The sequence below is a fragment of the Pseudomonas sp. TNT2022 ID642 genome, from assembly GCF_028656995.1.
In the GTDB taxonomy this organism is placed as follows: Bacteria; Pseudomonadota; Gammaproteobacteria; order Pseudomonadales; family Pseudomonadaceae; genus Aquipseudomonas.
Window position 1 is genome coordinate 1 of sequence record NZ_JAMDGW010000030.1, and the last position, 55,491, is coordinate 55,491.

The window sequence follows — 55,491 nt, forward strand, 5'->3', positions numbered from 1 at the left end:
CGTAGCGGTATTCGGTGACCAGTGTCTGCGCGCGGCCACGGCGTTCGCGGATCAGGTTGCCGAAGGCGTCGTAGTCGTAATGACGATCGCCCTGCATCAGCAGGCGGTTGCCTTTTACCTGGGTGGGGCCGGGGCGGTCCTGCATCAGCAGGTTGCCGGCCGGGTCGTGGGCGAAGGATTCCGGCAGTTCGTCGCGTGAGTGACGAACGCGGATCAGGCGATCGAGGGCGTCGTAGCCGTAGGTGCGTTGGCCGTGGCGGCTATCGGCGATGTGCGCGAGATTGCCGTTGGCGTTGTAGGCATAATCGCGGCGGTACAACGCAGCGCGCTGATGGCCTACGGCGTGGGCGAGTAATCGTCCTTGATCGTCGTAGGAATATTCGCTGAGCAGCAGGCCCTGCTGGCGTTGCAGTTCGCACCCGGACTGGTAGACGTGACGGGTCAGCGGCGTGCCGTTGAGGTCGATGTCGGTCAGCGCGCCGCCCTTGGCGTAGCGGTAGTCGAGCACGCTGTTGTCCGGCAGGCGCATGCGTTTGAGCTGGCCGCAGGCGTCGTAGCGGTAACGCAGGGTGCCCCAGCCCTGATGCTCGGTGATCAGCCGATCCTGGCGGTCGTACTCGAAGGCCAGCGGGTGTTGCTGGCCGTCGTCGATCCCAATCAAACGGCCGAGGCGGTCGTATTGGTAGGTGACCTTGAGGCCGTCGGGCAGGGTTTTGAGCAGAAGACGCCCGGCAGCATCGCGCTCATAAGCGGTGACCAGTTGCGAGCCGTCGTCACCGAACTCGGTCTTCTCCAGCAGATGCCCGTTGAGGTCATAGACGTACGCGGTGCGGCGGCCGTCAAAACCGACCTCCTGACGAATCAGCCCGGTCGGCGTGTAGTCCAGCCGATACTTTTCCCCGGATTCGTTTTCGATCTCGGTGAGCAATAACTGCGCATGGTCGTAGCGGTACTGCACCCGCGTGCCGTCGGGGTTGATCCGCCGCGAGACCAGGTGCAGGTCATCATCGTATTCGTAGCGGGTGATGCGCCCCAGCTCATCGCGCTCGGCGGTGACCTGACCGTAGGCGCCGTAGCTGTAGGCGCGGGTGCTGCCGGTAGGAAACGTCGTCTGAATCAGTCGGCCAACGGCGTCCCAGTGCTGACGGGTGACTGCACCGTGTTCGTCGGCAGCCGTGGTCCGGCGCCCCAGCGCGTCGTAGGAAAAACGCCGCACGCCGCCGTCGGGCAGGGTTTCCTCGGTCAACTGGCCGAGGCTGTTCCAGACCAGTCGATGCCGGCTGCTGTCCGGATAACGGATCGACAGCAACTGGCCACGGGTGTCGTAGTAGTAATGCGTAACCTGGCCGTCCGGGTCGACCGCCTCGGTGACGTCACCCTCGGCATTGCGCCGGTAGATCCATACCGCGTCACCGCGAGAGCGTTTATGCAGGAAACCGTTGCGATACTCGTAGGACGTGGGCGCATCAACAGCAGGAATCAGCGCGATCAGCCGTCCGACCTCGTCATAGCGGTATTCGGTGACGGCACCCAAGGCATCCTGCTCGGCGATCAAGCGACCCGATGAGTCATAGGCCTTGAGCTGTTCACCATCATCCGCCGAGACTTTACGCACCAGCCGCGCACGCTCGTCGTGGACGTACGTCTCTTCGGTGCCATCGACGTAATGCACCGCGACACTGCCGTCGTCATTCCAGACGTAGCGCGTGTCCATCTGCGAGAACGATGCCCAGTGACGCACGCAGCGCGCGGCTTTCCCCGACCGCTCCCACTCCCAGAAGAAACTCGCCCCGCCAGCCAGTTGCCGCTGCAGGATTACGTGAGCGTCGTCGTAGTCGTAACGCTCGCTGTCACCGACGGCGTTCCTGGCTTCGATCAGGTGCCGATAAGCGTCGTAGCGGTAACTGATCAGCGCCTGTTCGGTACTCCAGGCACCGTCGCGAAACACCTGATAATCAACACCCAGCAACTGCGCCCGGTCATAGCGCAACAGCAGCGAACGCCCGGCGCCGTTGTCCAGTCGCTGCACCCGGTCAGACCGATCGCGCTGCACCGTCAGACGATTGCCATAGGCATCGCTGATCGCTGTCAGCCGTCCTGCGCGAAAGTGATAAAACCGCGCCGTTTCCCCGGCCAGCGCGAGAATCAGTTCTTCCGGTTCATCACCCAGAAAGATCGCCGCCCGCGACAGGCTGTTGTGAATCGCCGGTCGTTCAACGCTCGGCAACGGAAACCGCGTACGCCGGTTTTCGTGATCGACCCAAACCACCTCATCAGCGAAAAACTCCAGCCGATGCGCCAGCGAATGACTCCAGCCAAACCCCAACCCAACATCGATCTCGGCGGCGCTGGAGCGATACAACCGCGCAAACTCAAACGGCAACACGCCATCGAGCACCGCATCGCTCAGGGTCAGCAGTTCTTCACCGGTGACCATCGACACCGGGCAGCCATTGGTGCAAGTGAAGGGCACGCAATCGGCGCTGTCGCCGTTGGGGTTTTTCGCCTGATCCGGCGAGTCGTCGTGCGGCTCATGCCGTTCCAGCCGGCTCGAACCGCCAGGCTTGTCCCGCACAACAGGCGCCGGATTCGGCACCGTCAACACCAGCGAGTCGGCCTGACGAATGTTCAGCGGTATCGACGGTGTCGGTTTCAATTCGACTTCACGCGCGTGAAACATCAGCGGCTTCAACGCGCCCGCGTGTTTGTTCAGTTCCGGCGCTGACGTTAATTCCGCCAGCCGCAACGCCGACGCCGCCAGCCATTCCCGCGCGCGCGGCGACTTGATCTTCGCCAGCACTTTGCTGCTAAAGCGCACCGGCACGCCGACGCCACCCGACAACGCCGTCAGCAGAAAACCGATCAGCAGTTCGGCCCGAACCTCGGCCACCACTTCGGCCAGATACTGCGGCGGCAGCATCCTCAGCCAACTGGTAAACGCGGCCAGATGAATGAACAGCAACGGTTCGTCACTGAGGACCAGCAGACCGTTGGCAATGGCGTCGCTGGAGGCATTCAACAACGCCTCAAGCTCGGCCTCGCTGAGGTACTCAAGCAGTTTTTCGCTGTTGGCCTGCAGGTCGGCGAGGAGGGCGAATACCTGTTTAATGTCGTCCCAGACTCCATTCAACGCTTTCTCGAATCCACGCCAGTCGGCCTGTTGCAACTGACCGTAACGCTCAAGAAATCCAGCGCTGGAAAACTCCGTCCACTGTGGTTGAAACCCTGCCCACTCAGCGCGCAGCCAGCCTTCCAGGCCTGCAATGACACTTTCATAAGAGGCATACAGCGCACGCACATGGTCGGTGGACACATCGGGAAAGAAGGTGATGCGATAACGCTGGCCCCGATCGCAATCGGTCACTTGCAGAATGCCGCTGGGGCCGATGATGTGGTGAAGCGGTTCACCGAAAGTCAGCACACCGCCGACATCGGCAATCACCGGTTCAAGGGTCACCGGGGTGTTGCCAATCGGCACAAATCTCGCGGCCTCGAACATATGCACCAGCGTCAGCGACCCGCTGGCCGAGCACATGACCACCGATGAACTGAGCGGCTGGCGTGACTTGATCGGCGCACTGAGGCGCACGTCGTTGCCGACGGTGAAGACCTGCTCGACATCCAGCGCGGTGCCTGTCCAGAACTGCTCGGCCCAGGCGTCGTAGTGGTTCAGGCACAGGCGGAATTCGCGGATCAGGTGTTCGAAGTCCGGCTCGTCGGGATTCAAAGCAGCAACAACGAGCAGGCCGATGCTGTTGTTCAGGGCCAGCAGCCGATCGGTTGGAAGCATTCGCAGTCTCTCGCGCACATCAAAAAGGTGCGGGGACTTTGCGGGGGATCAATCAGGAAAGAAGTCGGGCGAGTAGGCGATATCTGTAGGATGTTTCGACATGGTTTGTAGGGCGGTATAGGGTTTCGTATTTTCGTTCACAAAAAAGCACCTACCCGGGTGCCTTCAATGACAAAAGGATCAAGCGTCATGTCCAACACAGCCGAGCGGGTCAACATCGTCGACACTCAGGTGTTGTCCCATGACTGGTATCTGCTGAAGAAAATCACCTTCGACTATCACCGCAACAACGGCGAGTGGCAGCGTCAGACCCGTGAAGTCTATGACCGAGGCAACGGTGCAGCGATTTTGCTGTTCAACCGCGAGCAGCGCACGGTGGTGCTGACCCGGCAGTTTCGTTTGCCGGTGTTCGTCAATGGTCATGATGGTTTGCTGATCGAGGTGGCTGCCGGGTTGCTTGAAGGCGCTGCACCGGAGCAACGGATTCGCGATGAAGCCGAGGAGGAAACCGGTTATCGCGTGCACGATGTGAAGAAGGTATTCGAGGCCTACATGAGTCCCGGCTCGGTGACCGAGAAGCTGCACTTTTTCATTGCCGAATACGACGCCGCATCGAAGGTTAGCGACGGTGGTGGTCTGGAAGAGGAGACCGAAGAACTGGAAGTGCTGGAGTGGCGATTCGACGAAGCGCTGGCAGCGTTTCAGCACGGTGAGATCTGCGACGCCAAGACCATCATGCTGTTGCAGTATGCAGCGATGAATAACCTTTTTGCCCAATAAATCAAAAGATCGCAGCCTTCGGCAGCTCCTACAGGAAAACGCATTCCAGGTAGGAGCTGCCGAAGGCTGCGATCTCTTGATCTGTATTGACTGACTAAAACAAATCCCCGGTTTTGCCAATCTGCGACCAGTCGCCACCTTCAAGTGTCAGCAAGCGCTCTTTCGCCTCAAGTCCTCCGGCAAACCCGGTCAGCTTCCCTGACGCGCCGATCACCCGATGACACGGCGCGACAATGGAGATCGGGTTGCGTCCGTTTGCTGCGCCCACTGCCCGTACGGCGCCGGGATTGCCTATCTGTTCGGCAATCTGGCTGTAGGTCCGCGTCTCGCCGAATGGAATGGTCAGCAGCGCCGCCCAGACCTTTTTCTGAAAGTCGGTGCCAGCGAAATCCAGTTCCAGATCAAAACAGTCACGCGTCCCGGAAAAATATTCTTCAAGTTGTCGAACCGTTCGAATCAGGATCGGATTGTCGTGTGCCTCGCTCATCGGCCCGAGTCGCACGCGGTTCGGTTTGTCGTTTTCCCAGAGGATGGCCGCCAGTCGTGAACCGTTCGCGACCAGCTTCAGCTCGCCGACGGGCGAGGGCAGGGTGATGAACGTGTAAGACATGACGGCAGACTCCGGATCAGGGCGGCAACAGTGCCCAGCATACTGTTTGATCGGGGAGGCGCAATACGCAAAGCCGACCATACTGCTTGGTGCTCTTGAAGCGTTCCCCCTCTGTTTTGCACAGACCCTGAAAACAAAAAAAGAGATCGACTCATGAAGTACGAACCTTTGGCCAAATCGCTGATAGCGACCTCACTGGCACTCAGCTGTCTCATGGCTCACGCGGCGTCAGTCGCACCGGTTGCTGCCGAAAACGGCATGGTGGTCACCGCGCAACATCTGGCGACCCATGTGGGCGTCGACGTATTGAAAAGTGGCGGTAACGCCGTCGATGCGGCGGTCGCCGTGGGGTATGCGCTGGCGGTGGTTTATCCCGCAGCCGGCAACCTTGGTGGTGGCGGTTTCATGACCATTCAACTGGCGGACGGACGCAAGACCTTCCTCGATTTCCGCGAAAAAGCACCGCTGGCGGCGACCGCCAATATGTACCTCGACAAGGAAGGCAACGTCATTCCTGACCTGAGTACGCGTGGCCACCTGGCGGTGGGCGTGCCCGGCACGGTGTCGGGCATGGAGCTGGCGCTGAGCAAATACGGGACCAAGCCGCGCAAGGAGATGATTGCGCCGGCGATCAAACTGGCGGAAGAGGGCTTCGCACTGGAGCAGGGGGACGTCGAGCTGCTGGAGTACGCCACCGACGTGTTCAAGAAGGACATGCGCGATTCCGGGTCGATCTTCCTGCACAACGGCGAGCCGATGCAGGTCGGGCAGAAACTGGTGCAAAAGGACCTCGGCAAGACCCTGCGGACCATTTCCGAAAAAGGCGCCGACGGCTTCTATAAAGGCTGGGTCGCCGATGCCATCGTGACCTCCAGTCAGGCCAACAAAGGCATCATCACCCAGGCCGACCTCGACAAATACAAGACCCGCGAACTGGCTCCGGTGGAGTGCGATTACCGTGGTTACCACGTGGTCTCGGCGCCGCCGCCAAGCTCCGGCGGGGTGGTGATCTGCCAGATCATGAACATCCTCGAAGGCTATCCGATGAAGGATCTGGGCTTCCATTCGGCCCAGGGCATGCACTATCAGATCGAAGCGATGCGCCACGCGTATGTCGATCGCAACAGCTACCTCGGCGATCCGGATTTCGTCAAAAACCCGATCGAGCATCTGCTGGACAAGAACTACGCGACCAAACTGCGCGACGCCATCCAGCCGAACAAGGCCGGCGTGTCGGCTGAACTCAAGCCCGGCGTAGCGCCCCATGAAGGCAGCAACACCACCCACTATTCGATCGTCGACAAGTGGGGCAATGCGGTGTCGGTCACCTACACCCTCAACGACTGGTTCGGCGCGGGCGTGATGGCGAGCAAGACCGGGGTGATCCTTAACGACGAAATGGACGACTTCACCTCCAAGGTCGGCGTGCCGAACATGTACGGTCTGGTGCAGGGCGAAGCCAACGCCATCGCCCCGGGCAAGGCACCGTTGTCATCGATGAGCCCGACCATTGTCACCAAGGATGGCAAAGTGGTGATGGTGGTCGGCACGCCGGGCGGCAGCCGCATCATCACGGCGACGTTGCTGACCATGCTCAACGTCATCGACTACGGCATGGGCCTTCAGGAGGCGGTCGATGCGCCACGCTTCCACCAGCAATGGATGCCGGAGGAAACCAACCTCGAAGACTTCGCCGCCAGCCCGGACACGAAGAAGATTCTCGAAAGCTGGGGGCACAAGTTTGCCGGGCCGCAGGACGCCAACCACATCGCCGCGATTCTGGTCGGGGCACCGTCGCTGGGCGGTAAGCCGGTTGGCAAAAACCGCTTTTACGGCGCTAACGATCCACGTCGCAACACGGGCTTGTCACTGGGTTACTGAGGGGCGTAAAAAGGGGGCGGGCATACGTCCGCCCCTGTCTCAAGGACTGATCAAGGAAGGCTCATCATGACCACCGCATTACTGATCATCGACGTCCAGCGCGCCCTCTGCTCGGGCGAATATCAGTGTCATGACATTCATCGCGTGATCGAAACCATCAACGGTTTAAGCGCCCGGGCGCGCAAGGCTGGCGTGCCGGTGGTGCTGATTCAGCATGAAGAAAAGGACAGCCCGTTGGCCCATGGCGCCGAAGGCTGGCAATTGGCCGAAGGGCTTGTGATATCGCCTCACGACTTGCGCGTACGCAAGACCACGCCGGATTCGTTCTACCAGACAGACCTGCGCAAACTGCTGCCGAGCGAGGATTTCGAAAAACTGGTCATCTGCGGCCTGCAAACCGATTACTGCGTCAACGCCACCGTGCGTCAGGCCCATCAACTGGGTTATGACGTGGTGCTTGTGGCCGACGCGCATTCCACTGTCGACAACGGCAATATGAGCGCCGAAGACATCATCGTCGAACACAACAAGGATCTGGCGCACCTGACTGGCTCCGTGGCGCGTATTGACGTCAAACCCGCAGCCGACATCGCGTTCTGAAGCGTACACAAAACCTTGTGGGAGCGAGCCTGCTCGCGAAGGCAGTGTGTCAGTCGACATTGATAGTGGCTGATCCACCGCTTTCGCGAGCAGGCTCGCTCCCACAGTGATTGCGAAACCCTGATTGCTATGTACATCAGGGATTTCCGCTGGCAGCACTGGCATACTGCGCGCCATCCGAAGAATGGAATCTCTCGATGTTCGCGATCTCCCTGCGTCACGCCTTGCTGCTGACCGCCCTTGCGTTTGCCTCTGTTACCCACGCCAGCAGTTTCGATTGCGCCAGCGCTGCCAGCAAAACTGAAAAAGCCATTTGCGCCGATCCGGATCTTTCGCAGCTTGATGAGCATCTTGCAGAGCGTTGGCGCTCGACCCTCGCCAATGTCCCCGATCCCAAGGCACTCAAGACCGATCAACGGCAATGGTTGAAAAGTCGTAACGCCTGTGGCGCCCTGACGGCTTGCTTGCGCCGCCAGTATCTGATGCGTCTGGCCGAACTGGAGCACGCTACTCAGCCCTTCAGTTGGGACGCGACGTGGCAGCTCATTCCTCCGAGTACTTCAACGGCGGCAACGGTGACAACGCACCGTCGCGATTCAGCGCACATCACTTTTGATATTGCAGCGGGCGAGGGTGCCAACTCGGGAAATCTTGATGGCGTCGCCGTATTTGAAGGCAAAGAAGCGCATTACGCCGAAGGTGAGTGCGCGTTGACTTTCACCCCCATCAATGGCGTTCTGAATATCTCGCAAGTCGGCGCAGATGCCGATTGCGGTGGCGGAATGGGCGTGTATTACGCCGGCACTTATGTCGCCTCGGAACAACCGTTGACGCTTGATTACGACATGCTCAGCCTTGGCTTGGCGCGAACGCCAGAGGAAAACCAGGCCCTGCATGGATTGCTCAAGGACGATTATGAAAGGCTCGTTGAGCTTTCGGGCACCTTGCAAGTCGGCGATCCCTCAGCCGACGTGCCGGGCAGTCAGGTCGTGGAAATGTGGATGCGTGGCCTGGGGGGCACCGGCATCATCATGAGCACAACCGACCAGCGTTTCTGGATCATCCTGCTGACCTACGATGGGCAAGGTCATCAGCGGGCGCGCTATTACACCAACGCAGCGAAATGGAAAGGACGTCTGCCCGATGTTCTGCAAGCCTGGTACCAACGCACAAATGGAAATCGCTCGATCCCTCTGGATTCCATGCCCTGATTCCAGACCGCTCAAGTCGCAAACAAAACCCCACGAATCCCACCCACCCGCGGCGCCACCACCACGCCCTCCAGCACCATGCGCGTAATCGTCTGCGCCGCCGTTTGATAATCCTCATCCTGCGGCACTTCGCGCCCCATGATCTGGCCCATCTGCCAGCCAATGTTGGTGTACGTGCGCGTCGCCGACCAGATGAACAGCATCAAATGCTCAGGATCCACCGGCGCCAGCAAACCGCGTTCTATCCAGCTGCGTAAACATTCAACGTTGCGCCGTGCTTCGGCCTGCAACAGATCGCGGCACTCATCCGGCAACTGTCGACCGCCCAGCAGCAATTCGCCGCTGAACACCTTGGCAATCGCCGGCTGCTCGCGAGCAATACGAATCCGCGCGGCAACGTAAGCACGCAGCCCGGTCAGCGGATCATCACTTTCACGCAGCATTGCCGAGGCCTCCAGCAGCGGTTCGACAAATCCCAGCAGCACTTTGCCGTAGAGGTTTTCCTTGCTCTGGAAGTAGTAATACAGATTGGCTTTGGGCAGCCCGGCACGCGCCGCGATATCGCGGGTCTGGGTGGCGTCGAAGCCGTTGGCGGCAAATTCTTCGCTGGCGGCGGCGAGGATCAATTGCTCGTTGCGGACGCGGATGGCGCTCATGGACACACAGGTTGGGTGGATGGCATGGAAAAGTTCTGGCGATTTCGGTTTCGCAATATACAAAACTATATAGCGATGAGGCCAGCACACTCGAAGGGCAGCGCTATGCTGTTTCGATCATTGATTGGACACGGAGCAGAAACATGACCCTTCAGGCAGTGCGAGCGGACGCGACACATCTGGATGCGGTGGCGCCGTTGTTCGACGCTTATCGAGGCTTTTACCAGCAACCATCGAACCTTGTGCAATCGCGGGCCTTCATCGCTGAACGCATGGCTGCCAGCGAATCGGCGATTTTTCTCGCGCAGGATGAACACGGCGAAGCGCTGGGTTTCGTGCAGTTGTATCCGACGTTCTCGTCCATCGATGCCCACCGCACCTGGCTGCTCAGCGATCTGTTCACCACGCCCGCCGCACGTGGGCGTGGCGTTGGCCGACTGTTGATGAACACGGCGCGTGATTTTGCCGTGGCGAGCGGTGCGAAGGGGCTGGTGCTCGAGACCGCTACCGACAACCTTACGGCGCAAGGCTTGTACGAATCCCTCGGTTACGTGCGTGACAGCGGTTATTACACCTACATCCTCGACTTGCGGCAGGGCTGAGCAAGTTTTTTTGCCGATTTCCCCAATTCAGGCTTTCGCCCGAGGTCTGCTCTCTCTAGAATCCGCCCGGCCTTCGCAATGAAGGCTCAATGCCATCATTTGGTCTTGTACACATAGGGACGGACATCATGCAATTCGGGAAAATTCTGGCGCTGGGGTTGGTACTCGCGCTGGGCGGTTGTGCCAGTTTCACTAAAGACGAAGTAGCGCCGGTCACCATGCCGTCGATGGCCAACTATGCCAACAAGCCAAACGTCTACGTGGATTTCGATTTTTATCAGGGCGAACCGAAAAGCGGCTCCGCCGTGGAAGTGCCGCAAGCGCGCGATCAACTGAAACCACAGCTGCAAAAAATTCTTACCGATTCGGGCCTGTTCGGCCGTGTCACCCTGGATGAGTTCCAGAAACAGCCGGGCGACTACAGCCTGCGTCTGAAAATGTACAACCATCCGCCGAATGCAGGTTCCATGGTGCTCGCCTTCATCAGCGGCTTCAGCATGATGGTGATCCCGGCGTATGGCACCGATCAGTACACCTTGAGCCTGGAAGGCATGGATGGCCAAGGTCAGGCCCTGACCACCGCGAGCAATCACGATGCGATCGGTACCTGGATCGGTATCTGGTTCATCCCGCTGATGGCCAACACACCTAAAGACGCGGTGAATGACACGTTCACCCGTCAGGTCAACGCGCTGCTCAAGCAGATGGTTGATAGCAAAAACCTGAAGTACTCGGCACTCGAAACCGGTATTCCACGGGCCTGAAGCGAAAAAAAAGAGCCGCAATTGCGGCTCTTTTTTTGCCCTTATTTCAGGGCTTGAATGAACTGCGGATCGCTGTACAGTTCTTTCAGCAAGTCACGCACCATCGGGTTGTAAGCGTTGACCGCGTTCGGAATCGCAATGAAGCCGAAGAAGCTGCTGCTCCACTGGCTGCTGACATTCTTGGTCGCGTCGTACACCACATCGTTGCCGTTGAGCAGGGTGAAACGAGCAGCCAGTTTGCCGTCGCCCGTGCCCATGCCGGCGGACAGTTCGTTTTTCACCACCAGCACTTTCAACTGACGCTGCGCCTGTGGATCGAGCAGACCAGCCTTGCGCAGTTCTTCAGTGATCGCGTCCTGAATATGCGCCGGGATGCTGCCGGACGGCGAGCGAACCGGGTTGGCGCGAACCACCAACGAACCTTCACCGGATTCGGCGGTGACCTGAGGATTGCTGATCGCGTGCAGTGGCGGGGTTTGCTTGAGCTTCTGCACGTTCTCGAAGCTTGGCTCGTAACGGGTCATGGTCATGCCACAGCCTTGCAGGAGCAGGGCCAGCATCGGGATCAACAACAGCGACTTCTTCACGGCAGTTCCTTGCGTGGGAATAGAGGAGGGCGCGAATTATGGGCAGAGTGCCATCATTGAGCAACCTCGTTCGTTTGCGCGTTGAGCAATCGCTCGATCTGCGCCAATTCCCAAGTACTGAGCAAACTCACCGGATCGGTACCATAACGCTGCCAACTGCCCAGCGTGCCTTGCTGCCCATCGCCATTGCGGGCGAATTCACAGTGATGTAACCGGCTGCCTTCAAAATCCAGCAGCAGGTGCCAGCCCTCGATATCGACCGCGACCCGTCCCGCCTCGTCAGGCATCTCGCAGACTTTGAAAGTGAGGACACCCAGCGCGGCTTCACGCAAACGCTGGCACACCTCGCGGGCGCTCAGAAAGGCAGACATATTCAACTCAATGGATACAGGAACGCGCCAGCATAAAGCCCGGGTCGACAAGTGTCAGCGTTCACTGGCCCGATCCCGGACAATTCCGTAACATCCGCAACCCTCTTTTCTCCGAACACCTGCAGTCGCGCTCGACGGCTGCTCAATCAGGTAAGCCATGAAACCGATTCGTCTGCGCGCCGATGTCCTGGCCGGACTCACCACCTCGTTTGCCCTGTTGCCCGAATGCATTGCGTTCGCGCTGGTGGCGCACCTCAATCCGCTGATGGGCCTGTATGGCGCCTTCATCATTTGTACACTGACGGCGTTGTTCGGCGGCCGGCCGGGCATGGTCTCCGGCGCGGCGGGTTCGATGGCCGTGGTCATCGTCGCGCTGGTGGTGCAGCACGGCGTGCAGTATTTGCTGGCGACGGTGTTGCTCGGCGGTCTGATCATGATGGCGTTCGGGCTGTTGCGCCTGGGCAAACTGGTGCGCATGGTGCCGCATCCGGTGATGCTCGGCTTCGTCAACGGTCTGGCGATCATCATTGCTTTGGCGCAACTGGAGCATTTCAAGAGCGGTGAGGACTGGCTCAGCGGTACGCCGTTGTACCTGATGACCGGGCTGGTGCTGCTGACCATGGCCATCGTTTACCTCTTGCCGCGCCTGACAAAAGCGGTGCCACCGGCGCTGGTGGCGATCCTTGGCGTCGGCCTGCTGGTCTACCTGTTCGGCCTGCCGACCCGCACCCTTGGCGACATGGCGCACATCGCCGGTGGCTTGCCGACCTTCGCCTTGCCGGACATTCCGTGGAATCTTGAAACCCTGCGCATCATTGCGCCTTACGCGATTCTGATGGCGCTGGTCGGTCTGCTGGAAACCCTGCTGACGTTGAACCTCACCGACGAAATCACCGAAACCCGTGGCTATCCGGATCGCGAGTGCGTGGCGCTCGGTGCGGCCAATATGGTCTCGGGGGCGTTCGGCGGCATGGGCGGGTGCGCGATGATCGGCCAGACCGTGATCAACCTCAGTTCCGGCGGGCGCGGGCGCTTGTCCGGTGTGGTCGCTGGCGTGCTGATTCTGTTGTTCATTCTGTTTCTGTCGCCGCTGATCGAGCGTATTCCGTTGGCGGCGCTGGTGGGTGTGATGTTTGTGGTGTCGCAGCAGACTTTTGCCTGGGCGTCGTTGCGGGTGGTGAACAAAGTGCCGCTCAATGATGTGCTGGTGATCATTGCGGTGACCACTATCACGGTGTTCACTGATCTGGCCACTGCGGTGCTGTGCGGCATCATTATCGCTGCGCTTAACTTTGCCTGGCAGCAGGCGCGTGAGCTGTATGCCGATGAGCATCTGGAGGCTGACGGCAGTAAGCTTTATCGTTTGCATGGCACGTTGTTTTTTGCCTCGACTGCGCCGTTTCTCAATCAGTTCGATCCGGCTAATGATCCGGCTCGGGTGACTTTGGATTGTCGGCATTTGAGTTTTGTTGATTATTCGGCGATTGCGGCGTTGAAGACTTTGCGCGAGCGATATGCCAAGGCGGGTAAGCATTTGCAGGTGTTTCATTTGTCTGAGCGGTGCAAGAAATTGTTGAAGCGGGCGGGTGAGGAGGATCACTGATTATCTGGCTGACCGGGTATATATCCGTTGCTGCGGGTGTTGCGGATTAGGGTTCCTCCCCTCCGGGATCGATCCGGGCGCAGCGCCTACGGTTTGCTTCGCTGCACCTCCTCTCGCTGTGTTTGGCTTCGCCAAACGGTCGCTGCGCTCCCACCCCCCGGATGAATCCCTCCACTCAGCCTTCCGACGTCGCCCGTGGATCAAGATCAAGAGCGGCAGCCGAGCTAACGCTCATCCTGTTGAGTGGGGCGGCTTTGCCGCTTGGGTTGTACGCACGTTAAAACTGTGGGAGCGAGCCTGCTCGCGAAGGCGGCCTGTCAGCCGACCAATCTCTTGCTGATGTACCCGATCCAACTGTGGGAGCGAGCCTGCTCGCGAAGGCGGCCTGCCAGCCGACCAATCTCTTGCTGATGTACCCGATCCAACTGTAGGAGTGAGCCTGCTCGCGATAGCGGTGTGTCACTCAAAAATGCTTTGAATGACACACCGCTATCGCGAGCAGGTCAGCTCCAACAGGTTTTGTGTGGCCGGATTCAGATGGCGGGGAAGTCAATATCGGTCAGCGCCGCGTTATTCAGGTAGTTGGTCAGGCTCTGCACGGCCACCAGTGCAATCACTTCAATAATCTTCACATCGTCGATACCGGCAGTGCGGGCGGCGGTGATCTGTTCGTCACTCAAATGGCCGCGGCTTTCGGTCAACTGACGGGCGAGGCTGGCGTAGGCGTTGAGTTCGCCTTGGCGGGCGGCGACGATGTCTTGCGCCGAGAGCCCGGCCTTGCCGGCAAACAAGGTGTGCGCTGCGAGGCAATAGTCGCAACCGTTGACCTGTGAGGTGGCGAGGTATACCGCTTCTTTTTCCTGGGCGCTCAGCGAGGTTTTGCCGAGGATTGCCGAGGCTTGTACGTAGGTTTCGAGGGCTACCGGCGCTTTGGCCAGGGTGGTGAAGACGTTGGGCAGGAAACCTATTTTCTTTTTCACGCCTTCCAGCACTGGGCGGCTGGCGTCGGCGGCGTTTTCGAGGCTGATAGCGTGGATGCGGCTCATGGTGATTCTCCGAAAATCCGGTGCGAAGTGCGCCGGGGATGGAGGTCATGTTATTGAGTGAGGCTGGTGGATTGGCGGCAAATCGTCGAGGATATGCGGCAGATCGTCCAGATATGCTCTTGGAGTCGTCCATGGATCGCCTTTCAACATTGCTCAGCCATTTCGGCGTGTCTGCCGGGACTTTTCACAGCGGCGCGTTTTGCGGCGTCGCGGTTCATGAAAATGAGCCGGTCGGCCATGTGCATTTGTTGCAGGCCGGTGAGTTGCTGCTCAAACCGGGCAGCGAACGCGAGATTCGCCTCAGTGAGCCGTCGCTGATCTTCTTCCCCAGACCCTACGCCCACCGCATGTTTGCCGACGAAGCCATGGACACTCAGGTGGTTTGCGCAACGCTGACGTTTGACGGCGGTTCCGGTAATGCACTGGCGGCGGCGCTGCCGGATTATCTGGTGCTGAAACTGACGGACATCCCCGAGCTGGGCAACACCGTGGAATGGCTGTTCAAGGAAGCGTTCGAAGGTCATTGCGGGCGCGTGGCGGTGATGGATCGCCTGTTCGAACTGCTGGTGATTCTGTTGCTGCGGCACCTGATCAGCAGTCGAGAGCAACAACCGGGGATGATCGCCGGGCTGGCCGATCCACGTCTGTCGCGCGCCTTGAACCTGATGCACGAGCAACCGCAAAAGCCATGGAGCGTGGCGGATCTGGCCGCTGTCGCCAACCTGTCCCGCGCCGGGTTCGCCGAGCAGTTTCGCCGCGTTGTCGGGCAGACACCGGCCGATTATCTGCTGAGCTGGCGGGTCAGTCTGGCGCAGAAACGTTTGCGTGAAGGCAAACCGATTGCGCTGATCGCCGAGGAGGTCGGTTATGAAAGTCCTTCGGCGCTGGCCCGGGCGTTTCGGCGCAAGACCGGGCTCAGTCCGCGGGAGTGGAAGGCGGGGGCCTGAAAGTCATTTGGCGAATTTCTTCGCCCCGGCCACACACAGGATTACGCCCAACGTCACGGCAAGCATGCCAAGGCTGACCTGTTCATGCAGCAGCGTCGCCGCCAGCGCCAAGCCGAAAAACGGTTGCAGTAATTGCAACTGACCGACCGCGGCAATCCCGCCCTGGGCCAGGCCGCGATACCAGAACACAAAACCGATCAGCATGCTGAACAGCGACACATAGCCCAGACATAACCACGCCGACAGACTGATCGTGCTGAACGAGGCGGGCGCCAGCCACAGACTCAGAATCGTCATCACCGGCAGCGACAGCAGCAGAGCCCAGCAAATCACCTGCCAGCCGCCGAGGGTGCGCGACAGTTTCGCGCCTTCGGCATAACCGAGGCCGCAGGCCAGAATCGCCGCCAGCATCAGTAGGTCACCGGTGGGCGAGGCCGTCAGCCCTTGCGCGAGGGCGAAGCCGACCACCAGCGCGCTGCCTAGAATCGAGAACAGCCAGAACACCGGTCGTGGCCGCTCACCGCCGCGCAGCACAGCAAAAATCGCTGTGGCCAGTGGCAGCAATCCGACAAACACAATCGAATGCGCCGACGTCACGTGTTGCAGCGCAAGGGCGGTCAGCAGCGGGAAGCCGAGCACCACGCCCATCGCGACGATAAACAGCGACAACCACTGATTACGCGCCGGGCGCCGTTCGCGAAACAGCCACAGCAGCGCCACCGCCAATACCCCGGCGATGGCGGCGCGGACCACGGTGAGAAACACCGGATCGAACTCCAGCACTGCCAGACGCGTGGCCGGCAGCGAACCGCTGAAGATCACCACGCCGATAAAACCGTTGATCCAGCCACTGGTTTTTTCCAGTGCCGGGGTCGTCAGATTCGAAGTCCGTTCCATAGCAGATCACGCTCAGAAGTGGGTTGCGTTGCGGTCATGCTAGAGCCGAGAATCAGCACAATCAAAGAATTGTCATGGATACATCCGGCATGCCACGTTCGCGCTACAAGACAATCGTCGATGCCTATGCGGCGGACATTCGCTCGGGGACGTTGCCGCCAGGTACGCGGCTGCCAACTCACCGGCAACTGGCTGCTGAGGAAGGGCTGGCGCTGGTCACGGCTTCGCGGGTGTACGCGGAGCTGGAGGCCATGGGCCTGGTCAGCGGCGAGACCGGCCGTGGCACGTTTGTCCGTGAAACCTCGCTGTCGCCGGGGCAGGGCATCGATCAGAAAGACGTGGCGGTCGGCATGATCGACCTCAATTTCAATTACCCGTCGCTGCCCGGTCAGGCCGATTTGTTGCGCAGCGCGTTGCGGCAATTGGCATTGTCGGGCGATCTGGAAGCGTTGCTGCGTTATCAGCCGCACGCCGGTCGTGCCCACGAGCGCGCGTCAGTCGCTCGGCATCTGCTGACGCGCGGCGTGCAGGTCGAGGCCGAGCAGGTGCTGATCGTCAACGGCGCCCAGCAAGGCCTGGCGGTGACGCTGATGGCGCTGCTCAAACCCGGCGATGTGATTGCCGCCGACGCGCTGACCTATTCCGGCTTCAAGGTGTTAGCCGAAGCGCTGCATCTGGAAGTCGTGGCGATTCCGTCCAGTGATCAGGGGCCGGATCTCGCAGCGCTGGACAAACTCTGCCGCAGCCGCTCGGTGCGTGCCGTGTACAGTATGCCGACCTTGCACAATCCACTGGGTTGGGTGATGCCCTTGGCGCAACGGGAGCAGTTGGTGGCGATTGCCCGTCGGCATGATCTGACGATCATCGAAGACGCGGCCTACGCGTTTCTGGTGGAAAACCCACCTCCGGCGCTGGTCGATCTGGCGCCGGAGCGCACGGTGTACGTCTCGGGCCTGTCGAAAAACATCGCCACAGGACTGCGCGTTGGTTTCATCGCCGCCCCGACCGACGTGGTGCCTGCACTGGAGCGCATCATTCGCGCCACCACCTGGAACACGCCGGGCGTCATGACCGCCATCGCCTGTGGCTGGCTCGACGACGGCACGGTAACGCTGCTGGAAGAACAGAAGCGCAACGACGCAAAAGCGCGGCAAGCGCTGGCGACCGAGGTGTTGAAAGGACTGCCGAGCATTGGCCATCCAGCGTCGTATTTCTTGTGGCTGCCGCTGCCGGAAGACGTGCGCGCCGATCAGATTGTCGTCGAGCTGATGCACGAGCAGATTTCCGTCACCACCGCCGAGCCGTTTTCGGTGTCCGGGCATGCGCCGCATGCGATTCGCCTGGCGCTGGGTTCGGTAGAGATGGATGTGTTGCGTCAAGCATTGATGACCGTCAGGAAGATCATTGCGGCTTACCTGTAAACTCCGCCGCTGTGAACCATTACGGTGGCGAGAGAGCAAGCGCCTTCGCCACAAAGTGCTAATCTTGCGCCGCCGTTTTATGCAGAGCCCGACATCACGATGAAAAACACCGCGTCACTCGCCCTGGCCTTGATCCTCACCGCAGGCCTGTTCACTGCTTCCGCCAATGCCGCTGGCGACCCCGAAGCCGGCGCAAAAATCTTCCCGCGTCTGTGTGGCGGTTGCCATCAGGTCGGCGAATCGGCCCGTCCGGGATTCGGCCCACAACTCAACGGCATCATCGGCCGAGCTGCCGGTACGTCGGCCAACTACGTGTATTCCGATGCGATGAAGAACTCGGGCCTGACCTGGGACCGCAAAACGCTCACGGCGTATCTGGAAGATCCGAAAGGTGTTGTGCCCGGTACGCGGATGATTTTCTGGGGGCTGAGTGACCAAGAGAAAGTTGAAAACCTATTGGCGTATTTGCAGAGCTTTTCTGCGAACGGCAGCCCTGTTGAAGCTTCCATCCAGATGGATCCGAGCGCTCTGCAGAAGCAGTAAATTGGCGCTCGTTTTACCGTACCGGGACAACCTCGTTAAATGACGGTGACCTGGAGAACCGTGGTAGCGCCTTCTTTTCCCTCATCGCTGACAAACACCGAGACAGGGGTCGTAGTCTTTACTTTTCCCGTGACTTCCAGGAAGTAATTGCCATTTTCAGTGGTTATTCGGGTTTCAACAAAGCGAGCCCCGTTACTGTCTTTCGCGCTAGAGCTGGCGTTTAGGTTACCGCTCGAGTTCTCGATTTTCAGGGTTAACGTTTCAGCCTGCTTTATCCCCTGAACAGTTCCGGGAGCGACGCCGTAGAGCGTAGGGGGCTTATTGGTGGATCTGCACTTTTCCAGTTCGCTTGGATTGAAGTTCGCTGCGGCAGCGTTTATGTCATCGATCCATTCTTTTAGGGTTATCAGATTGGCCAGGATCTCTGCCTGCTTTTGTTGATCGGTGGTGGAGACTGTTTTATTGCCAAGGAGGCGTAACTGGGTGGCACCCGCAGTGGCTTGCGCGCTGAGCGTCTGAGTGGAGGGAGCCGGTACGGGTTTTGTCGCTGCAAGGCTGGAGGAGAGCAGATCATATGTCTGCTTTGGGCTCAATTGAAGGTTGGAACGGCGGATATTGGTCGTCGTGACGACACGAGAAACATTCGACGTATAGTGAATTTCGTTGGCATTGATTTTGTTGAGGGCTTCTTCGAAAGCCGGACGGATATAGGTCGCGACAGTGGGGCTTGTATTTTCAAGCCGGGCCATGGCTTTGCGCCCCCTGTCCGCTCCAGGCATGGTGTAGGCCGTGTCGATACACGCCAGTGTCGCGGCGCCATTGAGAAGAATGCTCGCAACGCTCTCGTTGTATAACGCCTGTTGAAATCCGTAAATCGCGCCGCTGCCGGTGGCCAGTGCGGCTATTTGATGGGGGGCTCCGCCAGTAAGAACCTTGTAAGCGCCAAAACCCAGTGTTCCGGCAAGCGCCGTGGTTGCGTACAAGTTGGCATTGCTGAGGGCATTGGCTTCGTCGGTCAGTTCTTGTTGTTTTTTTACGGAGAAATCCCGAGCGCTTAGGGGGGTTTGCTTATCTTGCGTCGGGTCGATGAAGGGCGAGTAATAGGCACAGGAACTAAGCAAGCCACAAACAATTAGAATAAGTGAACGTCCCATGTCTTGGACTCCTGCCTGGATTGTCCAAGGAAAATAGACGCTGCCTTCAGGAATGCAAGCAGATGGCCATCAAGTTGGCGTAATAAGCAGGTTCTTACCGGATTGGTCAGCGTTGACCGCAAACCACTGCATGATCAAGTCACAAGCCAGGTGCGAAGCTGCTGAAGGCTGCAAGCACAAAGCATAAACGCCCCCAGTCTTCAGCGGCTCCCCAAACGGCACTACTAACACCCCACGCTCGATCGACTCTGCCGCCAGCGTCATGTCCGTCACTGCCACGCCCAATCCCCGCGCCGCTGCGTCCAGCGCCAATTCATCAAGGTTGAATGGAATGTGCCGGTAATCCTCCAGCGGCTTTCCCTCATTCGCCGCCAGCCATTCAATCCACGCCTGACGATCGGCCGAGCGATGCAGTAACGGGAAGCGCAGCAACTCGTCGACCGAGCGCGGCGCCCCGGCGAGGGTGGGGGAGCACACTGGCACCAGAGCTTCTTCGAACAGCGTCAGGCAATCCGGATCGCTCGACGCATGCGGCAAGTAAAGAATGTAGGCGTCACTGTCATTGCCCGGCTCAACCACTTCAGTGGCGACGGTTTCTATAGCCAGCGAAATCTCGGGATAAGTCAGATAGAAGTCGCTGAGTTTCGGCAGCAACCAGCGCACCGCCAACGATACATGCATGCGAATGCGGAACGGACGCTTCTGCGGGGCGAGGCGTTCTTCGAGGGACTTTAGTTGTTCAAGGATGCTGCGGGCGCTGGCCAACACCTGTTCGCCTTCTGCGGTCAGGTTCAGGCTGCGGCTGCTGCGGATGAACAGCGCGACATTGAAGTGGTTTTCCAGTTGCTGGATCTGTCGGCTCACCGCGCTTTGTGTCAGGCACAGCGTTTGCGCAGCGCGGGTGAAGCTGCCGCAACGGGCGACTTCTACCAGTGCCTGCAGGGCTTGCAGCGAGGGGACGTGGCGAATTTTATCCATGCGCTTTCAGAATGGCTCGATGATTTTATAGCGTTGGCCGGTGTGCAGAAGACCTTATAGATTCTAGCTCGGGCGGTGATCTTCTTAGGTCGTTCATGCGATTCACGCATGGTGGTCGTTCAGAAGCAAGCCGCAGAACGACAGTCGAATGAGGTGAGGCATGGAAAACGTATGTGGCTGGATCGCGCAGGCCGGCAGTTCGCCGGAACGTGGTCGCTTGAGCGGGGCGCAAAAAGCCGATTGGCTGGTGATCGGCGCGGGGATCACCGGACTCAGTGCCGCACATGCCCTTGCCGATCTGCACCCGCAGGCGCGCATCGTGGTGGTCGATCGACAGCGTGCGGCGCACGGCGCTTCGGCACGCAATTCGGGATTCGTCGTGGCCCATGAGCATCCGGCGCACAGCGAGTTGATCGGTGCGCCGGGTTTTGCCGGGTTTGAAGTCGACACAACGATTTCCCGCGCGGCCAGCGAAGAGGTTCGGCAACGAATCGCCCGCCATGGCATCGACTGCGATTTTCGCGACAGCGGGTATTACTTTGCCGTCAACGACCGCGCCAAACTCGAGCATGTCGACGCCAAACTGGCCACCCTGCGTGCCCTCGGCGCTCGCGCGGAGTTTGTCCAAGGCACGGCGCTGGCGCAAAAGCTCGGCACACCTCACTACGCGGCGGCGATCTGGTGTGGCAACGGCAACGCCCTGTTGCAACCGGCCAGGTATGTAAAAGGTTTACTCAATGCCTTGCCCGGCAATATCACGGTTTACGAAAACACGGATATCACTGGGTTTGAGAGACTTGCGCGGGGACGACTGCGGGCCAACGCTGCGCAAGGCAGCATCGAAGCCCAGCGGATTCTGGTGTGCCTCAACGCTTTTATTCCGCGGGTCGGGATCGTCGACAGCGCGACATTCCCGATGGAACTCAGCGCCAGCCTCACGCGGCCGCTGACCGATCAGGAGTTCAATGCCATCGGCGCGGTAGAACCCTGGGGCGTGCTGTCGACCCGGCCGCTAGGCGCTACGGTGCGCCTGACCCCGGATCGCCGCGTGATGATCCGCAACACCGCCGAATACCGCACGCGCGATCTTTCCAGCAGCGAACTCGCAGTACGTCGTCAGCACCATGTGCGCGGCTTGCGGCGGCGCTTTCCGTTTCTTGGCGAGCACGACATTCAGTACACCTGGACCGGCCACTTGAGTGCTAGCCGCAGCGGTCAGGCGTTTTTTGACCGGGTCGAAGAGGGCGTCTTCGCCGTGGCCGGCTGCAACGGTTCGGGTGTGGCGCGCGGGACGCTATGGGGCCGGCTGCTAGCAGAACTGGCCTCGGGTGTCGACTCGCCACTGCTGGAAGCGGTGATGCAACGCGCTGAACCCGGCTGGCTACCACCGCGTCCGTTTTTCGATATCGGGGCCATGCTTCGCATGCGCGTGGAGGCGGTCAGGGCCAGAACAGAAATCTGAAATTCCGCCTATCGCACAACAACAAAAGCCACTCAATACAGGTGACAGACCATGCGCATCCACCCACTTTCCCTGGCCGTCGCAGTCGCGGCGACGTCGACGGCAGCCTTCGCCGACGAAACCGTGAACATCTCCAACTGGAACAGCTACATCGCCCCGGACACCCTGGCCAACTTCACCCAGACCACCGGCATCAAAACCACCTACGACATTCATGACAGTAACGAAGTGCTGGAATCGAAGTTGATGACCGGCAACACCGGTTATGACGTGGTCAGCCCGTCAAACCACTTTCTGTCGCGCCTGATCAAGGCCGGGGCGATCCAGAAACTCGACAGATCGCAACTGCCGAACTGGAAAAACCTTGATCCGGTCCTGATGCAAAAACTTGAGGTCAACGACCCCGGCAACCAGTACGGTTACCCGTATATGTGGGGCACCGCCGGCATCGGTTACAACGTCGAAAAGATCCGGGCGATCTTCGGCAACACCGATGTCACCCGTTCGTGGAAGCTGTTGTTCGACGAAGACAACATCAAGAAACTCAGCCAGTGCGGCGTAGCGTTCATCGACAACCCGACGCAGGTGTTGCCGATTACCCTCAACTATCTGCGCCTGCCGCCGCACAGCCACGAGCCTGAAGACTACAAAAAGGTCGAGCAGGCCTTGTTGAAGATTCGCCCGTACATTCAGTACTTCCATGCCTCGAAATACATCAGTGATCTGGCCAACGGCAACGTCTGCGTGGTGATCGGATTCAACGGTGACATCGTTCAGGCTGCGGCCAGCGCCAAGGAAGCCAACAATGGCATCGACATCGCGTATTCGATCCCGGATGAAGGCACGACACTGTGGTTCGACATGCTGGTCATGCCGAAGAACGCACCCCATGCAAAGAACGGCTACGCCTACATGAACTACCTGCTTGAGCCGAAAGTGATTGCCAACATCAGCAACAGCATTCATTACGCCAACCCGAATGCTGCCGCCGGTGAATTTCTCAACCCCGACGTGAAGCAGGATTCGGCAATCTACCCGCCGAAAAGCGTGATGGAGAAGTTGTTCACGGTGGAGGAACTACCGGCGAAGATTGCGCGGCTGACGACGCGCTTGTGGACGAAGTTGAAGACCAATACCTGACCGTGAGTGTGGCAACAAGGCGCTGGCAGGGTTGAGGGATTTGCGGTATTGCTTAAGGCGTCGGCACACCGTCGCACTCAAGGAACCCACCATGAAATCTTTGCTGTTGGCAGCGCCGCTGTTGCTTGTAACCGGACTTGCCCACGCTGGCATCCCCATGCTCAACGCTACGTGCCCTGGCAAGATCGAAGTGCACGCCGATGAGGGCGGGCCGATCTACATCAATGGCAAGGAAGGCCAGTTGAAGAAATTCAACGACAACTACTTCGAAGCCAAAGGCGCGGGCGTGACCATTTCCCTGAGCATCAATCCCGACGGTTCGCCTGCGGTGTCGTACACCGGAAAGAACAGGGCCAACGGCATTTGTGAACTGAAGAAAGCCTGATCACGCCACCTGATTACGGCCCGCCGCTTTGGCTTGATAGAGCTGCTGATCGGCGCGTTTGATCAGCGCACTGTGGCTGTTGTCGGCCGGATCCGCCAGGCCGATGCCGATGCTCACCGTCACATTCCCGACCACAGGAAAATCGGCCTCGGCAACCGCCGCGCGAATTTTCTCGGCGACAACTTCCGGGGTGTCGGGCTTGGCGATTTCCGGCAACAGCACAGCGAACTCTTCGCCGCCGTAACGGGCGACGAAGTCGGTGGTGCGCAAGCTGCTCTGAATCAGTTGCGCCAACTGCTGTAGTACCTCATCCCCCACCGCATGACCGTGCGTGTCATTGATTCGCTTGAAGTGGTCGGCATCGATCAGCAGCAGGGAAAACGGGCGTCCGGTGCGGCGGAACAGCAGGGTGTATTCGGTGATTTTTTCATCGAAACGGCGACGGTTGTATACGCCGGTCAAGCCATCGTGAGTCGCCAGGCTCAACAGTTCGGCGTTGGCCTGCGTCAGCGCCGCCGTGCGTTGCGCCACGGTGGCTTCCAGCGAGGCATTGGCCTCTTGCAGTTCGCGCTCTTTACCGAGCAGCGATTGCGTCATTGCATCAATGGATTGCCCGAGCTGGGCAATTTCCCGCACCGGGTGTTGCAGCGGGAATTGCGCGCCGGGTTCTTTGTTCTGCACCTGTCGGGCGGAACGGGCGAGCTGTTCGATCGGGCGGCTCAGGTATAGCGCCAGATAGTAGGCCACCAGGCCGAACAGCACCGCTGCGACTACACCCAGGATCAACAATTTGTACATCAGCAGGCGCGCCGGTTGCAGCGCGGTTTCCAATGGCTGGCGCACGGCAATCGACCACGAGAGCGCCGTACTCGATGGCGTCGGTACGGTGACCATGCTGGTGAGGAAGCCGTTACCCGCCGTCCAACCGTGCAACTTCGAATCAGTCGCCGCCAGTTGCTGGCCCATCAGTGCTTCGGGATAGAGAATCTTGCCATCGTGATCGATGATCAGCGCCTCGATATCCGGCATTGAGTTCTTATGCGAAAACGCCGCCGACTCGACAATGCGCGTCACCCAACTCCAGTGCGCATGGGCACCCAGTACGCCGATCACCTTACCGTCGGCGTTGTGGATCGGCGCGGCGAAATCGATGAAACGCAGCGGTTCACCGTTCGGCAGCCCCGGCAGCATTTTCGCCAGCAGCACTGCTTCATGAGGGTCGCCGGTGTACTCACTGCGTAACCCAGCCTGGAACCACGGCCGTTGTTGCACCGATAGGCCGACCAGCAAGTCGTTCACCGCTTGACGTACCTTGCCCTCGGCGTCGGTGACGCCCATCCACGCATACTCGGTGCGCGCCTGGGTACGCAGCTGCATCGATTTGAGAATGGCCGGGTTGTCCAGATCGCCACGCTCCAGATGCGGCGCGCGGCTGAGCAGATAAACCTCCAACTGGCGTTCGCGCAGTTGTTCACCCAGCAACGATGCCGCCGAGCGCGCCGTGTTGAGCAGCGCATTACCGCTGGCCTGCTTCATTTGTTCAGTGGCGATGTGACCCACATAGAAGCCCACGCTGAGCAGCGTCAGCAGAGATAAACCGGCAAACCAAAGGGTGAGGTGGCTACGCAGACTGGCTTTGAGCATGGGCAGGCGAGGTCTGTTTTGGAGTTGTGGCCGCATGGTATGCGCAATCGGCGGTGGGTGGCCAGTCGGGGAATGGATGGTAGCGGGCAGGAAAAAGCCCGGCTGATCAGGCCGGGCTTTTTCTTGGGATTGCGGTGAAACCGTTGAGTTATGCGACGCGGCGTTCGATCAGACGATCGGAACCGCCTTCGGCAACGCGGCGTTCGAGCAGACGATCGGAACCACCTTCGGCAACGCGGCGTTCGAGCAGACGATCGGAACCGCCTTCGGCCTTCGGCAACTCGGCGTTCGAGCAGACGATCGGAACCGCCTTCGGCAACGCGGCGTTCGAGCAGACGATCAGAACCGCCTTCGGCAACGCGGCGTTCGAGCAGACGATCAGAACCGCCCTCAGCAACACGACTTTCAATCAACTTGTCCGAGCCGCCTTCAGCGACTTGGGTATGTGCCGGGCTGGCGGCAAAAGCGTTAATGGCAAAAACCGAAAAAGCGATGCTGAGAAGGGTCTGGCGTTTCATGATCGTGTGCTCCGGGGTGTTGTTGGTTGGTCTGGAGCCGATGTTACGCCGTGGAGTTTTTATGAGAACTTCATTGACGTGATGGTGAACATCGACCGCAATGATGGTTCACCATTCCCTGTAGGAGCTGCCGCAGGCTGCGATCCTTTGATCTTTCTCAGCGCGACTTCGCCGCCCGAACACACAGCTCACCGGTCGCCCGCGTCAAAGCCAGCTCATGCAGCGCATCGTGGGTCAGGCCACTGCGCGCCTTGGCCAGCCACACTGGGCAATTCGCATTATGGCGATACGGCGCAAAATCGGCGTATTGCTGCAACAGCCGGATTTGCAATTCATCCAGACGCGGGCGGATCTGCTTGCCCAGGTCGGGGCGCGGAGTGTCCGGCGCGGCACCCGCCGCTTGCCATTGCGCGAGCAAACCGTACTGCACCAGTTTATTTGCCTCCATTTGCGCAGCAATCAGTTGCGCCACCTCTTCAGCGTCAAGCTTGCGCTCGGCGGCCAGCGTTCGGGCATTGTCGATGACCTGCGCCTCACGCGGGCTGTCCTGAATCGGCTTGCCACTGTCCCATTTGGTCAGCGCGACGAGGTCGCCGATGTTCAGGCGTTCGTTGAGTGTTTCCAGCAACGGCTTCAACGTTTCGCCGGGCGCGGCGGCGTGAGCGCTGGTGGCGAGCAGGGCGAGTAGGCTGGCGGTCAACAGATTGGCAACGTGCGGCATGAACAGAGCCTCAATGAGAGCAATGGAAGTGGGCAGTTGTTTACCACAGCGCTGAACCGACACCTATAGGTCCGTGCCAATTACACAGGCGTAAGCACCGGCAATAAACACCGATTTGAAATGTTAATTGCGCCCCGCGTGCAACTCGCCGAAGCTATCCTCCATCAGCCCTCCCGCCGTTCGAGATGGACCTCTATTCAATGCAAGCCGCCGCCCAACGCCCACTCTGGCACACCTACCTGCTGTTCCTCGCGCCAATGGTGCTGTCCAATTTTCTGCAATCGATGTCGGGCACGGTCAACAGCATCTACATCGGCCAGATGCTCGGCACCCAGGCGCTGGCGGCGGTGTCGGGGATGTTTCCCATCGTGTTCTTTTTTATCGCGCTGGTGATCGGCCTTGGCGCAGGCGCCGGTGTGTTGATCGGTCAGGCGTGGGGCGCGCGTGAGCCGCACATGGTCAAGGCGATTGCCGGGGCGACGCTGTTGCTGGGCGTATTGATCGGTCTGGTCGCTGCGGTGTTGGGCAGCGTATTCGCGCGGCAGGCGTTGGCGGGGTTGGGGACGCCGGCGGATGTGCTCGACGATGCGGTGGCGTATGCCCATGTGATGATGTGGATCTTGCCGTCGCTGCTGGTGTTCGTGTTGTTCACGCAACTGTTGCGCGGGGTCAGCGATACGCTGACGCCGTTGCTGGCGCTGGTGGTGTCGACCTGCGTCGGGCTGGCCCTGACGCCGGCGCTGATTCGCGGCTGGTTCGGTTTGCCGCAACTGGGCATTCAGAGTGCGGCGTACGCGGGGCTGGCCGGTAACCTGGCAGCGATGGCGTGGCTGGCGTGGCGCCTGATCAGCAAGGGGCACCCACTGGCGCCAGACCGCGAGTTCTTCGCCGCGCTACGTCTCGACGGGGTGATTCTCGGTAAGGTGTTGCGCATCGGCCTGCCGACCGGCGTGCAGATGATTGTGCTGTCGCTGTCGGAGCTGGTGATTCTGGCGCTGGTCAACCAGCACGGCTCGCAAGCGACGGCGGCGTATGGCGCAGTGACGCAGATCGTCAATTATGTGCAGTTCCCGGCGTTGTCGATTGCGATCACCGCGTCGATTCTCGGTGCACAGGCCATCGGCGCCGGGCGACTCGAACGCATGGGGCCGATTCTGCGCACCGGGCTGTTGATCAACGTGTGCCTGACCGGCGGCTTGATCGTGCTCGGCTATCTGCTGTCGCACTGGTTGCTGGGGCTGTTCCTGACCGAGGATTCGACCCGGGCAATGGCTGAGCATCTGCTGCACATCATGCTGTGGAGCCTGTTGGTCTTTGGCTTCCAGGCCATCATCGGCGGGATCATGCGCGCCAGCGGCACAGTGTTGGTGCCGGTGATCATTGCGATCATTTGCGTTGTCGGTGTGCAACTGCCGGCGGCGTACTGGCTGGACGGCCAATATGGTTTGCAGGGCGTGTGGATGGCGTTTCCGGTGGCGTATCTGAGCATGCTGGTGTTGCAGACCCTGTATTACAAACTGGTCTGGCGGCATCAGAAGATCGAGCGTCTGGTGTAGGCGCTGGCGTAACAGTCGGATGTTTGCTTAAGTCAATCGAGGCCTTCGACGGCAAGCCCCGCCTGGAGAATCCGATGTCGATCCGATTACTGCTGGCTGCCGCGAGTTCGCTGTGCGTCGTCTGTGCCGCGCAGGCTGTCGAGTACACCCGCGTCAACACCACCGCCAGTCAGATCAGCTTCACCTACAACCAGATGGGCTCGCGGGTGTACGGCACCTTCGGCAAGTTCGAGGCGACGCTGGACTTTGACACCGACAACCTCGCCGACGCCCACACCTCGTTGCATATCGATCTCACCAGCATCGATGCCGGCAGCGAAGACGCCAACACCGAACTGGTGAAACCGGCGTGGTTCGACACTGAAAAATTCCCCGTGGCGGTGTTCGAATCCAAGCGTTTTACCCAAGATCCAAAAATCAAATATCTTTACTTGATCTACGGCCAGCTCACCCTCAAAGGCATCACCCGTGAGGTTCAGGTACCGGTGGAATTGAAACCGGACAGCGCCATCGGCGTTTTCGACGGTGAGCTGGTGCTCAACCGCGATGAGTTCGGCCTCGGCGCGGGGGAGTGGGCGGACACCGTGGTGTCCAAGGACATCGCCATCAAATTCAAAGTGGTGGCGCCGCAGCAGTGACGCCCGCTGTTGCAATCAATAGGCCCGCCAGTGCCCCGGCCCCCAGCGCCATTGGTCGCCGCCCCAGCGATAGTGCCCGGCAACCCAGTGATAACCCGGTGCCGGCATCACCGGAACGACTTCTACCAGCGGCGGAGGCCGATGCGGACGAGCCGGTTCGACGACGCAACCGGACAATGTAACGGCCACCAGCGTAGCGGCCAGCAGTGCTTTAACGGTTTTACACAGGGTGGTGTCCCCGCAAGAAGTGATGGTCAGGCTGTCGCGCATTCATCGCACCCAATGCCCTTCGACCCAGAACCAGTTTGGCCCGCGTGCCTGCCAGTGCCCGGGTTTCCAGCGCGCGCCGTACCTTACCGGTTGCCAGTGGCCGGGTATCCACACGTAACCGCGTCCTTGCCAGCGCCAATGACCTTGATCCCAGACATAACCAGGACGCGCGCCGGGCATCACTTCCATGCGCATCGGCGGTGGAGCTTGCTGAACGATCACCACCGGTTGCGCAAACACCGGGGCGCTGCTCAGCGCGGCCAGCGTCAACGGCACCAGCAGCAGGGTTTTTCGCCATTTGGACAGGGAACGCAAAACGCTCATGACAACTCCTCAAGGCCTGCGTCGAAAAGTGAACGCAGCTGCAGAATTGGATACCGGATTTGCAAAAGATCCTGTCTGAGACGGATGAAATTTTTGTCAGGGACAAGCCTGTGGGAGCGAGCCTGCTCGCGAAGGCGTCGGGTCAGTCAATTTCTATGTTGAAGGTGCTACTGCATTCGCGAGCAGGCTCGCTCCCACCTTTGATTTCATTGCCAATGCAGGCTGGCTCAGCCCGCAAGGTATGATGTCGCGGTTTTCCGCCGGAGTTCACCTGTCATGCCACGCATCACCCACTACAAATCCCCATGCCCCGAGAGCGTCAACAGCCAGATTCTGCAACTGGTCGTTGACTACCTGACCGACATCAGCGCGGTCGGTCTCGGCCCGAGCAATCTGCTGTACAACGTCTATCAGTACGCGGTTGGCTATGAGGTGCATCTGTATCTGGAAGCGTTGAATGGCGAGAAGGGCACTGACGTCGAGTTGCTGGTGGCCACCGACGAGGATGATCCTGAGCGAGTGATCGGCTTTCTGTTGTACCTGCCGGTGCAGGGCGATTGGGAAGCGTGCAGCGTCGCCTACATGGCGGTTCGCGAAGGGTATCGGCGTCAGGGTGTGGCGCGGGCGATGATCGGCGAAATGCTCGGGCGTTATCCCCACGCGGAACTGGCCTGCACGGTCGGCAAAGTCCCGTACTTCGAAGCGTTGGGCTTTGAGGTGATTGGCCAGCGTGAAACCCAGGTGTTGATGAGCACCCGGCATTACCGCAGCAACGGCCTGCGCGGATTTATCGACACCACGCCGATCTACCGGTCGCTGGAAGTGCAGCAAATCCACACCTATCTGCTGCAGAAAAACGGCAAGCGGGCGATGCTCGACGCAGAGAAACAGCGCGACCGACACCTCGACCAGACCAGCCGCCACACCGAAGAATTTGTCCGGCAGCGCCTGACGCTGCACTGATCCCACGCCGGTAAAAAGCCCTTGCTGTGCATTCCGCAGCAAGGGCTTTTTTGTGCGCGTCATTCAGCCGAGTTTGACGTTCATGGTGATGCGCGCGGTGAACACTTTTTTGCCCTCGGTATCGTGAATATCTACGTTGACGATCTTGTCGCCCTCGCTCTGCCAATCCACGCCCTCACCAATGGCCACCGCCGTTACATCAGTTTTCGCCTTGGCCAGATATTCCACGGTCATGCCTTTGGGGATCCAGCGTGCGCCGGCCGGGATCGACACGTCGGTCATCATCCCGGCGGCGAGTTCTGCGGCGTTGCACATGGCAATCGCATGCACGGTGCCGAGGTGGTTGGTGATCTCACGGCGGAACGGCACCTCCACCGTCGCCGCATTGGCGCGCAACTCGGTCACCAGTGGGTTGATGGTGCTGAAGTACGGCGCGACCTGGCAGGCCATCTGGCTGAAGGCTTGCGGACCTGCGCTGTTGAACATGCTGAGAAACTGACTCATGGAAACGCCTCGTGGAAAGTGATTTTGCAGAATGATGTTCCGTTACGGAATAATATTCTGTAACGGAACGGTATTCTGTCTGCGACAAATCTGTCAACCTGAGCGTGTTTTGTCAGGGGACACGCTGTGGCCCTTCCAACCTCTACTTTCTGGCCGTGAGCAACATGGACACCGCAGACTTACTTGAACGCAGCTACCCCGGCCGCCGTGCCGAACTCAAGCGCGATATCTTTCGCAAGGCGCTGAGCCTGTTCAACGAGCAGGGGATCGAAGCCACCACCATCGAGATGATTCGCGCCGAGTGCGACACCAGTGTCGGGGCGATCTATCACCATTTCGGCAACAAGGAGGGCTTGGTCGCGGCGTTGTTTTTCACCGCGCTGGAGGATCAGGCGAGGTTGCGCGATGCCTATCTGGAGGCGGCGAAAACCACCGAGGAAGGTGTGCAGGCGCTGGTGTTCAGCTACGTCGATTGGGTCGAACGTCAACCGCAGTGGGCGCGCTTCCAGTACCACGCGCGGTTTGCGGTGACCAAAGGTCCGTTCAAAGACGAACTGGCGGAGCGCAACAAGACCCGCAATGTGCGTCTGCGCGACTGGCTGGCGGAATCGGGGCGCGTTGCCGAACTCAAGGCGCTGCCCGCCGAACTGTTGCCGTCGTTGATCATTGGTCAGGCCGACAGTTACTGCCGCGCCTGGTTGGCCGGACGAGTGAAGGGCAGCCCGGCGGATTATCGCGAGTTGCTGGCACAAGCGGCGTGGCGCTCGATCCGCGCCGATTCGCTGTCGGACAGCTGATTTGCGCAGACAAAAAAAGAGCCTCAAAGCTCTTTGATGGGGAGGAAGTAGAGCCCTCGAGGCTCAAGATGCGCATGAAGCAAGGCGCGGGCTTGATTGGGGTTCAGAGCACCCGCGCCTACGCAGTGCTCGAAGAGCGGAGCCACTGCGTGATTCCATCCTAGGAGTGTGCAAGTGGCGGCTCAAGTACCGCCAGTCGCCCTGGCGGCGGCGCGTTCGACCATGGCCAGGATGGTCGCAAACAGTTCGTCACTGGCTTCTTGCGCGCTGATTTCACCGTTGGCGGCCGCGTGCGACAGTGCTTCGGCGGCGCCGAGCATCGCCCGCAATGCGGCCTGGCTGATCTGCCCGCCGCTGGCGTGCGGCGCCAGATCGCGGCGGCATTTTTCAAGGAAGATCGCTTCATATTCGCGCTTTATCTTTTCAAGTTCCGGGGTGCTCGCCAGCGCAGCGATGATCCCGGGGATCTCGTTGCCTTGCAGCATGACGCAATCAACGTACGCCGTGGCAATCACTGAGGCGATACCGGTCAATGTCGGTTCGCTTTGGGCGATGGCGGCGTCCATCAGCACCGTTTGTCGTGCATCGAAATCCCGATAGAGCGCCGCGAGCAATCCGGAGCGCGTGACGAAATGGTCGTACACCACTGGCTTGGTCACCCCGGCGTTTTCCGCCAGATAGCCAAGTGTCAGGGCGTCGGTGCCTTCGGCGCGGATGATTTGCCAGGCTACATCGAGCAATTGGCGCAAGCGGTCCTCGCGCGCCAAGCGACGGCGTGGTTGCGCAGGGGCGTTTTGTTGTGAAGTTTTACCGGTTGACATGCTTATCTACCAAACGTAGCTTACTGTTCGTAACTTACTCTGAGTATATAAGCCTTGGTGAGCAATCACCAACCGGAGAATTGCCATGCACGCCTTGATCGTTGTCGCGCATCACGACCCGCACTCGCTGACCCACAGCGTAGCCACACAAATTGCCGCAAGCCTTGTTCAGGCCAACCCGGCCAACACTTTCGAAATCGCTGATCTCTACGCCGAAGGCTTCGAACCACGTTTCGGCGCTGAGGATTTCGCCGTGCATCACCGCGAGTCCGTGCCGCCTGCAGATGTGCTGGCCGAGCAGGCACGCATCGACCGCGCCGATACCTTGGTGCTGGTGTATCCGGTGTACTGGTGGTCGATGCCGGCACAGCTCAAAGGCTGGATCGATCGGGTGTTCAGCAATGGCTGGGCCTTCGATTTCAGTGGTGACCTCAAGCATGTGAAGCTGCTGCAGCGCCTGCGCGTGCATCTGGTCGGCCTCGCCGGCGCGGATGCACGCACTTACGAGCGCCACGGCTATGGCGCTGCGATGAAGGCGCAGATTGAGCACGGGATTTTCGACTACTGCGGAGCGACGGTGCTGAGTTCGACGTTGTTGCCGGAATCGGAGTTGCGCGATCCGCAGGAGCAATTGGCGGTTGCAAGGGAGCTCGGTAGCCAAATGCTCACATAACCCCTGTAGGAGCTGCCAGCCTTCGGCAGCTCCTACAGTGTTTTTGCGGTGTCAGCGGGCGCCGGGCCAGCCTGATTTTTCGAGGGCTGCGAGCAGGGTTTGCGCATCTAGTCCCGATACGGAATGCCCATTACCTTCGGTGCTGTCACTGGCCAGCAACGCATTGATGATCGCTTCTTCAACCGCCTCGGTCGCGGCCAGAAACAGCTCGCTGATGTGGTCATTGTTGACCATGCGCAAGCCGTCGCAGGTCGGCGCGCCTTTGCCTTCGTAGGCCGCGGGCGGCACGTGAGCGTTGCCGGTGGCGAAGGCGATGAAAATGTCGCCGCTGTGATCCTCGTTGCCGCCGCCGGTTCGCGCCAGACCGAGGCTCGCGCGTTGTGCCAGGCGCGTGCATTGGTGCGGCAACAGCGGCGCGTCGGTGGCCAGGCAGACGACGATCGAGCCCATGCCCGGATGTGGCAACGATGCCCGCAAGAACGGCGAATCTTTCTGTTCCATGTAGCGCCCGACCGGGTAGCCATCGACCCGCAACTCGTTGCGAATGCCGTGATTGGCCTGCACGATCGCGCCCACAGTCCAGCCGCCCTGGGCAGCGTTCAAGCGGCGCGACGCGGTGCCAATGCCACCCTTGAATTCATGGCAGATCATGCCGCTGCCACCGCCGACGGCGCCTTCCGTCACCGGACCGTCGACGGCTGCTGCCAGCGCTTCGGCGACGTGTTCAGGCTGGACATGGAAACCGTTGATGTCATTGAGCAAGCCGTCAAAGGTTTCCAGCACCACCGGCATGTTCCAGTAGAGACGACCGTCGTCGGGTTGCTGCTGGCGATCCAGTGCAATCAAGGCATCGCGCACCACACCGAGGCTGTGGGTGTTGGTGAAGGCAATCGGGCTGGTCAGCAGACCCGCCTCGCGAATCCACTCAAGTCCGGTGGCGTCACCGTTGCCGTTGAGCACATGCACGCCGGCAAAACACGGTTGCTGATTGGTCGAGCCCGGGCGCGGTTCGATCAGCGTGACGCCGGTGCAGATGTCACGCCCGGCGCTGCTGCGCCCGCGCACATTGCTGTGGCCGACGCGCACGCCGGGCACATCGGTAATGGCGTTGAGCGGGCCGGGATGCAGTTGGCCAATGCGGATGTTGAGGTCACGGGCACGAGGTTTCATTGATTTCTGTCTCTCTAAAAAATGCGGAGTTGTGCACTGGCCCTGTGGGAGCGAGCCTGCTCGCAAAGGCGTCGGCACTTTCAACACATCAGTGCCTGAGCCACCGCATTCGCGAGCAAGTTCGCTCCCACAGGGTTTGTGAAATATTCAAAAGGGGGTTACTGGCCGTTCTTGACCTTGCTCCACACTCGCGTGCGCACGCGCTCGGTGGCTTTCGGCAACGGCTCAAGGGTGTACAGCGTGGCCATCGCTGCGGCGGAGGGATACACCGCCGGATTGTCCCGAGTCGCGGCGGCCACCAGCGCTGTTGCCGCGCGATTGCCATTCGGATAAGACAGATGATCACTGACCGGCGCGATCACTTCGGGTCGCAGCAGATAGTCGATAAACGCCAGACCCTGAGGACGATTCGGTGCGTCTTTAAGCAGCACCAGCGTGTCGAACCACACCGGCGCGCCTTCCCTGGGCAGGCTGTAGGCGATCTTCACGCCGTTGTTGGCCTGCTCGGCATTGGTCTTGGCTTCCAGCATCGCCCCCGACCAACCGACCGCCACGCAAATGTTGCCGTTGGACAGGTCGCTGATGAATTTCGACGAGTTGAAGTAAGCGATATGCGGGCGCAGTTTCAGCAGCAGCGCCTCGGCTTTTTTATAGTCTTCAGGGTCGGTGCTGTTGGGTGGCAGACCGAGATAGTGCAGGGCGACCGGCAGCATCTCCGACGGTGAGTCGAGCATCGCCACGCCGCACTGGCCGAGTGTGGCGAGGTTGTCTGCGTTGAACACCAGATCCCACGAATCCACCGGCGCCTTGTCGCCGAGGGCCGCGCGCACCTTGTCGACGTTGTAGCCGATGCCGTTGGTGCCCCACAGATACGGCACGGCGTATTGATTGCCGGGATCGTTGTTGGCCAGTTTCGCCAGCAAGTCGCTGTCGAGATTCTTCCAGCCCGGCAGTTGATCGCGCGGCAGTGGGGCGAGGGCGCCGGCCTTGATCAGCGTCGGCAGGCTGAAATTGCTCGCCACCACCACGTCGTAGCCGCTGCGGCTGGTCATTAGTTTGCCTTCGAGGACTTCGGCACTGTCGAAGGTGTCGTAGACCGGTTGGATACCGCTGTCGCGCTGGAAATCGTGCAGAGTGTTCGGGCCGATGTAGTCGTACCAGTTGTAGACGTGCACGCTCGGCGCGTCGACGGCCATGGCAATTGAGCTGGCGCTGAGACCGGCCAGCAGGCCCAGTTTTATGCTGAGGTTGATACAGCCACGGTGACGACGCATGATGCGGCACTCCTGGCCTGTGCAGGCCGGTGATGAACAGGAGTGCTCAGCCTATCGGGCCGGTCACGCCTGACCCATTCCCATCATGGGTTACTCAAAAGGGGTAGTGCGTGGACGCGTTGTTGCAGGAACTGCCGGTGCATCAAAGCCTGGCGCGGGTATTTGCCGGTGTTGGCCAAGAGGGTTTTTGGCGCGCGCTGGTCGATACGTTGCGGCTGCTGGTGCCACTGGACAACGCGCTGGTGGCGCTGATGAAAGCCGGGCAGGCGCCGCAGTTGCTGATCGACTTCGACAGCAAGGGCCGTCCCGACGAGCAGGAAGAACTGGCCAGTTACAGCGCCGGGATGTACCTGCTCGATCCGTTCTATCAAACCGCCTCGACCGGTATTGCCGACGGCTTGCACAGCCTGGCCTCGGTGGCGCCGGACCAGTTTCTGCACAGCGAGTATTACCTGAGCTACTTTCGTTCGGTGGTGGGCGAGGACGAGTTGCAGTTCATGATCAACGTCGAGGGCGGCGTGCTCGGCTTGTCATTGGGCCGTTCGACGCCGTTCGACATGGCCGAGCAGGGCCGGTTGCTGTGCGTGCGCGATTGGGTGCTGGCGGCGATGCGTCGGCATGTGCAGTTGTTGCCGCCGCAGGGCGCGGTGGCGGAAACGCCGGTCGGGGATCTGGCAACGTTGCTTGACCGCTTCGATGCGCGGCTGACGGTGCGTGAGGTCGATACGGCGCGGCTGATCCTGCAGGGTTTCTCCAGCAAGGCGATGGCCCAGCAAATGGGCATCTCGCCGGAGACGGTCAAGGTGCATCGGCGCAATCTGTATCACAAGCTCAATGTCACCGGGCATGGTGAGTTGTTTGCGCTGGTGTTGCGCCCACCAACTCCCTGATTCACCGCAAAACCTGTGGGAGCTGGCTTGCCAGCGATGGCGGTATGTCAGGCGATGAAGATGTCGACTGCGCCGTCCTCATCGCTGGCAAGCCAGCTCCCACAGGGGGCAGTGGTGTTTGCACGATGGTGGGGTGTCAGGGGGTGCGTTGGAAGACGAGGGCCTTTAGGCCGCTTTCAGGATCAATGTCCGGAAACTCCGGCGGATTCTCCAGCCGCTCTACAAAACGCAGACTCGGCGCTTCCTGCGTCACGCCATCAATCAGAAAGTCCGAACCGAACGCCGGATCATTCATGCACGCCAGCACGCTACCTTGCGCCGTAAGCAATTCCGGCAGGCGGCGCAGTACGCGCTGGTAGTCCTTGGTCAGCAGGAAACTGCCTTTCTGGAACGACGGCGGATCGATGATCACCAGATCATACGGGCCGCTGTTGATCACCTTGCCCCACGACTTGAACAGGTCGTGACCGAGGAAACTGACTTTGCTCAGGTCATGGCCGTTCAAGCGATGGTTGTCGCGGCCACGGCTCAGGGCCGCGCGGGACATGTCCAGATTGACCACATGGCTCGCGCCACCCTCGATGGCTGCCACGGAAAAACCACAGGTGTAGGCAAACAGATTCAATACGCGTTTGCCGTTGGCCTGTTCGCGCACCCAATTGCGCCCGTAACGCATGTCGAGAAACAGCCCGGCGTTCTGCTTGCGGCCCAGATCGACGCGATACTGCAAGCCGCCCTCGACGATGCTCATTTCGTCGATCTCTTCTCCCAGCAGCCATTCGGCGGTGCTCTGCGGCAAATAGCGATGCTGGATCAACAGCGTGTGCGCGCCGGACTGTTTCCATTCGGCAGAATCTGTGAGACCCAGCAGCAACGCTTTGAGATCGTCCAGTTGCTCAGGCGCCGGTTCCTTGAACAGAGACACCAGCACCACGCCTTGCAGCCAGTCCACGGTCAACTGCTCCAGCCCGGCCCAGCAGCGTCCGCGCCCGTGGAACAGGCGACGGGTTTCGCGCGGTGCAGCAGCGAGGGCCGGCAGCAGATGGGCGTGGAGAATGGCGAGGGCTTCAGGGTTCATCAGTCAGGATCGGCAAGCAAAAGGGCCGGCATTTTAACCACAAATACGCCGTCGCGAACGATTGCCTGCGACCGGCAAAAATGGCCTTTCGCAAAAGACCTGTATCAAAAATGAATTTCTGCAGAGCCCGCTGCTCATACCAGTTAAGCAGCGGATTCAAGCCGCTAAATCGTTAATGCAATTCAGGGAGTGCCAGTTCATGAGTCCAACACCGACGCCGAGCGCGCACCTTCCTGGCGGGTTGATTCTGGTGGTTGAGGACGATCCGTTGATTCTGGAGTTTCTCTGCGAAATTCTTCAGGAGGAAGGTTTTGTGGTCGAACCGCGCACCAGCGCGGATGACGCCAAGCTGTATCTGGAAGAGCACGCGCCGGAAGTGGCCTTGCTGCTGACCGACATCACCATGCCCGGCAAAATCAATGGCGCCGGGTTGGCCAATCTGGTCGGCGAACGCTGGCCAGACAAACCGGTGATGGTCATGTCCGGTTATGAAACGCCCGAGACCTCCGGGGTCAAGCATCCGGTGGCGTTCATCAAAAAGCCGTGGGCCATTGGTCAATTGCTCGATTGCGTCGACAGCGCCTTCAAATCCAAGGCACCGCGCCTGCACTGACACGCTGGGTGAATCGGCCGGGCAAGTGCTACATTGCCCGCCCGGTCTTTTGCCAGAGGATGCGAACCTTTGTCTGCTCACGATGCTGTATTTGATCGCGCGTTCGGCGCGTTTCTGTTCGACATGGACGGCACTCTCCTCAACTCCATTGCCGCCGCCGAGCGGATCTGGTCAGCCTGGGCCGTGCGCCATGGCGTCGATGTGGAAGCTTTTTTGCCGACCATTCATGGCGTGCGCGCCATCGACACTATCACCCGTCTGAACCTGCCGGGGGTGGATGCCGAGGCGCAAGCGGCATTCATCACCGAGGCGGAAATCGACGACGTTGAAGGCATTGTCGAGATCCCGGGCGCGGCGAAGTTTCTCCACAGCCTGCCCAAAGATCGCTGGGCGATGGTGACGTCGGCACCACGGGATCTGGCCTTGCGGCGGATGGCGGCGGCGGGGATTCCAGAGCCGGCGGTGATGATCACTGCTGAAGATGTGAAGGCGGGTAAGCCCGACCCGGCCGGCTATTTACTGGCAGCCAAACGTCTTGGTCTGGAAGCGCGTGATTGCCTGATCTTCGAAGACGCCACCGTCGGCATTCAGGCTGCCGAAGCGGCCGGTGCACCGCTGATGATCATCACCACGACGCATCAGCATCCGCTGGAAACGGCCCATGCGACGTTGGCCAGTTATGCTGCGGTGCAGGTCAAGGTCGACAACGACGGCAAACTTCACCTGCAAAAAAACTGACACAACACAGTCCCTGTGGGAGCTGGCTTGCCAGCGATGAGGCCCTGTCAGTCACTATAAATTTGACTGAACTACCGCTATCGCTGGCAAGCCAGCTCCCACAGGGTTAAGTGTTGCCCTGTGGTCAGTAAACCCCCGGCAGCAACCGCCAACTCCGCGCGCAATAAGCGTCATACTCCGCCCCAAACTGCGCCCGCAGCAGGGCTTCTTCCGAGTGAATCCGGGCAATCAACGGGATCAGCGTCAGCGCTGCCAGTATCAGTCCGACCACCGAACGAAACGCCAGCGCCCAGCCCACGGCATTGATCACCAACCCCAGATAACTCGGATTGCGCAGCCGTTGGTAAATGCCATCGGTGACCAACCGGTGCCCCGGCTGTATCGCCACCAACCCACTGAAACGCCGCCCCAGCACAAACACCGGCCACAATCGCAGCGCGCCACCGACGATAAACAGCAACGCGCCGAGCCAGCGCACGCCTTCACCGCCTACCGTCCAGAAATTCACCCGATCGCAATAGGCCGGCAAGAAACCACTGACCAGCCCGATCACTCCAAACGCTGGAATCACCCAGCGGTTGGCGCGGTCTTCACGCTCGCCAGCACTCAGGTTGACCTCACTGAACAGCGAAGCAATCACCATCGCCACCGTCGCCAATGCCACGATCACCAGCGAACCGTGGGAAAAGAACATCGCCACACCGCCAATGCCCCACACGGCTAGGCCGAGGTAGGCAAGTGTGGCGAGTACCGCAACGACGGTCATTTGTGCGGACATTTTCATGGTCACCTCACGGCTGGGGGCGTATCCGTTGAGTGTAGAACGCCCGAGGGCAATGGTTGTGGCTGCTGGCCTCATCGCGGGCAAGCCCGCTCCCACAGGGATTTGCGGCGTACACAAAGTTCAGGCTCACCCATGAACCTGTGGGAGCGGGCTTGCCCGCGATGAGGCCCGTTCAGTCAGCGGAAATCTCATTACCTGTCAAAACGGTGCGGAAAGTCTCGACCAATGGCCGCAAATTGATCCGGTGCCACGCCGCCCACAACGGCGTGGTCAATGTCAGCCACGGCAGTTCACGCAACACCACCCCCGGCGGGGCGTTATGGCTCAGGCCTTTCTGGATCATCGCAATCCCCAGCCCCGACGCCACCAACCCCAATGCAGTAAACGGCTCGCTCGCCTGCATGCGCACATCCGGGGTGAAGCCGGCGCGGATGCAGGCGCTGGCAAACTCATCGTTGGCATCCTGACGCGGTTGCACGCCGATCCACTCCTGAGCGGCCAGATCCTGCGGCTTCAACGCAGCCTGCTGCGCTAACGGATGATGTTCCGGCAACGCCAGCAGCATCGGCTCATCCAGCACCTGAAAGCCCAACAGATCAGGATCGTCATCGGTCGGCGGCTCGCTCACCAAGGCGATATCGAGGCTACGCTGACGCAGGCCTTCCAATTGCTCGGCGGAACTGAGGTTGTACAGCGCGACGTGCACATTGGGACGATCCGCGCGCAACACGCGCAAGGCATTGGGCAGCACGCCGGCGTGCATGGCGTTCTCGATATAGCCGATGCACAAGCCACCTTCTTCGCCGCGACCCAGGCGTTTGCCGAGGGATTCCAGGCGATTGGCGTGGGTCAGCAGGGCGCGGGTTTCGGCAAGAAAAGTCTGGCCGTCGCGGGTCAGGCGAATCCGTTGCTGACTGCGCTCGAACAGCGTCAGGCCCAGGCGTTCTTCGAGCTGGGCGATCTGCCGGCTCAGTGGCGACTGGGAAATATGCAGCCGTTCGGCGGCGCGGCCGACGTGTTCTTCCTCGGCGACTACAACGAAGTAGCGCAATTGGCGGATATCGATCATGTCAGACCTGTAGGGACTCAAGTGCTGCGCATTATGTCTTGGACGGTCTCAGTGTCGCAATCTAGGATCTGCTCAACGGTCAAACAGACCCAGAACCTATCGAGGAAAAACCCATGAGCTTGAAAGACAAACTGCCCGGCCAGCTGGGCTTCGGCACCGCACCACTGGGCAACATGTTCCGCGCCATCCCCGAAGACGAAGCGCAAGCCACCGTGCATGCCGTGTGGGATGCCGGCGTGCGTTACTTCGACACTGCGCCGTTCTACGGCTCCGGTCTGTCGGAGATCCGCCTCGGCGAAGCCCTAAAGCAATACAAGCGCGACGACTACGTGCTGAGCAGCAAGGTCGGCCGGGTGATTCTCGATGAAGTCGAAGACGCCGCGGCCCGCGATCTCGGCGAAAAAAGTGGTGTATTCGAACACGGTCGCCCGAACAAGATCGTCAATGACTACAGCGCCGACGCGACTATGCGTTCGATCGAAGACAGCCTCAAGCGCCTGCAAACCGATCGCCTCGACATCGTCTGGGTGCACGACATCGCTCAAGACTTCTATGGCGATCAATGGCTGGAGTACTTCAACCAGGCCCGCACCGGCGCATTCAAAGTACTGACCCGCTTGCGTGAAGAAGGCGTGATCAAAGGCTGGGGTCTGGGCGTGAACAAAGTCGAGCCGTGCGAACTGACCCTCGACCTCAGCGAAGCGCAGCCGGATGGTTTCCTGTTGGCCGGTCGCTACACGCTGCTCGATCACGAACGCCCGCTGCAACGCTTGATGGATTCGGCGCTGGCGCAGAACGTTGAGATCGTCGTCGGTGGCCCTTATAGCTCAGGAATTCTGGCCGGTGGCTCGCACTTCGAATACCAGCAGGCCAGCCCTGAGATCATCGCCAAGGTCGAGCAGATCAAACGCATTGCCGCCGCCTACAACGTTGATATCAAAGCCGCCGCATTGCAGTTCTCGCTGGCCAATCCAGCGGTCGCTGCGGTGATTCCCGGCGCGAGCAAACCCGGTCGAATCGCTGAAGATGTCGCGGCGTTATCCGCGATCATTCCTGCCGGTTTCTGGCAAGCCATGCGCGACGCCCAACTGGTTTCCGAACGTGCACCATTGCCAATCGATGAGGTGAAAGCATGAAGATTGATCTGAGTGGAAAACTGGCCATCGTCAGCGGCAGCACCGCCGGCATTGGTCTGGGCATCAGCCAGTCGCTGGCTGAATCCGGCGCCACAGTGGTGGTGATCGGTCGCGATGCCGCCAAGGTCGAGCAGGCGCTGGCGAGCATTCGCGAGAAGGTGCCGGGCGCGCAATTGCGCGGCTTGACGGCCGATCTGGGCACCGCCGAAGGCGCGCAGAAACTGTTCGCCGCCGAACCGCGCGCGGACATTCTGGTGAACAATCTCGGCATCTTCGACGCCGTGGATTTCTTCGAAGCGCCGGACAGCGAGTGGACGCGTTTCTATGAGGTCAACGTGATTTCCGGCGTGCGCCTGTCTCGGCATTACGTGCCGGCGATGGTCGAGCAGGGTTGGGGGCGGGTGATTTTCCTGTCCTCGGAATCCGGCGTCGCCACACCGGCCGACATGATCAATTACGGCGTGACCAAAAGCGCCAATCTGGCAGTGTCCCACGGTCTGGCCAAACGTCTGGCTGGCACCGGGGTGACGGTCAATGCGATCCTGCCGGGGCCGACCTTCACCGATGGCCTTGAAGACATGCTCAAGGATGCCGCCGCTGAATCCGGGCGTAACCTGCGCGATGAAGCCGACGCCTTTGTACGCAAGGCCCGCCCGACCTCGATCATCCAGCGCGTGGCGGATGTTGAAGAGGTCGCGCATCTGGTGACCTACATTGCTTCGCCGCTGTCCTCGGCCACCACTGGCGCCGCGTTGCGCGTCGATGGCGGCGTGGTCGACAGCCTGACTATCTGAATTCTGGAGAGACGTTTATTTATGCCAACAGCATCCGCAACCATCGACATCCCGGCCTCGGCCGATCAGGTCTGGCAATTGATCGGCGGCTTCAACACGCTGCCCGATTGGCTGCCCTTTATTCCCAACAGTGAGCTGAGCGACGGCGGCCGCGTGCGCACCTTGCAGACCGCTGACGGCGCTGTGGTAATCGAGCGTCTGCAAGTGTTCGATAACGCGGCGAAGACTTACAGCTATTCGATTGAACAGGCACCGTTCCCGGCGACTGATTATCTGGCGACGATCAAGGTCGAAGCCCAGGGGCAGGGCGCGCGGGTGACGTGGTCGGGGCGTTTCAACGCCAAAGGCGTGAGTGATGAGGAAGTGGTGGCGCTGTTCAGCGGCATCTATCAGGGTGGCCTCGAGGCACTGCGCGCCAATTACCCAGCCTGAGTTGATGATCGTTCCCGCGCTCTGCGTGGGAATGCAGCCCGGGACGCTCTGCGTCCCTTTCGCAAGCTGGAACGCGGAGCGTCCCTTGAGGCATTCCCACGCAGAGCGTGGGAACGATCAACGATCAACGATCATGTCAGGGATCAGGAATTTTCGATCAGGCTCTGCCGGCAATCGAGCACCAGTTTCGCCCCACCCAGATCACTGCTGCCGACTTCAAGACTGAAGCCATGCAAGCTGACAATCGCCGCGACAATCGATAGCCCCAAACCAAAGCCACCCTGCGGCTGCCCACCCTCGGCGCGATAGAAACGCTGAAACACCGCCTCACGCTCAGCCTCGGGAATCCCCGGTCCTGAGTCGTGCACTTCAATCCGCGTCTGCCCACCCGCGTTGACTCCACGCAACATCACCGTGCCGCCGACCGGGGTGAACTTGATCGAGTTGCTGAGCAGATTCGCCAATGCCTCGAACAGCAATGCCCGATCACCGTTCAGCGCCGGTAATGTTTCCGGCATGTTCAAGTCGAAACGCAGCTCGCCTTCCTCAGCCAATGGCAAATAAAACTCGTGCAGTTCTTCCAGCAGTTGCACTGGGTCGAGTTCGACAAAACCTGAACGGCGCTGGCGATCTTCCAGTTCGGAAATCCGCAGCAACCCGCGAAACCGTGCCATCAGTGTGTCTGCTTCGGCCAACACCAGATCCAGTTGCGCCGCCTCCTGCGAGCCTTCGCCGGCCTGTTGCTGCATGCGATACAACTGCGCGCGCAGGCGTGTCAGCGGCGTACGCAAATCATGGGCGATGTTGTCGCAGACGCCTTTGACTTCATTCATCAAGCGCTCGATGCGCTCCAGCATCGCGTTGACGATGGCCGCGAGCATGTCCAGTTCATCGCGGCGATTGGACAGTGGCAAACGGTGGGTCAGGTCGCCGGCAACAATTGCCTGGGCGCTGTCCTGAATCGCCCGGATGCGCCGCAACGGCCGACGGCGCAGCAAATGCCAACCGGCAATCCCCGGCAGAATCGTCAGCGACACGCCCCAGAACAACGCATGCAAAATGATCCGCGTCACCGCGAACAGCGAACCGTTGTCGCGCAGCAGCACCAGCCAGCGGCCGTCGCGGGTTTGCGTGGCCACAGCGTCGCAGCTGTCATTGGGCAGGGTCGGGTCGTCGGAGTCGGCGCATTCGGCAAGCATGTGGATCTTGCCGTCCAGCGGCAGGCCTTCGGGGATCTGCTGGAGCGCACCACCGAGGTAAACGCCGTTGGCGTCGAACAGGCCATAGGCGTCGATGCCGCGAATGTCGAAGGTCATGCTGGCGGCGAGGGCGTCTTCCAGTTGCTCGCCACGAAAGTGCGAAAACAGGTGCTGACGTTGCATCAGCGAATGCTTGGCGAGGTTGTCGAGGTAGCCGGAGACCTCGTAATACATCACCCCCATAAGGATCGCGCTCCAGGCCACGAACAGCGAACTGTACAGCGCCAGCAAGCGGCTGCTGGAGGAGCGCCAGCCGTCAGACGGGTTCGGCAATGACATAACCCGAGCCCCGTACCGTGCGGATCAGCGGCACATGGCCGGCGGCGTCGATCTTCTTGCGCAGACGGCCGATGTGCACGTCGATCAGGTTGGTGCCAGGGTCGAAGTGATAACCCCAGACCTCTTCGAAAATCATCATCCGCGAGAGGATCTGGCCGCTGTTGCGCATGAGGAATTCGAGCAGCTTGTACTCGGTTGGCAACAGCGTCAGCACTTGTTCGGCACGGCGCGCTTCGTGGCTGATCAAGTCCAGCTCCAGATCGGCCACTTGCAGCGTCGTCGCCTGAGTGGCGCCGCTGTTCTGCCGACGCAGCAACACTTCGACTCGCGCGGCCATCTCATCGGTGGCGAACGGTTTGGTCAGGTAATCATCACCGCCAGCGCGCAAGCCGCGTACGCGCTCGTCGACATCGGAGAGGGCGCTGATCATCAGAATCGGTGTGGCCACGCCCATGGTGCGCAGGGTGGTGACGATGGCCAGACCATCGAGTTCGGGCAGCATGCGGTCGAGGGTGATCAGGTCGTAGTTGCCGCTCACGGCTCGGTCGAGGCCTTCGCGGCCATTGTCGACCCAGTCGACATCGAGCCCGTGGCTGCTCAGTTCGGCGACGATCTCCCGGGCGGTCACGGCGTCGTCTTCGATGGTCAAAATGCGAGTCATAAGGAATCCTGATCGGCGAACAAACGGTCAAGGCTATAGTTTGCCAACAAGTCAGATTTCACAACCTGAAAAATAATTCATGTGTCAAACCTAATTCCGTCAAGTGCTGACAGCAGGATATCCAGACCCTCCTTTCAAGGATACCTCAGAAACGGCTTCGAATATTCTGGGTAGCCTTGGTGACGATTTGCACGTAATCCCCGCCGCCTTTGTAAGGCTTTGACGAAAAAATCCTTGATATAATATCGAGTGAGGAGAACTTTTCAATTTCGTCGCACAATTCGATAACTATCTCCTCTGAATGGCGTGTTTTCCAATCGACTTTATATTGTACCAGCCAGTGCAGATATTTCCTGCTTAGGCTGGCGAGCTCCTCAATATGATGAGCAGTCAGTTTCAGTTCTTCAATCAGCGATTCAGTTCGACCAATTTGCTCGACGTGCGCCGTGTACTCCGACAGCGTTTTCATGTTCTTTAATGCAAGGTAAAACGGATGGTCACGATACAAGGTGAAATCAATCGGGTTCGCCGATTGTGCGGCGTTAAGGAATCTTCTGCGATCGCCGATTTGCTCTTTCGCATCAATGATGTCTTCGATGCACTTGTTGTAATTTGATTTTATTCTTTCTGATGTCAGGTATTCGATAAGTGTTTCCTGTCGAAGCGACATCACTTGTGAGATCGAATACCCCGCGAAAATCAAACCGAACAAAGCTTCCAAAGCGGCCAGCAGACGAGTAACGCCAGTTGGAGCTAGATCGCCGTAACCTAATGTCGTAATCGTCACGACGCTAAAGTAGATACAGTCCCAAACACCCGCTATGTGCTTTTCGTCTTTCGAAAGGCCGGTATTGGGCTGCTGGCTGAGAAAAAAATAGGCTGCCGCAAATATCAATATGACGACGGCGAGGATGGTGAGTAATTTCAGTGCAAGTTTATTGCGTTGGTGATTATCCAAAGGCATAGCGATCCTTGTCAGCGAGTGGTGATGGCATTAGGCTTTCACTGGCGAGCGTCCCATGAGCCCCCACTTTTGTCCAGAGGGCGCATGTCGCTATGCAAGGTGGGCGCCCAAAACGAGCGTCCGTGACACCTATATTTTTTGAAAAGGACGCGGTATGAGTGATATGGAGCGAGCGCAATTGCTACACAGTGTGGCAAAAAACTTTAACCTTACACCTGAGATGCTGGAGGAGTTGAGAAGGCAGATTGTTGATCCGGAAATCAAGGGTAATTTGGCCAGGATTAACAGCGGGTTGGATGTAGAGGATAATTACAAAGCCATTTTTTCTGCATTGCCATGGATAAAAAATATCAATGGTATCCACCAGCAGCAGGAGGAAAAGCATAAGGCAGAGTATCAAGCGCCAGATTACACATTACTGGTTGAAGACTCGGGGAAAGACCGGTTTTCGTTGTTTGTAGAAGTAAAGTCGGTTCGTGGTAAAAAGGAATCCTGCGAGTTGATGGTGAAGCAAAAACATACCTTGAATAATTATGCTCGTGATAATGGTGCGCCTTTGTTGGTTGCCATTTATTGGGAGCGTCTGGGCTACTGGACGCATAATTGTCTTGAGAATTTTGGTGGCAAGAAAAAGAATAAAATTTCTTGGGATGTGGCGATCATGAATGATATGTCTCACCTGCTAAGTGATTACACTTTCATGATAAAACGACCTTTTTACAGAAAAACTGTTTTTTCATCGACTATGGAAATGGGCGCTGCAGGGCATGAGAAGTATGGTGCCTATCACAGCTCGTTTGTAGGATTGACTCCGGCGCCGTTACGAAAAAGTGATGTGATGGAGTCATCTGTTATTGACGCTATATTCCGGGGTAAGGAAGTATCGTTTCACCGAGAGGGCGAGTTAAGTTATCTGGTCGAGGAGTTTGTGAGCGTTCCCCAAGTCGTCAAGCTTTCAAATTGGATAGTCAATTTCATTGGGTTGTGGGGAGCCAAGACGGATGATCGCGCAGGTCCATTCAGTTTTACTGAAGTGGGCAGAATTATGATGGTCAACCTCATGCACGAAGTAGGCGTCGAACCTCACTATATGTTGCCGCCAGACAAGAACAAGTGCACTGATCGTTTAATAGCTCTCGCTTACCAAGGTACTGAAGTTGAGTTCAGTTATAAGCATTCAAAGTAGCCTTGCACTGGTGATCCGGCGGCAGGCCGCCGGACAAACTCTTCATTACGGCTGCGAGCGAAAGCTGCACTCATGCAATAAGAGGTCTCTTTTGTTGGCTTACTTGCAAAATGCATGATTACTTCATTTGTTGATTTTCGTAACTTATTGAAATTGTTCGATTAATTTTTTTTCTGCAACTGGCACGGTCGCTGCAATTCCTCTGCTGACGAGTTGTAACACCATTTTTCATGCCTGGAGCAGAACAACAATGAATAGATCCCCTGATGGGTTTTATCCCGCCATTGAAGAGTCGAGCAGCGTTTCGGGCGTGTCCTGGGGCGCGATTTTCGCCGGTGCTGCGGCTGCCGCTGCGCTGTCGATGATTTTGGTGCTGCTCGGGTTCGGTTTGGGTTTCTCTGCCGTTTCACCGTGGGCCGGAGAGGGCGTCAGCGCCAAGGGCTTGGGCATTTCAACGATAGTCTGGCTGGCGGCGACGCAAATTATCGCTTCCGGCATGGGTGGCTACATCGCCGGTCGCCTGCGGGTGAAGTGGGCGAACATGCACGGTGACGAAGTGTATTTCCGCGACACCGCGCATGGCTTCCTCGCCTGGTGCGTGGCGACTTTGGTTACCGCTGTGCTGGTGGTCGGTTCGGTCAGCAGCGTCATCAGTGGTGGTGTACAGGCCGGTGCCAGTGTTGCTGGCGGTGCTGCCAGCGCGATGACCCAAGCGGCCGGTTCTGCTGCGGCGAACACCGACAGCAACCAGTACGGCTACTACATCGACAGCCTGTTCCGCGATGACCGTCCAGCCTCCGTCAGCGATGACGCAGCCCATGGCGCCGTGGCCCGTATCTTCGCGCAAAGCCTGGCCAACGGTCAGCTGAGTGCCGAAGACCGTACCTACCTGGCGCAACTGGTCGCACAGCGGACCAACCTGACTCAGGCCGATGCCGAGCGCCGCGTCGATGAGATCTACGCCCGCACTCAGAAAGCCCTGGCCGACGCCAAGCTGAAAGCTCAACAAGCCGCCGACACCGCTGCGAAAGTCGCTGCCTTGACCTCGCTGTGGATGTTCATCTCGCTGCTGGCCGGTGCGTTCTTCGCCAGCCTCGCCGCTACCTATGGCGGTCGTCGTCGGGATGCCGTCGAGTACGTTGAAGTCGACACCTACACCACGACCACTCCAGTCCGTTAAACAAGGAGCATGACCATGCGCTCACTACTGCTGTTTTTCCTCGGCGTACCGATCCCGATCATCATCCTGATCGCCCTGTTCGTGCACTGATTGCTCCATTGAGGCCCATGCCTCGGCCGCTTCCACCTTCGGGTGGAAGCGGCTTTTTGCTTTCTGCGGGGGCAAAAGCGAGAATCGCCGCCGGAAGTGGATTGGCCGCTTTTACCTCTCTTTAAGGATGAACACGGTGGACAAGAAGGAAATCAAACGCCAGTTGGTTGAGATGCTCGAAGCCGGGCGCTCGAAAACTGAAACGTTCAAGGCGTTGTCGGGCGGTGCGGTCAAGGATCGCGTGTTGGCGGCCTGGATTGGGGGGCGTCCGGATCCGGCCCTCAGAGCAAAGCATTCACTCAAAGTCACCCTGCTGATCGTGTTGACCTGCATTCAGGCATTGATCGGCTCAGTCTTCGGTTTCTTCCTGTTCTATGACGCAAGCGCTGGTCTGGCACTGACCATGTTGCTGATCGCTGGTGGCATTCCGTTGTTGTTTGCATGGGGCTTCTACAAGAACGTGGCGGCGGCTTACACCGTTTACGTCCTCCTCACCATCAGTCAGGTTTCACGCATGTTCAAGGGCTATGAGGAAGATCCGCTGTCGACCGTGATTGCCGTCGGCATCACTCTGGCCATTGTGTTCTACGCCGCCTGGATCAAATCCCTGCTGTTCCCGGACTTGGGTTTCATCGGCGCGAAGAAGATCAAAGGGCAGTTCGTCTTCTCCAATTGATCGTTGGACAATCCAACTGCTTTCACTGGCCTGGATCAATATTTCCCGCGGCGATATCCCCTACCTTAAAAGATCCAAGCACTTGCCGCGGGATCGACTACATTACCTGCACGCGCACCCGGTTGCGCTGACGGAGTACCGCAGTCCGACCCTCAAAATGCATTAGAAAAACGGGTCGGCACGGTGTAGTGCAGCAAGGAGCTGGCGCAAAACTCCACTGAAATTTCACGGAAGATCATTGCAATGCACTGCCTAGAACGAACCTTCGATATCCAGCCGTTGGCGCAGGCGGATATGACCGTCCACATCAACGGTCAAGCGGTCACCGCTGCTATCGGCGAAACCGTGCTCAGCGTTATTCAATCCCTCGGCGTACGCCAGATTGCCCGCAACGATCACAATCAGATCACGGGCGCCTACTGCGGCATGGGCGTGTGCCAGTGCTGCCTGGTGAAAATCAATGGCCGGCACAAACGCCGTGCCTGTCAGACCGTCGTGCGCGACGGCATGCAGATCGAAACCCAGGTCAACCGCATCACCGCGCAGGAGGTGATCGTATGAGCCTGCAACCGGTCATCGTCGGCGGTGGCCCGGCGGGAATGGCGGCGGCCATCGAACTGGCGCGCCACGGCGTGCGCTGCACCTTGCTCGAAGAAGCTTCGCGCCTTGGCGGCGTGGTGTATCGCGGGCCGTTGCGTGACGGCGTACAGCTGGACTATCTCGGCCCGCGTTACTCCGAAGCGCTGGGCAAACTGCACGGTGATTTTCAGGAGCAGGCCGGGCTGATCGACGTGCGCCTCAACCATCGCGTGGTCGGCGCCGAAGGCACCCGCGCTTTGGTGGTACTCGATGGCGACGAGCAGTTGCACGAGGTCGAGTATGCGCAATTGCTCCTGGCTGCCGGTTGTCATGAACGCAGCGTTCCATTTCCGGGCTGGACGGTGCCGGGGGTGATCATGCTCGGCGGTCTGCAACTGCAAATCAAAAGCGGTGTGGTCAAGCCGCAAGGGCCGGTGATCATCGCCGGCACCGGGCCGTTGCTGCCGCTGGTGGCGACGCAGTTGCATGCCTCGGGCGTCAGCGTCGCGGGCGTGTATGAGGCGTGTGCGTTCGGCAAGATCGCCCGTGAGAGCCTGGCGTTGCTGAACAAGCCGCAGTTGTTCCTCGACGGCTTGAGCATGCTCGCCTACCTGAAACTGCACGGCATCCCGATGAATTACGGCTGGGGCGTGGTTGAAGCCCATGGCGAGGACGAACTGAAAAGCGTCAGCGTCGCGCCTTATTCGGCCACGTGGGAACCGGACATGAGCCGCGTCGAGCGTTTCGAGGCCAAGACCCTCGCGATCGGCTACGGCTTTATTCCGCGCACGCAACTGAGCCAGCAGATGGGCCTGGATCACGGCTTCAGCGACGATGGCTATCTGCGCGCCAACGCCAACCTCTGGCAGCAAAGCAACGAACCCCACGTGCATCTGGCCGGCGACATGGGCGGGATTCGCGGCGGTGAAGCGGCGATGCTCGCTGGCAAGATCGCGGCGACCTCGATTCTGCTGCAACGCGGCGTGCTCGAAGAAGAGCTGGCGCGGGTTCGTCGTGACCGTTACCTGAGCAAGCTCAAAGCCATCGTGCGTTTCCGCGCTGCCGTCGATCGCTACACCGAACGCGGCGTTGGCCAGACCGCATTGCCTGCCGCGGACACGGTCATTTGCCGCTGCGAACACGCGACCCGCGCTGACATCGACCTGGCGCTGGAGCAGGGCGTGCAAGACATCGCCAGCCTGAAAATGCGTACCCGCGTGAGCATGGGCGATTGTCAGGGACGGATGTGCGTCGGCTACTGCAGCGATCGCCTGCGTCAAGCGACCGGCCGCAAGGATGTCGGTTGGCTGCGCCCGCGTTTCCCGATCGATCCGATTCCTTTTTCCGCGTTCCAGTCTGTCGGCACGGAGGCCGCTGCCCATGAGTAAGTTCTATGACGTGATCATTGCCGGTGGCGGCGTGATCGGGGCGTCCTGCGCCTATCAACTGTCCAAACGCAAAAACCTCAAAGTGGCGCTGATCGACGCCAAGCGTCCCGGCAACGCGACTCGTGCGTCGGCCGGTGGTTTGTGGGCGATCGGTGAGTCGGTCGGTCTCGGTTGCGGGGTGATTTTCTTCCGCATGATGTCGGCCAACCGCAAGCGCAAAACCCAGGGCGCGGCGGTCGCCGTGGACGCCAGCACGCCGCACATTCTGCCGGAGTCATTCTTCGATTTCGCCCTGCAGTCCAACGCGCTGTACCCGGCGCTGCACCGTGAGCTGAAAGACAATCACGGCATGGATTTCAAGTTCGAAAAGACCGGGCTGAAATTCGTTATCTATGACGATGAAGACCGGCTCTACGCCGAGCATATCGTCGGCTGCATCCCACACCTGGCCGATCAGGTGCGCTGGCTCGATCAGGCGGCGCTACGCGAGGCTGAACCGAGCGTCAGCCATGAAGCACGCGGGGCGCTGGAGTTTCTCTGCGATCACCAGGTCAGCCCGTTCCGCCTCGCCGATGCCTACATGGAAGGCGCGCGGCAGAACGGCGTCGACATTTTCGTCAACACCAACGTCACCGGCGTGTTGCATCACGGCAGCCGCGTCACCGGTGTGCAGACGGCCGAGGAGGGCGTGTTCCACTGCAAGACGCTGATCAATGCCGGTGGTGCCTGGGCGGCAGATTTGAGCGAATGGGCGACGGGTATTCGCATCCCGGTGAAACCGGTGAAAGGCCAGATTCTGCTCACCGAGCGCATGCCGAAAGTCCTCAACGGCTGCCTGACCACCAGCGACTGCTACGTGGCGCAGAAGGACAACGGTGAGATCCTGATCGGCAGCACCACCGAAGACAAAGGCTTCGACGTCACCACCACCTACCCGGAAATCGCCGGGCTGGTGCAAGGTGCGGTGCGGTGTCTGCCGGAGCTGAAAGACGTCAACCTCAAGCGTACTTGGGCGGGGTTGCGTCCGGGGTCGCCGGATGAGTTGCCGATTCTCGGGCCGATGCGTGGGGTGGAGGGTTATCTGAATGCCTGCGGACATTTCCGCACCGGGATTCTGACCTCGGCGATTACCGGCGTGCTGCTGGACAAACTGGTCAACGATGAACCGCTACCGCTGGACATCACGCCGTTTCTGGCGGACCGCTTTGAAGTCGCGCCGGTCAAGCAAGCGTTGGAACTGGAACTGGCCTGACCTTGGCAAGATGATCGTTCCCACGCTCCGCGTGGGAATGCCTCAAGGGACGCTCCGCGTTCCAGCTTGCGAATTGGAACGCAGAGCGTCCCGGGCTGTATTCCCACGCGGAGCGTGGGAACAATCGGGTGTGGCTCAGGTGTTGCGGGATTCTTCTTCGAGCTGATCCGATTCAAACAACCGCGCCAGTTCCGCCCGGGCTTCCTGGGCGGTTTGCAGGACTTTGGCGGCGTCGTCGTAGATCGCGTGCTGTGCCTCCAGCACCTGTTCGTCGTGATGCTTGAAGCGCTTGATCCGCGCATCGGCCTGGGCTTGGGTCAAACCAAGTCCGACCAATGTGCGCCGGCTCATCTCCAGACTTGAGTAATACGTCTCCCGAATTGCCTCCGCGCCAACATCCACCAAACGGTGCACATGCTGACGGTTACGCGCCCGAGCGATGATTTTCATGTGCGGATACAGCTTGCGCACCACCTCTGCCGTCTTGATGTTGGTCTCCGGATCATCCGTGGCAATCACGAAATATTCCGCCTCGCCGACCTTGGCCGCATTGAGGATTTCCGGGCGCATCGGGTCGCCGTAGAACACCGGTACACCGCCGAAACTGCGCGACAGTTCGATAGTTTCCACCGAGGTGTCCAGCGCGACGAACTTGATGTTCTGCGCACGCAGAATCCGCGCCACAATCTGACCCATCCGGCCCATGCCAGCGATCACTACACGCGGGGTGTCAGTGTCGATCTCACGGTATTTTTCCGGCACTTCCACCGGCTGCACTTTCGGGCTGACCAGCCGCGCACAGATCAACAGCAACAACGGCGTGACCGCCATCGACAGGGTGATGGTCAGCACCAGCAGGTCATACAAGCGCGGTTCGAACAGGCCCTGATCACGACCGATCTTGAACACCACAAAGGCAAACTCACCGCCCGCCGCCAAGACGATACCGAGGCGAATCGCACTGACCTTGTTCAAGCCACCGGCCAGACGCCCGACGACAAACAGCAACGGCAATTTCAGACCGATCAACAGCAGCGTCAGCCCCAGCACGGTGATCGGCGCACTCAGCAGCAAGCTGAGGTTGGCGCCCATGCCGACGCTGATAAAAAACAGCCCGAGCAGCAAGCCCTTGAACGGCTCGATCTGCGCTTCCAGTTCATGGCGATATTCCGAATCCGCCAACAGCAAACCGGCCAGAAACGCCCCCAGCGCCATCGACACACCGACCAGATCCATCAACCACGCCGTGCCGATCACCACCAGCAGCGCCGTGGCAGTGGACACTTCCGGCAGACCGGTTTTCGCCACCACGCGGAACACCGGACGCAACAGATAACGCCCACCGACCACGACCACCGCGATACCGCCGAGCACTTGCAGTGCGTGATTCAGACTTTCAGCGTTGCTGGTGTCGTGAGCACCACCAGCAAGCATCGGCACCAGTGCGATCAACGGAATTGCAGCGATGTCCTGGAACAGCAGAATCGCAAACGCCAAGCGCCCATGGGGGCTGGTCAACTCTTTGCGCTCGGCGAGGCTTTGCAGGCCGAACGCCGTCGAGGACAGCGCCAGACCAAGGCCGAGCACAATCGCACTGTTCAGCGGTTGGCCAAACACCGACAGCGCCAGCACGCCGATCACCGAAGCCGTCAGCAACACCTGCGCCAGACCAACGCCGAACACCGATTTGCGCATCACCCACAAGCGTCGCGGCGACAGCTCAAGCCCAATGATGAACAGCAGCAACACCACACCGAGTTCGGAAATATGCGCGACGCTTTGCGGGTTGCCGATCAGACCCAAAACCGACGGGCCGATGATCACCCCGGCAAACAGATAACCGAGCACGGCGCCCAGTTGCAGACGTTTGGCCAAAGGCACGGTGAGCACGGCCGCGAACAGAAACACGACGGCGGCTTGCAACAGATTGCCTTCATGGGGCATGGGGGGTACTCCTGACAACGGTACGGCGGGGGTGACAAGGATAAGGGCTACAGCGACTTTTCATCCATCGAAGATCCTGTAGGAGCTGTCGAGTGCAACGAGGCTGCGATCTTTTGATCTTGCTTTTGCCTTCGAAGAATCAAGATCAAAAGATCGCAGCCTGCGGCAGCTCCTACAGGAGATCTTCATGTGGTCTGTAATAAATTGCATCAATTGGTTACATTTATAGCCTAAGCGAATCAATCCCCGAGTCCCGCCATGGCCATCAACTTCGACCTCAACGATCTGCAAGCCTTTCGCGCCGTGGTCGAGCAGGGCAGTTTCCGCAAGGCCGCCGACACCGTGCGCCTGTCGCAACCGGCGTTGAGCCGGCGCATCGAAAAGCTCGAAGACGCCCTCGGCGTCAAACTCTTCGAGCGCACCACACGCAAGGTCAGCCTGACCCAGGCCGGACGCGGCTTCATGCCCAGTGTCGAGCGGTTGCTCGATGATCTCGACGTTGCGTTATTGGGCATCAGCGAAGTCGCATCGACGCGTTTGGGCCACGTCACCGTTGCCTGCGTGCCGTCGGCGGCTTACTACTTCATGCCCCGAGTCGTGGCGCGGTATCACCAGCAATTCCCACGGATCAAAGTCAAAGTGCTCGACTCCAGCGCGCACGATGTCTTGAGTGCGGTGGTCAATGGCGAGGCGGATTTCGGCTTGAGTTTTCTCGGCACGCAGGATGCCAAAGTCGAGTTCGAACCGCTTGTGCAGGAGTGCTACGTCGTCGCTTGTCGCCGCGATCATCCGTTGGCCGGACGCAGCAGCGTGAGCTGGGACGAGTTTTATCAGCAGGATTACATCTCGCTGGACAAGACCTCCGGCAACCGCTTTCTGCTCGATCAGGCCTTGAGCAGCGTGGTGCCGCAGCGCTCGAGCATCTGCGAAACCCGGCATGTGACGACGATGATCGGTCTGGTGGAGGCGGGGCTGGGGGTGGCGGCGGTGCCGCTGATGGCGATGCCTGGGCCGGATCATCCGATCCTGACGCGGGTGCCGCTGACCGATCCGCAAGTGATGCGCAGTGTCGGCATCATCAAGCGCCGGGGTCGCACGTTGACCCCGGCGGCACTGGAACTGGAGCGGCTGGTGGTGGAAATGAAGGTCCAGCCGCCGATTGTCAGCGCTTAACTGAATCCAGTCCGGTGGCCTGCAC

Annotated in this window: 56 protein-coding genes and 1 pseudogene (1 of these 57 only partly in view); 31 read left to right on the forward strand and 26 right to left on the reverse strand. The window is 59.6% G+C overall.

What is annotated here, in order from left to right; all coding sequences use genetic code 11:
• A partial coding sequence (locus M5G26_RS24620) for a DUF6531 domain-containing protein (protein WP_273916697.1) occupies window positions 1–3,790 on the reverse strand: 3,790 nt, incomplete at its 3' end.
• 189 nt (window positions 3,791–3,979) lie between these two features.
• On the opposite strand from M5G26_RS24620, the gene M5G26_RS24625 reads away from it, so the two are divergent.
• A complete protein-coding gene (locus M5G26_RS24625) occupies window positions 3,980–4,570 on the forward strand; it encodes an NUDIX domain-containing protein (protein ID WP_273916698.1) in 591 nt (196 codons plus the stop codon).
• A gap of 94 nt (window positions 4,571–4,664) precedes the next feature.
• On the opposite strand, the gene M5G26_RS24630 is transcribed toward M5G26_RS24625, so the two are convergent.
• A complete protein-coding gene (locus M5G26_RS24630; RefSeq protein WP_273916699.1) occupies window positions 4,665–5,180 on the reverse strand; it encodes a methylated-DNA--[protein]-cysteine S-methyltransferase in 516 nt (171 codons plus the stop codon).
• Between the two features lie 153 nt (window positions 5,181–5,333).
• On the opposite strand from M5G26_RS24630, the gene ggt reads away from it, so the two are divergent.
• The 3 genes from ggt (at window position 5,334) to M5G26_RS24645 (ending at window position 8,872) form a co-directional block, all read left to right on the forward strand.
• Entirely contained in the window at window positions 5,334–7,061 is a 1,728-nt protein-coding gene (gene ggt, locus M5G26_RS24635) for a gamma-glutamyltransferase (RefSeq protein ID WP_134176574.1), read from the forward strand.
• A gap of 66 nt (window positions 7,062–7,127) precedes the next feature.
• Window positions 7,128–7,661, forward strand: a complete 534-nt coding sequence (locus M5G26_RS24640) for a cysteine hydrolase family protein (RefSeq protein ID WP_273916700.1) — start codon at window positions 7,128–7,130, stop codon at window positions 7,659–7,661.
• 197 nt (window positions 7,662–7,858) lie between these two features.
• Entirely contained in the window at window positions 7,859–8,872 is a 1,014-nt protein-coding gene (locus tag M5G26_RS24645; RefSeq protein ID WP_273916701.1) for a lysozyme inhibitor LprI family protein, read from the forward strand.
• An 11-nt stretch (window positions 8,873–8,883) separates the two neighbouring features.
• On the opposite strand, the gene M5G26_RS24650 is transcribed toward M5G26_RS24645, so the two are convergent.
• Window positions 8,884–9,528 carry a TetR/AcrR family transcriptional regulator gene (locus tag M5G26_RS24650; protein WP_273916702.1) on the reverse strand — a complete coding sequence of 215 codons (645 nt, stop codon included), beginning with the start codon at window positions 9,526–9,528 and terminating at the stop codon, window positions 8,884–8,886.
• Window positions 9,529–9,671: 143 nt separating this feature from the next.
• On the opposite strand from M5G26_RS24650, the gene M5G26_RS24655 reads away from it, so the two are divergent.
• Window positions 9,672–10,130 (forward strand): GNAT family N-acetyltransferase, encoded by a 459-nt coding sequence (locus M5G26_RS24655; RefSeq protein WP_273916703.1) that lies wholly within the window; start codon window positions 9,672–9,674, stop codon window positions 10,128–10,130.
• Between the two features lie 128 nt (window positions 10,131–10,258).
• Window positions 10,259–10,894 (forward strand): hypothetical protein, encoded by a 636-nt coding sequence (locus tag M5G26_RS24660; RefSeq protein ID WP_150693938.1) that lies wholly within the window; start codon window positions 10,259–10,261, stop codon window positions 10,892–10,894.
• Between the two features lie 41 nt (window positions 10,895–10,935).
• Here M5G26_RS24660 and M5G26_RS24665 read toward each other — a convergent pair whose 3' ends face one another.
• Window positions 10,936–11,481, reverse strand: coding sequence for a hypothetical protein (locus M5G26_RS24665; RefSeq protein ID WP_007908120.1), 546 nt, complete (start codon window positions 11,479–11,481; stop codon window positions 10,936–10,938).
• A gap of 53 nt (window positions 11,482–11,534) precedes the next feature.
• The gene (locus M5G26_RS24670) at window positions 11,535–11,852 is read right to left on the reverse strand and encodes a DUF7693 family protein (protein ID WP_273916704.1); all 318 of its coding nucleotides are present in this window, start codon (window positions 11,850–11,852) and stop codon (window positions 11,535–11,537) included.
• Between the two features lie 157 nt (window positions 11,853–12,009).
• Between M5G26_RS24670 and M5G26_RS24675 the strand changes: the two genes are divergently transcribed.
• Entirely contained in the window at window positions 12,010–13,455 is a 1,446-nt protein-coding gene (locus M5G26_RS24675; protein WP_273916705.1) for a SulP family inorganic anion transporter, read from the forward strand.
• 533 nt (window positions 13,456–13,988) lie between these two features.
• On the opposite strand, the gene M5G26_RS24680 is transcribed toward M5G26_RS24675, so the two are convergent.
• Window positions 13,989–14,501: a carboxymuconolactone decarboxylase family protein gene (locus tag M5G26_RS24680; RefSeq protein WP_273916706.1), complete on the reverse strand. Its 513-nt coding sequence runs from the start codon at window positions 14,499–14,501 to the stop codon at window positions 13,989–13,991.
• 131 nt (window positions 14,502–14,632) lie between these two features.
• Here M5G26_RS24680 and M5G26_RS24685 point away from each other — a divergent pair, with 131 nt between their 5' ends.
• Window positions 14,633–15,448, forward strand: a complete 816-nt coding sequence (locus M5G26_RS24685) for an AraC family transcriptional regulator (RefSeq protein WP_134176583.1) — start codon at window positions 14,633–14,635, stop codon at window positions 15,446–15,448.
• A 3-nt stretch (window positions 15,449–15,451) separates the two neighbouring features.
• On the opposite strand, the gene M5G26_RS24690 is transcribed toward M5G26_RS24685, so the two are convergent.
• The gene (locus M5G26_RS24690; RefSeq protein WP_273916707.1) at window positions 15,452–16,345 is read right to left on the reverse strand and encodes a DMT family transporter; all 894 of its coding nucleotides are present in this window, start codon (window positions 16,343–16,345) and stop codon (window positions 15,452–15,454) included.
• 89 nt (window positions 16,346–16,434) lie between these two features.
• On the opposite strand from M5G26_RS24690, the gene M5G26_RS24695 reads away from it, so the two are divergent.
• Both M5G26_RS24695 and M5G26_RS24700 read left to right on the forward strand, forming a co-directional pair.
• Window positions 16,435–17,766: an aminotransferase-like domain-containing protein gene (locus M5G26_RS24695; RefSeq protein WP_273916754.1), complete on the forward strand. Its 1,332-nt coding sequence runs from the start codon at window positions 16,435–16,437 to the stop codon at window positions 17,764–17,766.
• Between the two features lie 99 nt (window positions 17,767–17,865).
• Window positions 17,866–18,309 (forward strand): c-type cytochrome, encoded by a 444-nt coding sequence (locus M5G26_RS24700; protein ID WP_273916708.1) that lies wholly within the window; start codon window positions 17,866–17,868, stop codon window positions 18,307–18,309.
• Window positions 18,310–18,344: 35 nt separating this feature from the next.
• Here M5G26_RS24700 and M5G26_RS24705 read toward each other — a convergent pair whose 3' ends face one another.
• Entirely contained in the window at window positions 18,345–19,463 is a 1,119-nt protein-coding gene (locus tag M5G26_RS24705) for a hypothetical protein (protein WP_273916709.1), read from the reverse strand.
• Window positions 19,464–19,532: 69 nt separating this feature from the next.
• Window positions 19,533–20,441, reverse strand: coding sequence for a LysR substrate-binding domain-containing protein (locus tag M5G26_RS24710; protein ID WP_273916710.1), 909 nt, complete (start codon window positions 20,439–20,441; stop codon window positions 19,533–19,535).
• A gap of 160 nt (window positions 20,442–20,601) precedes the next feature.
• Between M5G26_RS24710 and M5G26_RS24715 the strand changes: the two genes are divergently transcribed.
• From M5G26_RS24715 to M5G26_RS24725, 3 genes are all read left to right on the forward strand, one after another.
• A complete protein-coding gene (locus M5G26_RS24715; RefSeq protein ID WP_273916711.1) occupies window positions 20,602–21,903 on the forward strand; it encodes an NAD(P)/FAD-dependent oxidoreductase in 1,302 nt (433 codons plus the stop codon).
• A 51-nt stretch (window positions 21,904–21,954) separates the two neighbouring features.
• Complete coding sequence (locus M5G26_RS24720) at window positions 21,955–23,043, forward strand: polyamine ABC transporter substrate-binding protein (RefSeq protein ID WP_273916712.1); 1,089 nt, start codon at window positions 21,955–21,957, stop codon at window positions 23,041–23,043.
• Between the two features lie 91 nt (window positions 23,044–23,134).
• Window positions 23,135–23,428, forward strand: a complete 294-nt coding sequence (locus M5G26_RS24725) for a hypothetical protein (RefSeq protein ID WP_273916713.1) — start codon at window positions 23,135–23,137, stop codon at window positions 23,426–23,428.
• Here M5G26_RS24725 and M5G26_RS24730 read toward each other — a convergent pair whose 3' ends face one another.
• The 3 genes and pseudogenes from M5G26_RS24730 to M5G26_RS24740 form a co-directional block, all read right to left on the reverse strand.
• Window positions 23,429–25,072 carry a sensor domain-containing diguanylate cyclase gene (locus M5G26_RS24730; RefSeq protein WP_273916714.1) on the reverse strand — a complete coding sequence of 548 codons (1,644 nt, stop codon included), beginning with the start codon at window positions 25,070–25,072 and terminating at the stop codon, window positions 23,429–23,431.
• Window positions 25,073–25,220: 148 nt separating this feature from the next.
• A pseudogene (locus tag M5G26_RS24735) lies at window positions 25,221–25,590 on the reverse strand (hypothetical protein).
• 157 nt (window positions 25,591–25,747) lie between these two features.
• Complete coding sequence (locus M5G26_RS24740; protein WP_273916715.1) at window positions 25,748–26,311, reverse strand: chorismate mutase; 564 nt, start codon at window positions 26,309–26,311, stop codon at window positions 25,748–25,750.
• Window positions 26,312–26,511: 200 nt separating this feature from the next.
• Here M5G26_RS24740 and M5G26_RS24745 point away from each other — a divergent pair, with 200 nt between their 5' ends.
• Together M5G26_RS24745 and M5G26_RS24750 are read left to right on the forward strand one after the other, a co-directional pair.
• A complete protein-coding gene (locus M5G26_RS24745; RefSeq protein ID WP_273916716.1) occupies window positions 26,512–27,867 on the forward strand; it encodes an MATE family efflux transporter in 1,356 nt (451 codons plus the stop codon).
• A 74-nt stretch (window positions 27,868–27,941) separates the two neighbouring features.
• A complete protein-coding gene (locus M5G26_RS24750) occupies window positions 27,942–28,505 on the forward strand; it encodes a YceI family protein (protein ID WP_273916717.1) in 564 nt (187 codons plus the stop codon).
• A gap of 15 nt (window positions 28,506–28,520) precedes the next feature.
• Here M5G26_RS24750 and M5G26_RS24755 read toward each other — a convergent pair whose 3' ends face one another.
• Both M5G26_RS24755 and M5G26_RS24760 read right to left on the reverse strand, forming a co-directional pair.
• Window positions 28,521–28,775, reverse strand: a complete 255-nt coding sequence (locus tag M5G26_RS24755) for a YXWGXW repeat-containing protein (RefSeq protein ID WP_443218397.1) — start codon at window positions 28,773–28,775, stop codon at window positions 28,521–28,523.
• The gene (locus M5G26_RS24760) at window positions 28,776–29,099 is read right to left on the reverse strand and encodes a YXWGXW repeat-containing protein (protein WP_007908150.1); all 324 of its coding nucleotides are present in this window, start codon (window positions 29,097–29,099) and stop codon (window positions 28,776–28,778) included.
• 276 nt (window positions 29,100–29,375) lie between these two features.
• Between M5G26_RS24760 and M5G26_RS24765 the strand changes: the two genes are divergently transcribed.
• Window positions 29,376–30,062 (forward strand): GNAT family N-acetyltransferase, encoded by a 687-nt coding sequence (locus tag M5G26_RS24765; RefSeq protein ID WP_273916718.1) that lies wholly within the window; start codon window positions 29,376–29,378, stop codon window positions 30,060–30,062.
• A gap of 63 nt (window positions 30,063–30,125) precedes the next feature.
• On the opposite strand, the gene M5G26_RS24770 is transcribed toward M5G26_RS24765, so the two are convergent.
• On the reverse strand, window positions 30,126–30,566 hold the full coding sequence (locus M5G26_RS24770; protein WP_273916719.1) for a hotdog fold domain-containing protein: 441 nt from the start codon (window positions 30,564–30,566) through the stop codon (window positions 30,126–30,128).
• 164 nt (window positions 30,567–30,730) lie between these two features.
• Here M5G26_RS24770 and M5G26_RS24775 point away from each other — a divergent pair, with 164 nt between their 5' ends.
• A complete protein-coding gene (locus tag M5G26_RS24775; protein ID WP_273916720.1) occupies window positions 30,731–31,363 on the forward strand; it encodes a TetR/AcrR family transcriptional regulator in 633 nt (210 codons plus the stop codon).
• Window positions 31,364–31,545: 182 nt separating this feature from the next.
• Here M5G26_RS24775 and M5G26_RS24780 read toward each other — a convergent pair whose 3' ends face one another.
• Window positions 31,546–32,184 carry a TetR/AcrR family transcriptional regulator gene (locus M5G26_RS24780; protein WP_273916721.1) on the reverse strand — a complete coding sequence of 213 codons (639 nt, stop codon included), beginning with the start codon at window positions 32,182–32,184 and terminating at the stop codon, window positions 31,546–31,548.
• Between the two features lie 85 nt (window positions 32,185–32,269).
• Between M5G26_RS24780 and M5G26_RS24785 the strand changes: the two genes are divergently transcribed.
• Window positions 32,270–32,857: an NAD(P)H-dependent oxidoreductase gene (locus M5G26_RS24785; protein ID WP_273916722.1), complete on the forward strand. Its 588-nt coding sequence runs from the start codon at window positions 32,270–32,272 to the stop codon at window positions 32,855–32,857.
• A 51-nt stretch (window positions 32,858–32,908) separates the two neighbouring features.
• Here M5G26_RS24785 and M5G26_RS24790 read toward each other — a convergent pair whose 3' ends face one another.
• Both M5G26_RS24790 and M5G26_RS24795 read right to left on the reverse strand, forming a co-directional pair.
• Entirely contained in the window at window positions 32,909–34,027 is a 1,119-nt protein-coding gene (locus M5G26_RS24790; protein WP_273916723.1) for a DmpA family aminopeptidase, read from the reverse strand.
• A gap of 158 nt (window positions 34,028–34,185) precedes the next feature.
• A complete protein-coding gene (locus M5G26_RS24795) occupies window positions 34,186–35,301 on the reverse strand; it encodes a polyamine ABC transporter substrate-binding protein (RefSeq protein WP_273916724.1) in 1,116 nt (371 codons plus the stop codon).
• Between the two features lie 110 nt (window positions 35,302–35,411).
• On the opposite strand from M5G26_RS24795, the gene M5G26_RS24800 reads away from it, so the two are divergent.
• Entirely contained in the window at window positions 35,412–36,191 is a 780-nt protein-coding gene (locus M5G26_RS24800) for a helix-turn-helix transcriptional regulator (protein ID WP_273916725.1), read from the forward strand.
• A gap of 136 nt (window positions 36,192–36,327) precedes the next feature.
• Here the strand turns inward: M5G26_RS24800 and M5G26_RS24805 are convergent, their stop codons facing one another.
• The gene (locus M5G26_RS24805; protein ID WP_273916726.1) at window positions 36,328–37,269 is read right to left on the reverse strand and encodes a class I SAM-dependent methyltransferase; all 942 of its coding nucleotides are present in this window, start codon (window positions 37,267–37,269) and stop codon (window positions 36,328–36,330) included.
• Window positions 37,270–37,468: 199 nt separating this feature from the next.
• Between M5G26_RS24805 and M5G26_RS24810 the strand changes: the two genes are divergently transcribed.
• Window positions 37,469–37,882 carry a response regulator gene (locus tag M5G26_RS24810; protein ID WP_134176603.1) on the forward strand — a complete coding sequence of 138 codons (414 nt, stop codon included), beginning with the start codon at window positions 37,469–37,471 and terminating at the stop codon, window positions 37,880–37,882.
• Between the two features lie 69 nt (window positions 37,883–37,951).
• Window positions 37,952–38,620: an HAD family hydrolase gene (locus M5G26_RS24815; RefSeq protein WP_273916727.1), complete on the forward strand. Its 669-nt coding sequence runs from the start codon at window positions 37,952–37,954 to the stop codon at window positions 38,618–38,620.
• A gap of 124 nt (window positions 38,621–38,744) precedes the next feature.
• On the opposite strand, the gene M5G26_RS24820 is transcribed toward M5G26_RS24815, so the two are convergent.
• Together M5G26_RS24820 and M5G26_RS24825 are read right to left on the reverse strand one after the other, a co-directional pair.
• Window positions 38,745–39,404, reverse strand: a complete 660-nt coding sequence (locus M5G26_RS24820) for a methyltransferase family protein (protein ID WP_273916728.1) — start codon at window positions 39,402–39,404, stop codon at window positions 38,745–38,747.
• A 172-nt stretch (window positions 39,405–39,576) separates the two neighbouring features.
• Window positions 39,577–40,473, reverse strand: coding sequence for a LysR substrate-binding domain-containing protein (locus M5G26_RS24825; RefSeq protein WP_273916729.1), 897 nt, complete (start codon window positions 40,471–40,473; stop codon window positions 39,577–39,579).
• A gap of 113 nt (window positions 40,474–40,586) precedes the next feature.
• Here M5G26_RS24825 and M5G26_RS24830 point away from each other — a divergent pair, with 113 nt between their 5' ends.
• The 3 genes from M5G26_RS24830 to M5G26_RS24840 are packed head-to-tail and all read left to right on the forward strand — an operon-like array spanning window position 40,587 to window position 42,835.
• Window positions 40,587–41,609: an aldo/keto reductase gene (locus M5G26_RS24830; protein WP_273916730.1), complete on the forward strand. Its 1,023-nt coding sequence runs from the start codon at window positions 40,587–40,589 to the stop codon at window positions 41,607–41,609.
• The gene (locus M5G26_RS24835) at window positions 41,606–42,403 is read left to right on the forward strand and encodes an SDR family NAD(P)-dependent oxidoreductase (protein WP_038365236.1); all 798 of its coding nucleotides are present in this window, start codon (window positions 41,606–41,608) and stop codon (window positions 42,401–42,403) included. Before M5G26_RS24830 ends, M5G26_RS24835 begins: the two co-directional genes overlap by 4 nt.
• 21 nt (window positions 42,404–42,424) lie before the next feature.
• A complete protein-coding gene (locus tag M5G26_RS24840) occupies window positions 42,425–42,835 on the forward strand; it encodes an SRPBCC family protein (protein WP_134176609.1) in 411 nt (136 codons plus the stop codon).
• A 143-nt stretch (window positions 42,836–42,978) separates the two neighbouring features.
• On the opposite strand, the gene M5G26_RS24845 is transcribed toward M5G26_RS24840, so the two are convergent.
• The 3 genes from M5G26_RS24845 to M5G26_RS24855 form a co-directional block, all read right to left on the reverse strand.
• Window positions 42,979–44,373: a sensor histidine kinase gene (locus M5G26_RS24845; RefSeq protein ID WP_134176610.1), complete on the reverse strand. Its 1,395-nt coding sequence runs from the start codon at window positions 44,371–44,373 to the stop codon at window positions 42,979–42,981.
• Window positions 44,351–45,034, reverse strand: coding sequence for a response regulator transcription factor (locus tag M5G26_RS24850; protein WP_095118280.1), 684 nt, complete (start codon window positions 45,032–45,034; stop codon window positions 44,351–44,353). The genes M5G26_RS24845 and M5G26_RS24850 overlap by 23 nt, the downstream gene beginning before the upstream one ends.
• A 145-nt stretch (window positions 45,035–45,179) precedes the next feature.
• Entirely contained in the window at window positions 45,180–45,998 is an 819-nt protein-coding gene (locus tag M5G26_RS24855; protein ID WP_273916731.1) for a potassium channel family protein, read from the reverse strand.
• Window positions 45,999–46,152: 154 nt separating this feature from the next.
• Between M5G26_RS24855 and M5G26_RS24860 the strand changes: the two genes are divergently transcribed.
• The 6 genes from M5G26_RS24860 (at window position 46,153) to hcnC (ending at window position 52,349) form a co-directional block, all read left to right on the forward strand.
• Entirely contained in the window at window positions 46,153–47,184 is a 1,032-nt protein-coding gene (locus tag M5G26_RS24860; protein WP_273916732.1) for a hypothetical protein, read from the forward strand.
• A gap of 250 nt (window positions 47,185–47,434) precedes the next feature.
• Window positions 47,435–48,364 (forward strand): hypothetical protein, encoded by a 930-nt coding sequence (locus M5G26_RS24865; RefSeq protein ID WP_273916733.1) that lies wholly within the window; start codon window positions 47,435–47,437, stop codon window positions 48,362–48,364.
• Window positions 48,365–48,590: 226 nt separating this feature from the next.
• Entirely contained in the window at window positions 48,591–49,130 is a 540-nt protein-coding gene (locus tag M5G26_RS24870) for a hypothetical protein (protein WP_273916734.1), read from the forward strand.
• Window positions 49,131–49,373: 243 nt separating this feature from the next.
• Window positions 49,374–49,691, forward strand: coding sequence for a (2Fe-2S)-binding protein (locus M5G26_RS24875; RefSeq protein ID WP_273916735.1), 318 nt, complete (start codon window positions 49,374–49,376; stop codon window positions 49,689–49,691).
• Window positions 49,688–51,097 carry a cyanide-forming glycine dehydrogenase subunit HcnB gene (gene hcnB, locus M5G26_RS24880; RefSeq protein WP_273916736.1) on the forward strand — a complete coding sequence of 470 codons (1,410 nt, stop codon included), beginning with the start codon at window positions 49,688–49,690 and terminating at the stop codon, window positions 51,095–51,097. Before M5G26_RS24875 ends, hcnB begins: the two co-directional genes overlap by 4 nt.
• A complete protein-coding gene (gene hcnC / locus M5G26_RS24885; protein ID WP_273916737.1) occupies window positions 51,090–52,349 on the forward strand; it encodes a cyanide-forming glycine dehydrogenase subunit HcnC in 1,260 nt (419 codons plus the stop codon). The genes hcnB and hcnC overlap by 8 nt, the downstream gene beginning before the upstream one ends.
• 135 nt (window positions 52,350–52,484) lie before the next feature.
• Here the strand turns inward: hcnC and M5G26_RS24890 are convergent, their stop codons facing one another.
• The gene (locus tag M5G26_RS24890) at window positions 52,485–54,293 is read right to left on the reverse strand and encodes a monovalent cation:proton antiporter-2 (CPA2) family protein (protein ID WP_095048016.1); all 1,809 of its coding nucleotides are present in this window, start codon (window positions 54,291–54,293) and stop codon (window positions 52,485–52,487) included.
• 258 nt (window positions 54,294–54,551) lie between these two features.
• On the opposite strand from M5G26_RS24890, the gene M5G26_RS24895 reads away from it, so the two are divergent.
• Window positions 54,552–55,466 carry a LysR family transcriptional regulator gene (locus M5G26_RS24895; protein ID WP_150693967.1) on the forward strand — a complete coding sequence of 305 codons (915 nt, stop codon included), beginning with the start codon at window positions 54,552–54,554 and terminating at the stop codon, window positions 55,464–55,466.
• Here the strand turns inward: M5G26_RS24895 and M5G26_RS24900 are convergent.
• Window positions 55,456–55,491, reverse strand: the 3' end of a protein-coding gene (locus M5G26_RS24900; protein WP_273916738.1) for a substrate-binding domain-containing protein. The gene runs 735 nt beyond the window's last position; the window shows 36 of its 771 coding nt (coding positions 736–771); its start codon lies beyond the right edge, outside the window; its stop codon occupies window positions 55,456–55,458. The two genes, M5G26_RS24895 and M5G26_RS24900, sit on opposite strands and share 11 nt — an antisense overlap.

Bases quoted from the DNA above. Each gene is read 5' to 3' on its own strand.
- M5G26_RS24625 (WP_273916698.1), top strand. From the start codon at position 3,980: ATGTCCAACACAGCCGAGCGGGTCAACATCGTCGACACTCAGGTGTTG.
- M5G26_RS24630 (WP_273916699.1), bottom strand. From the start codon at position 5,180: ATGTCTTACACGTTCATCACCCTGCCCTCGCCCGTCGGCGAGCTGAAG.
- ggt (WP_134176574.1), top strand. From the start codon at position 5,334: ATGAAGTACGAACCTTTGGCCAAATCGCTGATAGCGACCTCACTGGCA.
- M5G26_RS24640 (WP_273916700.1), top strand. From the start codon at position 7,128: ATGACCACCGCATTACTGATCATCGACGTCCAGCGCGCCCTCTGCTCG.
- M5G26_RS24645 (WP_273916701.1), top strand. From the start codon at position 7,859: ATGTTCGCGATCTCCCTGCGTCACGCCTTGCTGCTGACCGCCCTTGCG.
- M5G26_RS24650 (WP_273916702.1), bottom strand. From the start codon at position 9,528: ATGAGCGCCATCCGCGTCCGCAACGAGCAATTGATCCTCGCCGCCGCC.
- M5G26_RS24655 (WP_273916703.1), top strand. From the start codon at position 9,672: ATGACCCTTCAGGCAGTGCGAGCGGACGCGACACATCTGGATGCGGTG.
- M5G26_RS24660 (WP_150693938.1), top strand. From the start codon at position 10,259: ATGCAATTCGGGAAAATTCTGGCGCTGGGGTTGGTACTCGCGCTGGGC.
- M5G26_RS24670 (WP_273916704.1), bottom strand. From the start codon at position 11,852: ATGTCTGCCTTTCTGAGCGCCCGCGAGGTGTGCCAGCGTTTGCGTGAA.
- M5G26_RS24675 (WP_273916705.1), top strand. From the start codon at position 12,010: ATGAAACCGATTCGTCTGCGCGCCGATGTCCTGGCCGGACTCACCACC.
- M5G26_RS24680 (WP_273916706.1), bottom strand. From the start codon at position 14,501: ATGAGCCGCATCCACGCTATCAGCCTCGAAAACGCCGCCGACGCCAGC.
- M5G26_RS24685 (WP_134176583.1), top strand. From the start codon at position 14,633: ATGGATCGCCTTTCAACATTGCTCAGCCATTTCGGCGTGTCTGCCGGG.
- M5G26_RS24690 (WP_273916707.1), bottom strand. From the start codon at position 16,345: ATGGAACGGACTTCGAATCTGACGACCCCGGCACTGGAAAAAACCAGT.
- M5G26_RS24695 (WP_273916754.1), top strand. From the start codon at position 16,435: ATGCCACGTTCGCGCTACAAGACAATCGTCGATGCCTATGCGGCGGAC.
- M5G26_RS24700 (WP_273916708.1), top strand. From the start codon at position 17,866: ATGAAAAACACCGCGTCACTCGCCCTGGCCTTGATCCTCACCGCAGGC.
- M5G26_RS24705 (WP_273916709.1), bottom strand. From the start codon at position 19,463: ATGGGACGTTCACTTATTCTAATTGTTTGTGGCTTGCTTAGTTCCTGT.
- M5G26_RS24710 (WP_273916710.1), bottom strand. From the start codon at position 20,441: ATGGATAAAATTCGCCACGTCCCCTCGCTGCAAGCCCTGCAGGCACTG.
- M5G26_RS24715 (WP_273916711.1), top strand. From the start codon at position 20,602: ATGGAAAACGTATGTGGCTGGATCGCGCAGGCCGGCAGTTCGCCGGAA.
- M5G26_RS24720 (WP_273916712.1), top strand. From the start codon at position 21,955: ATGCGCATCCACCCACTTTCCCTGGCCGTCGCAGTCGCGGCGACGTCG.
- M5G26_RS24725 (WP_273916713.1), top strand. From the start codon at position 23,135: ATGAAATCTTTGCTGTTGGCAGCGCCGCTGTTGCTTGTAACCGGACTT.
- M5G26_RS24730 (WP_273916714.1), bottom strand. From the start codon at position 25,072: ATGCTCAAAGCCAGTCTGCGTAGCCACCTCACCCTTTGGTTTGCCGGT.
- M5G26_RS24740 (WP_273916715.1), bottom strand. From the start codon at position 26,311: ATGCCGCACGTTGCCAATCTGTTGACCGCCAGCCTACTCGCCCTGCTC.
- M5G26_RS24745 (WP_273916716.1), top strand. From the start codon at position 26,512: ATGCAAGCCGCCGCCCAACGCCCACTCTGGCACACCTACCTGCTGTTC.
- M5G26_RS24750 (WP_273916717.1), top strand. From the start codon at position 27,942: ATGTCGATCCGATTACTGCTGGCTGCCGCGAGTTCGCTGTGCGTCGTC.
- M5G26_RS24755 (WP_443218397.1), bottom strand. From the start codon at position 28,775: ATGCGCGACAGCCTGACCATCACTTCTTGCGGGGACACCACCCTGTGT.
- M5G26_RS24760 (WP_007908150.1), bottom strand. From the start codon at position 29,099: ATGAGCGTTTTGCGTTCCCTGTCCAAATGGCGAAAAACCCTGCTGCTG.
- M5G26_RS24765 (WP_273916718.1), top strand. From the start codon at position 29,376: ATGCCACGCATCACCCACTACAAATCCCCATGCCCCGAGAGCGTCAAC.
- M5G26_RS24770 (WP_273916719.1), bottom strand. From the start codon at position 30,566: ATGAGTCAGTTTCTCAGCATGTTCAACAGCGCAGGTCCGCAAGCCTTC.
- M5G26_RS24775 (WP_273916720.1), top strand. From the start codon at position 30,731: ATGGACACCGCAGACTTACTTGAACGCAGCTACCCCGGCCGCCGTGCC.
- M5G26_RS24780 (WP_273916721.1), bottom strand. From the start codon at position 32,184: ATGTCAACCGGTAAAACTTCACAACAAAACGCCCCTGCGCAACCACGC.
- M5G26_RS24785 (WP_273916722.1), top strand. From the start codon at position 32,270: ATGCACGCCTTGATCGTTGTCGCGCATCACGACCCGCACTCGCTGACC.
- M5G26_RS24790 (WP_273916723.1), bottom strand. From the start codon at position 34,027: ATGAAACCTCGTGCCCGTGACCTCAACATCCGCATTGGCCAACTGCAT.
- M5G26_RS24795 (WP_273916724.1), bottom strand. From the start codon at position 35,301: ATGCGTCGTCACCGTGGCTGTATCAACCTCAGCATAAAACTGGGCCTG.
- M5G26_RS24805 (WP_273916726.1), bottom strand. From the start codon at position 37,269: ATGAACCCTGAAGCCCTCGCCATTCTCCACGCCCATCTGCTGCCGGCC.
- M5G26_RS24810 (WP_134176603.1), top strand. From the start codon at position 37,469: ATGAGTCCAACACCGACGCCGAGCGCGCACCTTCCTGGCGGGTTGATT.
- M5G26_RS24820 (WP_273916728.1), bottom strand. From the start codon at position 39,404: ATGAAAATGTCCGCACAAATGACCGTCGTTGCGGTACTCGCCACACTT.
- M5G26_RS24825 (WP_273916729.1), bottom strand. From the start codon at position 40,473: ATGATCGATATCCGCCAATTGCGCTACTTCGTTGTAGTCGCCGAGGAA.
- M5G26_RS24830 (WP_273916730.1), top strand. From the start codon at position 40,587: ATGAGCTTGAAAGACAAACTGCCCGGCCAGCTGGGCTTCGGCACCGCA.
- M5G26_RS24835 (WP_038365236.1), top strand. From the start codon at position 41,606: ATGAAGATTGATCTGAGTGGAAAACTGGCCATCGTCAGCGGCAGCACC.
- M5G26_RS24840 (WP_134176609.1), top strand. From the start codon at position 42,425: ATGCCAACAGCATCCGCAACCATCGACATCCCGGCCTCGGCCGATCAG.
- M5G26_RS24845 (WP_134176610.1), bottom strand. From the start codon at position 44,373: ATGTCATTGCCGAACCCGTCTGACGGCTGGCGCTCCTCCAGCAGCCGC.
- M5G26_RS24850 (WP_095118280.1), bottom strand. From the start codon at position 45,034: ATGACTCGCATTTTGACCATCGAAGACGACGCCGTGACCGCCCGGGAG.
- M5G26_RS24855 (WP_273916731.1), bottom strand. From the start codon at position 45,998: ATGCCTTTGGATAATCACCAACGCAATAAACTTGCACTGAAATTACTC.
- M5G26_RS24860 (WP_273916732.1), top strand. From the start codon at position 46,153: ATGAGTGATATGGAGCGAGCGCAATTGCTACACAGTGTGGCAAAAAAC.
- M5G26_RS24865 (WP_273916733.1), top strand. From the start codon at position 47,435: ATGAATAGATCCCCTGATGGGTTTTATCCCGCCATTGAAGAGTCGAGC.
- M5G26_RS24875 (WP_273916735.1), top strand. From the start codon at position 49,374: ATGCACTGCCTAGAACGAACCTTCGATATCCAGCCGTTGGCGCAGGCG.
- hcnB (WP_273916736.1), top strand. From the start codon at position 49,688: ATGAGCCTGCAACCGGTCATCGTCGGCGGTGGCCCGGCGGGAATGGCG.
- hcnC (WP_273916737.1), top strand. From the start codon at position 51,090: ATGAGTAAGTTCTATGACGTGATCATTGCCGGTGGCGGCGTGATCGGG.
- M5G26_RS24890 (WP_095048016.1), bottom strand. From the start codon at position 54,293: ATGCCCCATGAAGGCAATCTGTTGCAAGCCGCCGTCGTGTTTCTGTTC.
- M5G26_RS24895 (WP_150693967.1), top strand. From the start codon at position 54,552: ATGGCCATCAACTTCGACCTCAACGATCTGCAAGCCTTTCGCGCCGTG.